Consider the following 55,916-nt stretch of genomic DNA (forward strand, 5'->3'; position numbering starts at 1 on the left):
TCTTCCGCAGGAGTATTGCCGTTTCACCGATCCCCTTACTCTCGCAAAAGCAACGGACCTCCACCACAATATATCTCGATTTCAAGTCTTCCAGATAAGGGGGCTTTAACAGAAGAAGAATTCTAAAAAAGCATGACATCGATGTAAAGATGTCATGCTTAGAAAGAGTTAAATATTGATATTACCAAACTTCGCATTAATGCCTTCTCCTTTTGAAAGAGAAAGGGTGCCATTTCCAAGCTTCCAATCATAAGAAGGATTGCCGGCTAAATCAGTAGAAGGTGTTGGTTCTCCAAGTTGATAAAGGTGCATCCATTCTTCCTTCGCTTTCTCGAGTTCATCTACACCAACATGAATCGTATTGAAAGGAATAGAGTTGGTGTCTTCTGGGTTGTCAGCAGAGTTGATACCATCTGCCCATTCAATTACAAATGGTAACACTTTTGATTCAAAATCAAATTTTGGAAAGAGCATTCGCCAAGATAAAGTAGAGCCGCTTGGTTTTGTACGACTTCCTTCGAAGGGGCCTTCGTAATCGATACGCTCCTCATCCCAATATTCAATAAGCGAGTCCATATCAGATGTTCTTAAAGCAAAGGTGATAGGACCTTCCACGTCTTGTTCATGATTGTGCATAAGATGTTGAATAAGTGGGTTACCTGAATTTAATGCCGTGTCATAATCTTGGACACCTAGCCATTCAATGTAAGCCTGGTTATTGAAGAAAGCTAAATGGTTATATGTGCCCCAAGCATTATGCTCTCCACCTTTTACACCGACAACACCATGCTTCATATTCATATCCTTTTTTGCCTGCTCAGGTAATTTAGCAGCAACAACTAGATGATCAAAATCCATAAGAAAGCCTCCTTTGGCTTTTGAATCCATTGTTCAATATACCCTTATTATTAAAGTAGAAAACGAAGTGAAAACAATGATTCACTTTCATTATTCTCCCACAGGCTTCGCACACTTCGGACAAACAATCCACGTTTCATGTAAAGGCTGGTCACAGCGATTGCAAGTTTCCATTTGGTTTGCTCCACACTTGGGACAGTAGAGGTCATCATGATTGATATTGTTTTGACACTGATGGCAAACCTTTTTTGAGGAGGTTTGCGTACGTACGATGAAGTACATGATCACACCAAAGAAATTCGGAACGACCAAGGTTAATACGGTCCAAAGCTTTGTATTGAGTCCGCGTTTTTTTGCATCTCTATAAACAAATATAGCCAGTATAATATGAATCAAAAAAATACTAGAGAACGTAATTGTCATAATTTGAGCATCAGTCATGTTATACCTCCTTTTCATTTATAAACATTTGGTATAGGTTTTCTTGCTTGATTAAAACGATGAAGAACATCACCACAGCTGATATGAGGTTACTGCCTATAAGTGCAATGCCTACGATAAGCCAAGACCAATCTTGAATGATCCAATAAGCAACTTCGAAACATAATAGAAATGAAGCTACAAAAAGCAGTATTCCGAATAATATCATGGAGCGATCCAATGGTTTTGTTTGTTTAACTTCTCGAATGGTTTCCTCAACGACGACTTCTCTCGGGTTTCCGCTTTGTATAGCATTTCGCATTTTTTGATCAAACTGTTCTTCTGTCATCGTCTTCCACCTCTTTCCATGTTTCTTTTAACTTCTTTTTTCCATTAGATAACCGCGACCTTACTGTTCCAACAGGAATATCTAATACATCCGCCATCTCCTCATATGAAAAAGATTGAAAGTAGAAAAGGATTAAAGGGACACGGTATTTATCGGGGAGGGCATTAAGCGTTTCTAAAAGCTGTTCATCTGACTCTTGCTTCATCGTGAGGTCTTCTGGTGTGGCTGAATGTGAAGGTAAACGAGCCAGTTGGATGTCTTTATCCTCATTTGAGAAGAAATCCTTAACAACATTAAGCCAACGTTTCTTCTTTGTATATTCATCGCGATATAAGTTCATACAAATGGTACATAACCATGTTTGGAAGGGGCGATCCCCGTCATAACGGTTTAATGATCGAAAAACACGGACCCAAGTTTCTTGGAAGAGGTCATCTGCTTCGACTTGTGACTTTGTGAGTCGTAATGAAAATCGATACAACATGGTTTGATGCTTATGTATGAGCATATCGGCAGCGTATTCATTTCCATTTTGATAAGCGTTAATTAATGACTTCTCATCTTCCATCTGTCCATGCCCCCTTTCATTCTCTTTTTACGGTTGGTTATGGAAAAAGTTCAAGGGAATATAAAATTTTTTGAAATAAAAAAAAAGCAGCCCTTAATGAGAGCTGCTTAATTACATTATAGAACTTCTTTTATTTCTTTCATCTGTTCAAGGTGACGAAGTTCGTGCCATCCAATAAATTCAGCCCATTGTTCTAAGTTCATATCGCCAAATGCAGGGTGGGGCATAACTCTGTTTTGGAGGAGTTCTTGGTCTTTATTATGAATAAGGAAAAGCGTTTGCTCACGGGATTTTTCTAAGTGATCTTTAGCATCTTGAATAGATTTGAATTGACCTTTTGGCTGTAAATATTCTGGGGCTTCAACTTTATAGTCTCGTCCTTGAGTACGGTTGATTGGTTTTAATTCTGCTTGTTGGTCGGACCCTTTTTCAAGAGCTTTCTCCATTTGTTGGACAACAAAGCCCTCAATTAAATATAAATGCTCAATGACTTCAAGGATACTCCAACTTTCTTCTGATGGTTTAGTGCGAGCTTGCTCATCAGTAAGACTTTGTAAAAATTCTAAAATTTGATTCCTTTTTTCTTCTAATCCGTACATATCAAACCGTCCTTTATAAATGATTTTAATGTAAGTCTATCATGGTGGAGGTATGGATACCTATTGAACTGTTTGAGGATCAATTAGATTTTGATTATAGGAGTACTCATAAAAAACGTGCTGCTATCTTCCTAGTGCAGCACGGGAGTCTATTCATTTGTTAGTCATTTGTACTTTCCTCATAATGAATCCGCTCTTAGGAAGCGCTGGGATTTTGCGTAAGCTATAGCTATAATCTTGCTTGGGAACTTGGTACTTCAAATGAGCAGATAGAAATGTAAAACTGGCCTTTAATACTTCAATGGTAGGCCATTCACCTGGACAACGATGTCCTGTATGATAATCTCCACCACCTTGAGGAATAAGGTCAAATAAACCACCCTTCCAATCTTGGAAGCGATCCGGATTAAATTGTTCAGGGTTATTCCAAAGGCGTGGGTCATGATTCGTTCCATAAAGGTCAAGGAGCACTAATTGATCCTTTTGGAAAGGGTACTGCTGCCAAGTGAATTCGTCTTTTACAAGTGCCCCAAGGAAAGGGAAGAATGGAAAATAGCGACGAACTTCTTGTGTGAATCGAAGCAAATGATCTTCACTTTGCATCACTTGATCCTTCGTTTCGGGGAACTCTTGAAAAGCTACTGCTCCAAAAACGATATATCGCGAGATCGCTACAAGAGGGCGAATAACATTTAGTAATTCTACCGCAGCGATGCGAGCATTTAAAAGTTCTCCGTTTTCCTGGTGAGTTGCGACGGTATATAGCGTACTGTCTTGCGGTACAATAATTTCTCCATTTCGTACTTTTTGGATGATGTTCTCAATCCATTGCTCTGAACGTTTACGAGCTGCACGCCCTTCGACATGACGTGGTCCGACTTTACTAGCGCCTTCAATCATTTTATTCATATCATCTGCGCGTTTTTTGACTTCTTTTTGGCCAAGAGGTACTCCTGTCCAATCACAAGCTGTACGAAGGAGAAGTTCTAAGACTTCATCAAAAAGGACAACTTTCTTTTTCTTCTCCCAAGTTTGTGCGTATGCTTCCCAATGGCTTGTGGTAATCGCGTGCAAATCACGTAGTGCTTCAGGCGTCATGATCGACATAAATAGATGCTTACGTTCAACATGTGCTTTCCCATCCATCGTCTGAACGCCGCCTTCACCAAATAAGGTTTTTAATACAGGAGTAGGCATTGCGCCATTTCGTTTCATTCGATGGGTATCATAAAATACCTTGGCGCCTTCCTCACCACTAAGTAATGCAACTTTCTGACCTAACAGTCGAGTTTCATAGACATCTAGGTGATGATTCTGGACTCGCTTAGAAATAAACTCATATCCATCTTTAAAAATCCCTAGTGTTCGATCTAATCCTTTATCTTTTGGTACCTGAACAGACATGTCTTTTCTCTCCTTCTTCCCAGTATTTTTAGATATTGATATCATTCCTTTTTCTATTAAAAAATAAACAGTAAGGAGAGGAGATGGACGAAAAAAGAAAGCCCGAGTTTTTATACTCAGGCTTCATATGATCGTGTATCTAATTCAAATTCTTTAGCCAATAATTCATAAGATTTTAATCGTTCTTCAAATGGACTCACAATTGTGTTCACGATTACTTCATTGACATTATAGGCGCGAGCAAGATGTTCTATTTTCTCTTTTACTTGTTTAGGATCGCCTACAACCATTCGACTTCTATTTTCACGCACACGCTCTTTTTCAAAAATGGAATAAGGGTATTGGCTCGCCTCATCCGGAGTTGGGAAGCCATCGCGGTTACCACCTTGTTCAATTTTTAAAATAGCTAAATCTAAGCTTGATGCAAGATATTCAGCTTTTTCTTCTGTTTCACTGCATACCACAAAAATCGAAACATTCCCCTGAGGTTTCTCTTGTTGCATAGAGGGTTGGAAGTGATCCTGATAGCGGCTCATTGCACGGGTTCCACCGTAACCATTAATAAAATGCGCAAATGAATAGGAAGCACCAACATCTGCTGCAAGACGTGCACTAGTACCGCTTGAACCGAGCATCCAAATCGATGGTGTGGTCTCAGCCAGTGGTGTTGCATAGACATTCATGTCATAAGGATCATGTCCATGCAGATAAGCCATTAGCTCTTTTACTTGCTGTGGGTAATGTTCAACATTAGGTGCACCCCCATCATTAAGAGCTCGATTCACATTTGGCATACCTCCAGGAGCACGTCCAACTCCAAGGTCAATGCGTCCGGGGTAAAGTGTGTCGAGAACTCGGAACGATTCTGCTACTTTATAAGCACTGTAATGGGGGAGGAGCACACCTCCTGTGCCAACACGTATAGATTTTGTATGTGCTGCTAAATGTGCGGTTAATATTTCAGGCGCAGATCCAGCCAGGCTTTTTGTACTGTGGTGTTCAGAAACCCAGTAACGATGGTAACCAAGGAGGTCTACATGTTGAACAAGCTCAGTCGTTTGTTGAAAAGCATCTATGGGAGACATCCCCGTTAAAATAGGAGATTGATCTAATACACTTAGTTTAATGGTCAATTCGTTCACCCTAACATTAAAATTCTTTCTCCATTATTAGAATAGGCATAAGCACATTGCAAAAAACATGCTTAAATTATCTTGACATCGAGATAAATAGCACATATAATAAATCTCGAATTCGAAATAATTGTATCGGATTTATTTTTTGGTTATATATCTCGAATTCAAAATAAAATAATATTCAAAGGAGAAGATAATCATGATGAGTTTAGGTTTGTTAATTATTCGTTTAGCGGTAGGTGTAACGTTTATAGGGCATGGTGCTCAAAAGTTGTTTGGAATGTTTGGGGGACATGGATTAAAAGGTACAGGTGGCTTTTTTGACTCTATTGGTATTAAGCCTGGATACACCATGGCTTTATTAGCAGGGTTATCTGAGCTTGTTGGTGGAGGTCTATTTGCTTTAGGGCTGCTAACACCACTAGGGGCAATATTAATTGTAATCACTATGCTTGGGGCAATTGTTAAAGTTCATGGGCCAAATGGTTTTTGGAATACTGCTCAAGGTTACGAGTATAATTTCATTCTTATTGTGATCGCTGTTGGTGTAGCTTTAATTGGAGCAGGCACTTACTCACTAGATTCCATTTTATTTTAAAAAAATAGATTAATATAAGTACCGTTTTACTCCGGATTTGGTTGAACATGCTTCGACTTTATTCGAGGGGGAAACGGTACTTTTTTTCATTCTCTCTTCCAATTTTGACAATGTACGCTTAAATGTCTATGTTAAAATGATAGAAAAGTCCGAAAAATATCAAGGAGTGTGAGAGGGTGGAAAGAATCCCCGTCATTCAGACACAGTTACGACCTCCTGTTGTAAAAGATCGTTTTGTTCGTCGTGCAAAGTTACATAAAAAGCTGTCCTCTATGACTCACTATCCTCTTGTCTTATTACATTCGGGAGCGGGTTATGGGAAAAGTACAGCTCTTACTTTATTTATTCAGGATTCAGGGTTGCAGGCTTGCTGGTATTCTATTTCATCCAATGATGATGACCTAGGTCCTTTTTTAACAAAGCTCATTCATGCTATTCGGATTCAGCATGCTGATTTTGGTGAGGCCATTCTTCAAGAACTTGAGACCATCCAACAATATGTACAAGACCAGGAAATATGGTCGCTTGTTTCCATGATGGTGAATGAAATCGAACAGCTAGAAAATGAATTGTATGTTGTCCTTGATGACTTTCATCATATAGAACATTCTTTGCCAATTGAACAATGGATGATTCATTTTATGGAGCATATCCCGGAGAATTGTCATGTTGTTATTTCTAGCCGTAATAGGCCACATTGGAATGTTCTAACCTCGTTAAAGGTGAAAGGGAACCTGCTAGAAATCTCTCAAGAAGATGTGACCTTTTCTCAAGAAGAAATGGAGCATTTGTTGATCGATCTATATGAATTTGACCTTTCAGATTCAGCTCTAGAGAAGCTTCATCAGTTAACTGAAGGATGGGCGATTGCTTTTGAGATGGTTATTCAGCAGCTTCAAGCTGGAATTGATGTGGAGAGTGTTGTCCAAAACCGTACGAATACGCTTCAAGACCTTTTTGATTATTTAGCTTTAGAGGTGTTATCGAAACAATCTCTAATGGTGCAACAATTTCTAATGCAAACTAGTATTTTGGAGGTGCTTTCTCCCAAACTATGTGATTACGTCTTGGGTATGACAGGATCTGGCTCCATGCTTGAGCAGTTAGCAGATCAACAACTCTTTCTTCAGAGAGTAAGTGAGGATCACTATCGCTATCACGCTTTGTTTAAAGCTTTTTTGGAAAACCGAATGAAAAAAGAACAGCCAAAGGAGTACCAACAACTACACCAAAAAGCAGCCCGCTACCATGAACAAAACGGAGATATGGAGACGGCTCTTTCCCACCTTGCAAATATGGGAGATCATGGTCGTTTGTCGCAATTACTTCAAGAGTTTGGTCAAGAGATGCTCAAAAATGGAAAGCTCCAGAGTCTCTACGATCGACTGATTGCGATTCCTTCACAGGAAAAACGTCATTTCCCAATTTTATGGTACTACCAGGGTGAGATTTTACGTTATTGGTCTTCTTATAAAGAAGCGGAATCATGTTATGACCGTGCAGAATCTATTGCACATGACCGAGATGATGCTTATTTAGTTAGCCTGTCACTAGAAGGGAAAGCGCAAATCTACCTGGATACGATTCAGCCTGATCAAGCTGAACGTATATTACAAAAAGCAATTGATATTCGGGAAAAAACGAATGCAACCAAAGAAGAGATGGCAAGACTCTATCATCGTTTAGCTGAAAATCTATTAAATGCGGGCAATGCTGTGAAAGCAGAGGCTTGGTTTGAACGTGCAAAAGAACTAAAACTGCCTTTATTAGATGGGAATTTAGAAGCCCGTTTGTATTTAAGAACAGGAAGACTGGAGCAAGCAGAAAAAGTGCTTCTAGAACGAAAAAAAGCACAACCATTTGATGAATCACAGCATTTGCCTCAGTCCTTTCGAGAAACAGACATATTATTATCGATTATTTCATCGTTTATGGGTAAAAGTGATGAAAGTAAGAAATATGCTGAACAAGGAATACATCAGGGGATTCAAGTGCAGTCACCCTTTGTAGAAGCTTGCGGATGGATGAGAATTGGGCATGCCGTCCAACTAATCAATCGCTATGAGCCTCACCTAGCTGAAAAGTGCTATCAAACCTCATTGGAAATGATGGAGAAAATGAATGTTTCAAGAGGGAAGGCAGAGCCGTATATGGGACTTAGCGTATTATATGGTGTTCAAGGTGAATATGAAAAGGCTATGGCCGCAGGTGAAAAAGGTCTTCATGAAACAGAACAGGTGAAAGATCTCTGGTTATCCTCTCTCATTCAACTATGTATGGGGATTACCGCCTTATATTGTAAGAAATATGAGGAAGCGAATTCAGTTTTTATGACAGTAGAACAACAAATGGGTCATTGTGGTGATGAATACGGAATAATGCTGACTTCATTTTGGAAGGCTTACGCTGCTCGTGAGACAGAAGAGGAAGAAGTTTTTGAAAGAGAAATGAGGGCCTTTCTGCAGCGTATACAGACAGGAGGTTACGAATTTTTCTTGAAAGAAAGAACAACCTTCGGGCCGATGGATGTTCAAAATATCATTCCCTTGTTGTTTAAAGCGCAGAAACTTAAAATTCATGAGCCTTTTGTATCTAAAATGATTCACGAACTTGGGTATGATGAGATGAAAAACCATCCAGGATATACGCTTCGGATTCAAACCTTAGGACAACTCAAGGTATGGTTGGGGAATCAACTTGTTGAGGAGAAGGATTGGCAGCGCGGGAAAGCAAAGGAACTATTTGAGTTTTTCGTTACAAAGCGCCATCAACAAGTTTCAAAAGAAGAAATCTACCAAGCATTATGGCCCGATCAAGATGAATCTGGTGCCAATCGTAGCTTTAAAGTGGCCCTGAACGCTCTTTTGAAAACCCTAGAGCCAGGAAGGAAAGCGCGAGCAGAATCCTTTTTTATAAAAAAAGATGGACAAACATATGGACTGAACCCTCAAGCTGGTTATGAGCTCGATATTGCTTCTTTTGAAGAATGGATCGAAGCGGGACTAGAAGAGAAAGATGCGAACCGATCCAAAGACTTGCTTGAGAGAGGTTTAAAGCGGTATGAGGGAAACTATTTGGAGGACCGTCGCTTAGCAGATTGGTGTTTGAATGAACGTGAGCGTGTTCAAGTATTATTCTTGCGAGGGGCCGAAAAGTTAGCACAGGTATCGGTTCGTCTTCAGGATTTTGACACTTGTATTCAATGGTGTGAAGCGATTTTACGAATAGATCGCTCGTGGGAGGAAGCTTATCGGTTAATGATGTATAGTTACTATCAAAAAAATAACCGACCTCAAGCGATTAAATGGTATCAGAAATGTTACCGAGTATTAGAAGACGAGCTAGGTGTGGAACCGATGAAGCCCACGAAAGAAATGTTTGAGATCATCAAAAGTGATAAGGGTGTTGAAGTTTTTGCTTAATTATAGATGGAGGGTGATCTGATGGAAGATAAAATCGCATGTATGCACCCAGAAGGAAAAGAAGCCCCGAGAATCGATCGAGATAAGTATGAAACCATTAAAAGGTGTATATTGAACACGATTCAAGAGCATGAAATCATTTCGTTTAAACAATTGCGTGTAGAGGTCACTCATCAGTTGAAGGGGAACTTTAATGGTTCGATATCTTGGTATTTAACGACAGTGAAATTAGATTTAGAAGCAAGGGGTTATATTAAGCGTTCGAAGCGGAATAACCTGCAACATTTAGAATTAGCATAAATGTATCTAGAGAAGAGCTTGGAATTTGTCCCAAGCTCTTTTTTATACTCTTTTACTTGTGAGTTATTCCAGAAAAGTCCCCGTTTGTTGAAGACTTGGATTCGAGATAAAGGGCGGTGGTGGTCCGTTGCTTTTGTGAGAGTAAGGGGATCGGTGAAACGGCAATACTCCTGCGGAAGACCGGCCGAGCTTCCTCGTTCGCAAGCTCTCTGCGGGATCTCGTCCGCCCTTTCTGCCGCGGGAGTTTGCCGTTTCCCTCACCCCTTCGCTGTTATGGAGGTTAACGGACCCAGGGTGAGATCATTTATTTTCATCCTTAAGGAAACTGTATTTTAGATCCTAAAAACCCTCTACATATAAGGCCTTAGATCACCTGGGAGGGATATATGATTTAACTCGTTATTTAAAACCAGAAAACCTAACGATAGCTGCGGTTCCGTTATTCACCATTCGGCTAAGGTGGGCTGTGGAACGGGTTGACTCCTCCGGTAGAAAGGGCGAGCGAGATCCCGCAGGAACGAAGTGACGAGGAAGCTCGATCGGTCTTCCGGGGAAAGCAACCCGTTCCACAGCCCACCGCACTCCACAAAAGCAACGGAACCACCCCGCACCAGCTTATTCAAGATTACTGCCATTTAATTAATAAATAATGCGCTTCAAGTATTTATGATAACTTCATTTGTAACTCCCGTGTAACTCTTCTTTCGTACGATAAGGTCAAAGCAGTAGACGCTTGGATGAACTTAAATTTAAAGGGGGAGTTTTTCAATGTCATGGAAACGAATTATAGGTAGTTTGTTCATGGTGATGCTTCTAAGTATTTTCACAGTAGCTTGTTCAGGCGATAACGAAGCTTCATCAGAAAATGGTGGAAGTGAGACAGAAACGGAAGAGCAGAGTAACTCGAATAATGGAGATAGTGGTGAATCAGCAGATAAGAGTCCCATTAAAATTGGGGTGCTAGCTTCTCTATCTGGTCCACTAGAAGCTTATGGAACACAAACGAAGCGAGGATTTGAACTTGGTTTAGAGTATGCAACTGATGGAACGATGGAAGTTGAAGGCCGAAAGGTTGAAGTGGTCTATGAAGATACAGAAACAGATCCGAAAGTAGCTCGTCAGAAGGCGATAGGTCTTTTAGAAGAAGAGCAAGTAGACTTCTTAGTTGGTTCATCTAGCTCAGGAGATACAAAAGCTGTTCTTCCATTAGCTGAAGAATACAAAAAGATTATGGTTGTTGAGCCAGCAGTAGCGGACAGTATTACTGGAGCTGACTGGAACAAGTACATTTTCCGTACAGCTCGTAACTCATCTCAGGATGCTGCAGCAGGCGCGGCAGCGATTGCAGACGAGGGGGTTAAAATAGCAACACTCGCTCCAGACTATTCATTTGGTCGCGATGGTGTAGCTGCATTTAAAACAGCGGCAGAAGATCTAGGGGCAGAAATTATTCATGAAGAATATGCGGATCCAAGTGCGACGGACTTCACAGCAAATATTCAAAAGGTCATTGAAGCAGATCCTGATTACCTGTTCGTTATTTGGGCAGGGGCGAACACGCCTTGGAATCAGATTAATGATATGAAACTGCAAGAAAAAGGCATTAAGATCTCAACAGGTGCACCTGACATTGCAGCTTTAAAAACCATGAAACCTCTTGTAGGTATGGAAGGTTTCACAGTTTATTATCATGATCTTCCTGATAATGAGGTGAATGATTGGTTAGTAGAAAAACATAAAGAAAAATATGATGGTGAGGTACCAGACTTATTCACTCCAGGTGGTATGAGTGCAGCGATTTCCATTGTTAAAGCTATTAAAGACAATAATGGTAGTGCCAATGCGGATGAGTTGATCTCCGTAATGGAAGGTATGAGTTTTAATACACCTAAGGGTGAAATGACCTTCCGTAAAGAAGACCATCAGGCATTACAGTCATTGTATAAGATCAAACTTAAGGAAAAAGAGGGATATGACTATCCGGTACCAGTATTAGAGCGTGTCCTAACACCAGAGGAAACAGCTCCTCCAATCCAAAACTAAGTAGATACCAATGAACTTCGGCGCTCCTTGCCGGAGTTCATTGTTTCATAACGTCAGAGGGAGGTAGAAACATGGATACTATTCTTGAAACAAAAGACATTACGATCGCTTTTGGCGGTCATGTTGCGGTTGATGAGGTGAGCGTTCAAATACCTGAAAAACAATTTACATCTGTGATCGGACCCAATGGTGCTGGGAAAACAACTTTTTTTAATCTTTTAAGTGGGCAGCTTCGTCCTACAAAGGGTGATATTTACTTTAAAGGAGAGTCTATAACAAAACTCTCGCCAACTAAACGAACACGTAAAGGAATTGGTAGATCTTTTCAAATAACCAATGTGTTCCCAAACTTAACAGTATTGGAGAATGTACGGTTAGCTGTACAATCCAAAAAACAGGTGCGCTTTCAGATGCTGAAACATTTTAAGTCCTATAAAGATCAAGAAGAGAAAGCTCTAGAGTTGTTGGGTGAAGTTTTATTAAAAGATAAGGCAAACTCTTTAGCTAGTAATCTAGCGCATGGTGAAAAAAGAAAGTTAGAGATAGCTATGCTTTTAGCGCTAGAAACAGAAATACTCTTATTAGATGAACCGACCGCTGGTATGTCTCTTGAAGAGGTTCCTGCGATTCTAGAGGTCATTCACAACATTAAGAGACAAGGTGATCGAACAATCGTGTTAATCGAGCACAAAATGGATATGATTCTGGACTTGTCTGATCAAGTGCTGGTGTTATTTAATGGGCAACTTCTTGCTCAAGGTACACCAGAAGACATTATGGACAATGAAACAGTTCAGTCAGCATATTTAGGAGGACTGTATGATGACAACTCTGCTTAAGTTAGAAGGAATCGAAACCTATATTGATCAATTTCACATCCTTCATGACGTGGGATTTGAAGTGCCAAAAGGGGAAGTGACGGTTTTGTTAGGGCGAAATGGTGCCGGGAAAACGACCACGCTTCGTACCATTATGGGGCTGAATCCAGCCACGCAAGGGAGTGTGACATTTAACGGAAAGGACATTACCAAACTCCCCCCTTACAAAGTCGCAAAGGAAGGTATTGGTTATGTTCCTGAAGATCAAGGAATTTTTGGCGATTTGACGGTGGGTGAAAACATGCGGGTAGCCATGCAAAAAGAAGATGATTCCACGCATGAACGAATGGAATGGGTGCTGAACCTTTTCCCTGATTTAAAAACGTTTTGGAACAAGCCTGGAGGACAACTAAGTGGGGGTCAAAAGCAGATGCTTGCTATTGCCAGAGCTTATATGAATGAGAGTGAACTTTTACTTATAGATGAACCAAGTAAGGGTTTGGCACCGATTGTGGTCGAAAAAGTGATGGAATCCATTCAGGAAATGAAAGAAAAAACGACGATCGTTCTAGTGGAACAAAATTTCTTAATGGCAAGTCGAATTGGGGATCGTTTCTATATATTGGATGACGGTCAAACGGTTCATCAAGGACAGATGAATGAGCTCGAAAAAGATGAATCATTGAAGAAGAAATATCTCGGAATTGCGTAGGGAGGGGGACTAGCCAATGGATTTGTTTTTTAACTTAGCCATTAATGGGCTTGCTACAGGCATGCTCATATTCTTACTAGCTTCGGGGCTTACGCTCATTTTTGGTCTGATGGACGTATTGAACTTTGCCCATGGTGGCTTATTTGCATGGGGAGCTTTTAGTGGAGTGTGGGTGTATGACCTTACAGGAAGCTTTACGATTGGTGTTCTTGGAGCTATTGTAACGGGCTTGTTACTTGGTGTTTTGACAGAATGGCTCATTATTAAGCCAGTTTACGGGAATCACGTACAACAGATTTTGATCACGTTAGGGTTTATGTTGGTTTTATCTGAAATGCTTAAAGTTGTCTTTGGTCCGAACCCAATTGCTGCTGAACCTCCTGCAGGCCTAGAAGGAAGCTTTCAACTTGGTGATGTCATATTAATAAAGTATCGTCTGTTTATCATTTTAATTGGTGCGCTCGTTTATGCCATTACCTTCTTTATTTTGAAGAAGACAAGAGTAGGGTTGATTGTTCGAGCGGGTGTTATGGATAAAGAGATGGTCCAGTCTCTTGGGATTAACATTCGATTTGTTTTTATGCTTGTATTTATGGCTGGATCGGCGCTTGCTGCATTAGGTGGTATCCTGCTTGCTCCTTATTCTGGTGTAATCTATGCAGAGATGGGAATGGAGTTTGCGATTTTAGCTTTTATTGTGGTTGTCATTGGCGGCATGGGAAGCTTTACTGGCTCCTTGTTCGCTGCAATTCTTGTGGGACTTGCGCAAGCTTTTATGGCCTACTACGTTCCGTCGTTATCTCTCGCTGTAAACATGCTTTTAATGGCAGCTGTACTCATATTTCGTCCACAAGGGTTATTTTCACTTAAGGGGGGAGCGTAATGACAAACCTTCAAATGAACAAAAGTACAATGGCCTACACTTTGTGTGCTATCGCACTTCTCGCGCTTCCTTTTGGGTATGATAACAGAACGATTCTATTTCTGATCACTCAAGTGTTTATCTTTGGAATTTTTGCAATGAGCTATGACTTGTTGCTTGGGTTCACAGGTATCGTTTCATTTGGGCATGCCATGTTTTTTGGTATTGGTGCTTATAGTGTTTCGATTATTTTAGACCGAAATGAACCAACGATGTTTTATTTAGTGATTGGAGCCATTGTGGCTATGGCTATAGCTGGACTCGTTAGTTTTATTGCAGGTATTTTGACCCTTCGGTTAAAGAGTCACTTTTACGCCATGCTTACTCTTGCATTAGCGGGCTTGTTTTTAGTTGCTGCAGAAAAATGGCGTTCCCTCACGAAAGGTAACGATGGTTTTGTATTACAGATACCAGAGTTATTCCGTGATCGAACAAATTTATACTTAACCTGTCTGATTTCATTGATTGTTTTGTTCTTTTTAGTAAGACGTTTTACACAGTCCCCGCTTGGACGTATTTTAATGGCGATTCGAGAAAATGAACAGCGTGTGGAGTCCATTGGCTTTGACATTATGCATTACAAAGTCATTGCTAGTGTCGTGTCGGGGGTTGTGGCAAGTTTCGCAGGTGTCTTGTACATTCTTTCACTTCGATTTGTAGATACCAGCGTTTTTGCAACAGAAGTAACACTCGACGCACTTCTAATGACGATCATTGGTGGGGTCGGAACATTAATAGGTCCGATTATAGGAGCAGGAATTATTGAATTTGCTCACCATTGGCTTTCAGAGCTGTCTGATGTGCATTGGATTTTTGAACGGTGGATCATTCTGTTTGGCATTATCTATATCTTGGCTGTGATTTTCTTTCCTCGTGGTATTGTGGGAAGTCTTATGCACATGTGGGGTAAGAAACGATACAAAAAGCACAATCAAACGAAAAATGAACAAAAGAAAGTTGCTAGTTAAAAAGGGGGAAGTGGTGTGAGTCAACCAATTGCATCATTTGTCGTTCGCTTTCATGCATCGTTAGAAGAAGGGGAAGAGGATCAACGATATCGGATTAAAGTAACCCATGTTCAAAATGAAGTAGAAATGACATTTGAGAGCTTTGATCAAGCGATGAATTATATGAAGAATTCCCTTGATGGAGTGGAGATAAAGGAGTTATGACCATGGAATCAGTCGGAATTGTATCCACAGGCGTTTATATACCTGAAGACGTGATGACGTCTCAAGAGATTGCAGAACAGGCAGGATTGCCGATTGAAGTTGTCGAACAGAAAATGGGTATTAAACAAAAGCCTGTGCCAGGAGAGGAAGACCATACGTGTGAGATGGGGATACGTGCAGCGAAGAAGGCTTTGGAAAAAGGGGGCATAGACCCTGGTGACATCGATCTTGTCATCTATATAGGGGAGGAATACAAAGAGTATCCTCTATGGACTGCTGGAATTAAACTTCAAGAAGCGGTTGGAGCTGCAAATGCATGGGCCTTTGATGTGGCTATGCGATGTGGGACTACAATTATGGCGATGAAAGTTGCGCGTAATATGATGATAGCTGATCCAGACATTCAAACGGTTTTATTAGCTGGTGGGTACAGAAATGGAGATTTTATTCGATTTGATAATCCTCGAACACGTTTTATGTACAATTTGAGTGCTGGTGGAGGCGCGATGATCTTACAGCGTGGTCATGAAAAGAATCGAGTTTTGGATAGCTCATTAATAAGCGATGGATCGTTTTCAGAGGATGTTGTCGTTGTTGCGGGTGGTACGAAGGTTCCTCTTACACCTGATAACTTCGACCAATACCAGTTAGATGTGTTGGACCCAGAAGGGATGAAGAAGCGACTTGAAGAAAAGTCGATGAGCAACTTTTTACATGTCATTCGTGAAGCTTTGCAAAAAAGCGGTTATACCCAAGAAGATGTTTCATATGTAGCCATGCTTCATATGAAACGATCAGCTCATGAATATGTATTGAAGGAGCTTGGATTGGACCTAAGTCAATCCATCTATTTAGAGAATTACGGTCATATTGGCCAGATGGATCAAATCCTTTCTCTTGAGCTAGCTGAACAAGAGGGGAAGTTGACTGATGGAGACATTGTTGTACTTGTTAGTGCCGGAATTGGCTATGCATGGGGCGCAACAGCGATTAAGTGGGGAAATCATAAGAGAGGGTGATGAGTATGATGGACGTTTCTCTGAAAAAAGTACAACTCCCAAATGGTGAATCACTAGGATACCGAGAACGTGAAGGTGGGGAAGATGTCGTTGTTTTGGTCCATGGAAATATGACGTCTTCAAAGCATTGGGATCTTGTTTTAGAAAATATGAATTCCAAGTATAAAGTATACGCCATTGATTTGAGAGGGTTTGGTGTTTCTACATATCTAGAGCCTATTTCATCTATTAAAGATTTTTCAGATGATCTGAAATCTTTTTTAGATGCATTAGACTTGGATGATGTCGCACTTGTCGGTTGGTCTATGGGTGGAGCCGTTTGTCAGCAATTCTGTGTAGATTATCCGAGTTATTGTAATCGCTTACTCTTATTAGCTTCAGGGTCCACACGTGGTTATCCTTTTTATGCAACGGGTGAGAATGGTTTGCCTGATACGAATCACCGTCTGAAAACGTATGAAGAGGTCAAAGCTGATCCAGGTAAAACACTTGCTGTGCAGAAAGCTTATGACACAGAGGATCGTGAGTTTTTAAAGTCGATGTGGAACATGCTGATTTATGTGAATAATAAGCCTGATGAGGAAAAGTGTGAGGAATATGTAGATGATATTTTAACGCAACGAAATCTTGCTGAAGTCTATCAGGCTTTGAATCAATTTAATATTAGTGCAGTTGATAACGAAGTAGCCCAAGGGACGGGGCAGGCACAGGATATAAATATCCCTGTTTTGGTTATGCGCGGCGATATGGACTACGTAATAACAGAAAAGATGACAAATGAGATCTTAGAAGATATAGGAGAGAATACAACTTTTGTATCTTTACCAGGATGTGGTCACTCTCCTTTAGTGGATGATTTATCGTCATTGATACAAACGCTGGAACAATTTTTAGAAGAAAAGGAGCATCATAAACAGTGAGATTACAAGATAAAGTAGCGATTATAACAGGTGGAGCAAATGGCATTGGATTTGAAGCGGCAAGGCTATTTGCTAGTGAAGGTGCGAAAGTAGCGATTGCGGATTTCAATCGAGAGGTTGGAGAGCAACGAGCCATTGAGTTAAAAAGTGAAGGATTTGATGTGAGTTTTGTGGAGGTAAACGTAGCAGAACGAGAGAGTGTTGATGCGATGGTTGAAAGTGTAGCTTCTCAATTTGGGGGCATTGATATACTCGTAAACAATGCTGGCATTACACGTGATGCGATGTTGTCTAAAATGACATCCGAACAATTTCAACAGGTGATCAATGTTAACCTAACAGGAGCGTTCCATTGTGCGCAGGCCGTGTTACCTTATTTAGTTGAAAAAGGAAAAGGGAAGATAATTAACACGTCCTCTGTATCAGGTGCGTTTGGAAATGTTGGTCAGTCTAACTATGCGGCGGCTAAATCTGGGTTACTCGGTTTAACGAAAACATGGGCTAAAGAGCTTGGAAGAAAAGGGATCAATGTAAATGCTGTAGCTCCAGGATTCACGGAGACTGCTATGGTAGAAGAAGTTCCTGAAAAAGTAATCGATCAAATGATAGAACAAGTTCCTATGGGACGCTTAGGACGTACTACAGACATTGCTCAGGCTTATCTATACTTAGCTTCAGATGAATCAAATTATGTGAATGGTCATACTCTTCATGTTGATGGCGGCATCATGATGTGATTTCCTCTATACCGTGCTTAACTCAAGATTGTCGACAAGTATTTCGACAAACCTTTGAGGGAGCACGGTATTTTTTATAAGGATGGTTTCCCTTTGTAACTACCTTGTAACTCCGATTTTGTAGCATAAAGGTAGCTTACAAGAACGGGGAGAGATGATTGTGAGATGTGAATTAGATTGGATCAAGGGACGTGCTCGTCTTTTTCCCGAGCAAGTTGCTGTTATTGATGATGATCAGGGTAAGTCTTTTACATATGAAGAACTTAATGAACGTGCAATCAATCTAGCGAACTATTTTTTATCTCAAGGGATTCAAAAAGGAGATCGAATTGCACTAATTGCACCCAACCATGTCAGCTACTTTGACTTCTTATTCTCCTGTGCCAAAATTGGTGCCATTTTTGTCCCATTAAACTGGAGACTATCAAAGGGTGAACAGGAGTATGTACTAGGGGATTCAAAGCCTAAGTTGATCGGTGTGCACCAACATTTCGCAGGGGATTGTGAATGGGTGAAGTTCGAGTACTCTGTGTTAGATATTCATGACAATGAGTATATTCGTAAGCTTCCTATTCTTGGTCTGAATTCTGAAAGCATGCCGCAATCATTAGATGAGCCACTGGCGATGATGTACACAGGAGGAACAACAGGTAAGCCAAAGGGTGTTGTTTTATCTCATAACTCAATTATATGGAACGCCTTAAATACGATTGTGAGTTGGAATTTGACCAATGAAGATACAACCCTTACAACATTACCTATGTTCCATGCCGGAGGACTAAATGCATTGAGTGTCCCTCTACTAATGTGTGGTGGAAAAGTCATATTGTCTTCTACATTCGATCCAGAAAAGGCTGTAGAGGATTTACTTCATTATCAATGTACGATCGTGTTATTTGTTCCAACAATGTATCATATGATTGTACGTACAAAGAGCTTTGCTGAAGCATCTTTCGAAAATATGAAAGTATTTCTTTCAGGAGGAGCCCCATGCCCTAAAGCGGTGTATGAAGCTTTTGCTGGAAAAGGTCTTTTATTCAAAGAGGGATATGGATTAACGGAAGCAGGTCCAAACAATTTTTATATCGACCCTTATGAGGCAAAAGAAAAACAAGGTTCTGTTGGGAAGGCCATGATGTTTAATGAGGTTCGAGTTGTAGATGATGAGGGGAAAGATGTTCAAGTAAACGAAGTAGGCGAGCTATTGCTAAAAGGGAACCATACATTTGAATACTACTGGAATAAACCTAAAGCTACCTCTGAATCGATTGAAAATGGTTGGTTTCACACGGGTGATTTAGCCCGTCGGGATGATGATGGATATGTTTATATCGTTGGACGGAAAAAAGAGATGATCATTACGGGGGGAGAGAATGTTTACCCTCTAGAGGTTGAGCATTGGTTAGAAGCTCATGAAGGCATTAGTGAAGTCGCTGTTGTGGGCATTCCGGATGAGAAGTGGGGGGAAATCGTAACAGCTTTTATATCCTTGAATCAGGGCTTTTCATTAACGAAGGAAGAGCTCCAAGAGTACAGTAGAAAAAAACTTACACGTTACAAAAACCCGAAACATTTTCACTTTTTAGAGGAACTCCCTAAAACACACGTAGGAAAAATAGATAAGCAAGCTCTTAAGAAAAATTTTATTAATCAGTAACGGCGATACCAAGTATCATCCGAAGTTTGTCAGACTTCTTTAGACAACCTTTGATCACTACTTGGTATTTTTTCGTTTAGATAAACACCTGACTAGGGTATGTAAATTCTAAACTTAAAATTGAGGTGATAATGAATGGATACATTACAAATCGTAGCTTGGTTAGCACTTGCTATTGGACTTTTATCCTCCTTAATTATTTTAATAGATGTAATTCGCCATCCACAAATGATGACGATCATGAATGTGGTTTGGCCTATTAATGGCTGGTTTATGGGCCCTGTTGCTCTTTGGACATATTTCAAATGGGGGCGTATTAAAGCAAAAGATCTTAATAAAGATGACAACCGTAAACGCCCAGCTAAGACCTTTGTTTCCACAACTCACTGTTCAGCGGGTTGTACACTTGGGGATGCCATAGGTGTTCCAATTGTATTCTTTGCTGGAATGGCAATTTTAGGTTCTAAACTTTTAGCACATTACACTGTTGAATTTATTGCAGCTTATGCCTTTGGTTTGTTATTCCAAGTACTAGCGATTTACCCTATGAATAAAGATAAAGGTATATTTGGTTCTTTTAAATCCGCTGTTAAAGCAGACACATGGTCATTAATCGCATTTGAAGTTGGTATGTTTGGGTGGATGGCTATTGTTCACTTTATTCTGTTTACACACCCGCCGAAGCCAAATGAAATAACGTATTGGTTCATGATGCAAATTGCGATGATACTAGGATTTATCACAAGTTACCCAGCAAACTGGTGGCTTGTTAAAAAAGGAATTAAGGATGCAATGTAAAGGATGCTCCTTTTGCTATATAGCAGAAGGAGTTTTTCGTTAATAATTGATGTGAAACGGGGTTATTTTAAGGTGGAGAACTCATAATGTTTTTTTTATCTTTTATGTGGTTACAAACGACTGTGTAAATGGAGGATTAAACTAAAACTTCTCCATATATTTGATCTGTTTCTTCTTTCTGAAGGGCTACAGATTTTTCACCAATCTGTACAGCTATCATTCGACCGGCATTAATTTTATGAAGTAGTACTAAAGTAATGTTTGTGTCGATCCCTAATCGATATAATCTTTGTTTATCCTTACCTGTTGCTTCAATATGTTTAATGTAAAAATGATTTCCATTATATGCTTCGGAAAGTGTGATAAGCATTTGTTCTTGCCTCCCTTATCAAACAAAAATACGTATATAGGAAATAAGTTCCATATAATAATATATTCCTAATACATAACTTAGTCAAACGAAAGTATGCAAAAAGTTCTAGGAAAATGGTGTGAGGTTTCACTTATATCCATAACGGAAATGGTACTATGATATAAATTCGAACTTGGACGGAAAATTTAGGGGGTATGGAAGGTGTCACAGTATCAAACGGGTGCTTTTTTATATAATGGTAGTGCAGGGCCTGATCAGTTAAACGATAAATTAGCTGCAGCATTACCTGTTCTTTCACAAAATGTTGAAAAACTTTCTGTGGTGCAAACGACAAGCCGTGATGACCTTATTGAGAAAGTAAGACATTATGGAGAAGGCGTTGAAGTCCTCTACATACTTGGGGGAGATGGGACTGTTCACGATTGTATAAATGCGGTTGCAGATGTCGAGAACCAACCCGTATTGGGGATATTACCTGGTGGGACCTGTAATGATTTCACTAGAATGTTAGGAATTCCTCAAAATGTGGGTCAAGCTGCTCATGCATTAGTGAATGGGCGCGTGGCTCCAGTAGATCTGGGACAGGTTGGAGATAGATATTTCTTAAACTTCTGGGGTATTGGCCTTGTTACAGAGACCTCTATTAACATTGATCCCGATCAAAAGAATCGATTTGGGGTGTTAAGTTACTTTATTAGTGCGTTTAAAACAATGAATGAAGCCAATACTTTTAGATATAAATTGAGGGTAGATGGAGTGGAGTATGAAGAAGAAGGGGTTATGATTCTCGTGCTTAATGGAAGGTTCATTGGCACAAGACAAATACCTGTTCCGTCACTTTATGTAAATGACGGTAATTTAGATGTTTTAGTTATAAAGAATTCGAATTTAAAAACATTTAGGGAGCTTCTTTCTCTTAATCAGCCTAGGACCGATTCTGAATCGTTTCAGGAGTTGTTCCACACACAAGGTAAAGAAATTGAGATTGAAACAGATGAAGAAATGGATGTCGATACCGATGGAGAAATTTATTTGAAGACTCCTGGGAGCATTAAGGTTTTACCAAACTATCTTCGTATGATCATGCAAGATTTCTAAATAGTCTTCATGAAATTGTCATGGTTACGAGGGTTATATAAAAACCTTTCATGATAATATGACACTAAATAAGAGATTAAAGAACAAGGAGAATAAAAGATGAGAAAACTAGGATTTCTATTACTTATCTCAACTATTTTTGTAGTATTATCAGCATGTGGATCTGAAGAGGGAAATAATGCCAGCAATAACGATGACCAACAGAATTCAGAAGAAAACCAAGAACTACAAGCTATTGAGGTGAAGATTAAAACGGTTCCTGAAACGTTAAAACCAGAAGAGGTTACAACGATTCAGGCTAAAGTTACACAAGGTTCTGAGAATGTAAATGATGCTCAAGAGGTAGAATTTGAGATATGGAAAAAAGGTTCCGAAGACCATGAAAAGATGATGGCAGAAAAACAGGGAAAAGGTCTTTATTCCATTCAGCACACATTTGATGAAAAAGGCATTTATTATGTAATAGCTCACGTAACGGCTCGCGATATGCATAACATGCCTCAAAAGAAATTGAATGTTGGAAATGTATCTGAAAGTGACGAAAAGTCAGAGGGTCATGATCATAATGGAAGTGAGAATAAAGAAGAACATAGTCATGGAGATCGTTCAGATGGTGTAGCCGTCCACCTTATGAAGAAAGAGGGCAAATTAATGGTGCACCTTCAAAAAGGAGAAAAGCCTTTAGCAGAGGCAAAAGTTCGATTTGAAGTGTGGAAAAATGATGGAAAGCACAAGTATATTGATGCTAAAGAAGGTAAGCAAGGTGAGTATGCTGCTGAATTCAAGGCTGATTCCACAGGAACATACAAGGTAAATGTTCATTATGAAAAAGGTGAGCTTCATGGCCATCAGAAAAAAGAGATTGAAATAAAATAATAGCTTGCAAAAAAGCCACTCTCAAAGAAATGAGGTGGCTTTTCAATCACTTTTTACAAACTGCTATGCCTAATGGATAATGCACACCATCCCTTGGAGGCTCGATTAAAACACCTTTTTGATAATAAAATTCGGAGGCTGAATAATTACGAAAAAGCTCTTTAAATTCTTCTGGTGTAATTTGATGTACGTGGAAAGGGGAACCACACTCAATTCCTCGTCCTTGGCCAAATGGAGTTGAAACAATTAACATGCCTCCAGGTTTTAATAATTCATAATAGTTGTTAAGTAGTTGTTGTTCATTTTCAATATGTTCATAGGTTTCAAAGCTAATAATCGTATCAAAAGTTCCGAGTTTTTCTGGTAGGATTGGATCAACGGCATTTTCCTGTTGGAAAAAGGATTTAGGATGATAATAGTGAGCTTTTGCATAGTTGATGATATCTTGATCAATATCCACACCCATTACTTCATCTATTTCATCTTTTCGGTTTTTAGCCATCATATGCGTCCCGTATCCAGAACCGCAAGAAAGATCAAGTACTCGACCTGTTACGTAAGGAAGAGCAAATTGATAGCGAGCCATATGCTCCAACAATAATCCATTTGATGGCTTCATATATTCGGGTATCACACGTTCTCCAGTATCTTCTACCAAGTTCTCTCCACCGCTTTCTTTCATTTGTGTTATAGTACTGTTAATAGACCATAAAACTACAGAAGAATACATGCCTAGATTAAAAAGATTTTGCAAGCGCTTTTCATTATATTATGCCATACTATAAGATCTTTCAAAAGAAGGGTGTACCTTTCCTCTTGTAATACGATGAACGTTTGCTGTAGATTTATCTATAGGGACTCATAAACTTTCCAAGAGGACGTGTTAACGGAGTGAAACCCGTTTGACAATAAATTGAAACGGTAGCTATACTCTAATTGAATAGAATAGAAAGGCTGATTAATATGGATCAAGATCAACATTATCAACAAAAGAAAGAAGATCCATCCTTAAGATTATTTGTTGTGTTATCCAAAGCTTATCGTTCCATCACAGATCAAGTGAAAAGAGATATACAAGAGCAAGGACTTAACCCAACTGAATTTGGTGTCCTTGAAATGCTTTATCATCAAGGAGAACAACCTCTACAAAAAATCGGGGATAAAATTCTTTTAGCAAGTGGAAGCATTACCTATGTGGTGGACAAGCTTCAACAGAAAGGTTTGCTTGAGCGAAAGCCATGTCCGAATGACCGTCGTATTACTTATGCTGCTATTTCAGACGAAGGGTGTAAGCTATTACAATCCATTTTTCCGGATCATTGGAAGAAAATCGAAGAGATTACAGGTGGTCTTTCTAATGAGGAAAAAGAGGAGCTTATTCCTTTACTCAAAAAGCTTGGACAGTATGCCGATCAATTGGGTTAATCTTGCAGCCTAAGTGCGTATTATGATAATCTATAAGAAATTACACGTTATGAAAAAGGAGGTGGAAAAAGAGATGCTACACACAGATAAGCGCATGATTGTTAGTAAATCACTATATTTTTACCGTGCGCAAACTCATGAATTTGTTGCTAACGGGACACGTATGCCCAATTTTAGCAACTAAATCATGACTGTGTGGATCTCTTATTCCATCTTAAAGTGCAAGGAAGAATAGCGACATTTGTCCCCACACATCTCAATACATGTGTGGTTTTTTATTGGGGTGTTGTGTTCTTCCTTTTGAAGCCTGAGAAATCTAAGAGATTCTCAGGCTTTTTTTATGAACTAGGAAATTATGGAATTTGTGCCTTGTGTATAGCTTTTTAATAAGCGTGGGGCCAAGTCCAGCTCCAGCGCCCAGCAACTAGTATGCTTCCCTCACCTCCGTAAGATAAGTCAACATCGAATCGCTTTGCTCTTCGTGTTTCCTTTATCTTACTGCGGCTCAGTCCAGCATATACGTTGCTACCCGGGCGCTTCCGCTTTAGTTTTTTCATAACGGAGGTAACGATATATGTTAATTACATTAAAAGATATAAAGAAAATACTTGGTGGCGATCTATTATTTGAAAATCTAAATTTTGAAATACAACCTGGTGAGAAAATCGGATTGGTAGGTAGAAACGGTAGTGGAAAAACAACGATATTCAAGCTCATTAATCAAATTGAAACCCCTGACGATGGACAAGTATTTATAAAGAAGCAGGCCAACGTAGGATATTTAAGCCAAATTCCAGAAGGCGTTGCCGGAACTGTGCATGATTATCTGAAATCGGGTTTTTCAAGCTTAATGACCATTCAGGAAAAAATGAAAAGATTAGAAACAGATATGCAGGATGAAAACAAAATGGAGCGTGCTATAGAGGAGTATGGGAAGCTTCAAGATGAGTTTATGCGACTTGGAGGATATGAAATTGAGTCACAAATCGAAAAAGTAGCTCATGGACTTCATTTAGAAGGTCTTCTTTTCTCTCCTTTTCAAAATTTAAGTGGCGGAGAAAAAACGAAAGCAGGCCTTGCAAGAATTTTATTAGAACAACCTGATGTATTGCTTTTGGATGAGCCAACGAACCATTTAGATTTACATGCTATTGAATGGTTAGAGAGTTATATTCAACAATACGATGGAGCCGTTTGCATTATTTCCCATGATCGTCAGTTTCTCGATCAAACTGTTGAAAAAATTTATGACTTGGACCAAGGAGAAATTAATGTCTATATAGGTAATTTCACTTCGTATGTTAAAGAGAAAGAAGAGAGGTTGCTTGCTGAATTTAAGGCTTATCAAGAACAACAAAAAAAGATCAAGAAAATGAAAGAAGCCATCAAGCGCCTTAAAATATGGGCAAATCAGGCAAATCCACCAAGCGAAAAGCTGCATAAACGTGCCAGAAACATGGAAAGAGCACTAGAACGAATGGAAAAGCTTGATAAACCGAATCTTGATCCTCAAAAAATGGGGTTATCTTTTGATGCTGAAGATCGTACAGGGAAAGATGTCATCGTAGCAGAAAATGTTACAAAATCTTATGGTGATACTCCTGTCTTACAAGGGCTTGAACTTCATCTTCGTTATCAAGAGAGACTTGCCATTGTTGGTAGAAATGGGAGCGGGAAATCAACCTTTCTTAAACTCATTATTGGCAGTGAACAGCCAGATGGTGGAGAAATATCTCTTGGAGCGCAGGTGTCTATCGGTTATCTTCCCCAAGAACCCTTGAAGCACGAAGACCCGGACATGCAAATGATTGAATACTTCCGAGAACATGTACGAGTAACAGAAGGTCAAGCAAGACAGATACTAGCTCGATTTATGTTTTTTGGATATGCTGTTTTTCAAAGAATCGGAATGCTTAGTGGTGGTGAACAAATGCGCCTGAAACTAGCGGTCTTTATGCATCAGAATATAAATCTACTGATTCTTGATGAACCAACCAATCACTTAGATATTGATTCCCAGGAAGTCTTAGAGGAAGCGATTGAAAACTTTAATGGGACTGTGTTAGGGGTATCCCACGACCGTTACTTCCTTAATAGTTGCTTTACAGAAACAGCCTTTTTGCATGAGGGAGTGCTACATCGCTACCCAAGAAGATATGAAGAAGCTCGTCTAAAATGGCAAGATCAGTTAGATGCCATGAAAACGAAAGAAGAACATGTAATGAAATCTAAAAAGCCGGTGAGCAACATATCACAATCAAATAAGGGCAATGTTCACTTAGAAAAAGAGATTGAAGAAAAAGAACAACAGTTACAAAAGATAGAGGAGGAAATGGAAAAAGCCGATACTACAGAGGAGTTAATAGAGCTTCAACAAGCAAAGGAGAAAGCAGAAGCGGAACTTGAAAGTTATTATGATGCATGGATTGCAGAAAAGGATGAATAAGTGTCATTTGCAAAAGGCTGCCCAACAAAAGGCAGCCTTTTTTAATAAATTTTAAGAAATCGTAACCTTCTTATCCTCATCATGCTTATGCGATCTATAGAAATGAATGAGTTGTGGAATCACTGTTTCAAAATCAGGGCATTCAATTTCGGTGCCTCTTAATGCACTTGTAGCTAGACTGGTATCATAGTGAGAATTATATATGAAGTATGGGATCGTTTGTTTTTGGATATTTAACCATCTTCGAACTGGAAGAAGGTTTAAAGGAAGTTTAGCTGCATGGAGAGGGATTCTGTAAGAAGGTGTTTTCCCTAACAATGCTTCCATTAACATACGATAGACTTCATGACTTTGATACGGGTTAGGGTCAGTCAGATGATAAGTTTGTCCAATGGAATTCGTGTGATGACTCAAAAAGACAGATGCGCGAATGACATAATCAACTGGAACAAAGTTTGCTTCTGCATACCCTTTGCCGAAGTAAGGGATAGTGGGTAGAAAATGTAGGCGATCAAATAGATTCAATATAAAATAGGGTCCATCAAACTTCGATGTTTTCCCAGTTTGGGAATCCCCTACCACGATGCCAGGTCGGATAATTGTAACTGGTAATTTTCCTTTAAGGTCATGAACTAGAAGCTCAGCTTTGTATTTTGTTGACTCATAATGGTTTTTAAATCCTTGGCCATGTTTCAAGTCTGTTTCTTTAATGGTTCCAGTACGTTTTCCTGATACATACGCCGTACTAAAGTACGTATATCGTTCTAAATACTTAGCCTTCAATAGCCATTCATTTACATGTTTTGTTCCAAGGACATTAACGTTGTATGCAGGTTCATATGGTACGGAAAGGTCATAGATTGCAGCTAAATGATAGGCGTGTGTAATGGAATTTAGCAATGTTTCAGAAGTCGAATCCGCTAAGTTTAAGTTTTCCTTAGTGATATCACCTTCAATGAGCTCAAATAGGTGGTTTGAAATATCGAGTTCTTCACATAGTTCATGGATCTTACATTGGGCCATTGTGCGGGTGGATGGAAGGATGAATAAATAAATTTTTTCTATTGGAAATTCTTCATGAACAATTTGCTTGATTAGGTGACTTGTTAAAAATCCAGGGAATCCAGTAAAAAAGTAAACATGACTCATGTAAACGTAACCCCTTTGGAAGAATTCTTAATGTGTAGTTTTTCGCTACTTTTTTCCAGAATCCTTCTTTTAATAAAAGAATTTTTAGTGGAACGAAATGTTTCTCTCGTTTAGGTATTGCTAAATCGGGAACAATGATTGCAATAAAGGAGGAATCTGGATAATGAAAGTACTTGTTATTGGAGCAAATGGACAAGTTGGTAAACATGTCATTGATAAATTAATAGATAACAATCATGAAGCGATTGCGATGATTAGAAATACAGATCAAATTCCATATTTTGAAGAACGAGGTGCCAGTACGGTAATTGCTGATTTGGAAAAGGATTTTAAGCATGCTTTTTATGGAGTGGATGCTGTTATTTTCGCAGCCGGATCAGGTCCGCATACTAGTGCTGATAAAACCATTATGATCGACCAAGAGGGTGCTATCAAATCAATGAAAATTGCTGAGAACTTTGGTATTAAACGGTTTGTGATGCTTAGTTCAATGGCAGCTAACCGACCAGAAATTGGTCCAGAAACATTGAGGCATTATCTATATGCTAAGGGTAGAGCTGACGCATATCTACGTGGTACAACACTTGATTATACAATCGTAAGACCTGGTGGTTTAACGAATGACAAAGGGACTGGAAATATTAAGATCAATGAACACTTAAATGAATTCGGTTCAATCCCTAGGGAAGATGTTGCACAAGTACTTGTCCAAACGTTACAATCACCCCAGACGGTTAAACAAAGCTATGATTTGGTAAGTGGAAGCACTAAAATTGATCAAGCTCTTTAAAAGTAGCCGGTCGGATCTAGTTCTTTTTTCTCAACCCTTCTTAAGTTTTGAATAATTTTTAAAAGAATATGTTTAACATGTATATTTCAAGGGTAAGAGAAAAATACATTTATGAACGTTTTTAGGATATGTGAAAATTTAAGGGTAAAGAACTAAAAAGTTTGGGGGATTCATCTATGAGTAAACCAAATGTAGTCGTGTACACAAGTGATGGATGCCATTATTGTGAACGTGTATTAAATCATCTAAATGAGTGGGACATTGACTATACAGAAAAAAATATCTCTCAGAATGATGCTTATTACAAGGAAATGCGTGAAAATAGAGTTTATGGAACACCGGTAACCTTTATAGATGGTGAAAAGTTATTAGGGTTCCAGAAACGTAAGTTCAAAAAGTTATTAGGTATTGATGAAGTGTCAACTTATATTAGACAACGAAATTTAAGTTATTAGTAAAAGGAGGAGGACAACCTCCTTTTTTTTTATTGCTTCTTATTTCACTTTCTCATACACATTTACATATTCTATAGGTAGATAACCATTAATCGCTAGGAGGTGCCTATGGATATGTATAATCAATATCCGCAACCACCGTTTGGGCCGCGGCCGATGCAAGCCACTTATCCAAATCAAAACCCATTTCCAGGATTTCAAAGTGTTCCAAACCAAATGAATATGATGCAACCTCAACCTGCTGAACAACAAGATATGAAGCCACCGATCTTTCAAAGTCCCTATGAACAATTTGCAAAGCCCCCGCAGCCGAATCAATGGAACCCTTATTATTCATTAGAACAGCAATTCCCTCAGTATGGACAAATGCAAGGCCCAAAAGGGTTTATGCACTACTTTCAGGATAAGAACGGTCAGTTAGATCTTGATAAAATGCTCTCTACTATGGGGCAAATGGCCAATACAGCTAACCAATTCAGTCCACTTGTGAAGAGTCTTGGATCTTTATTTACACGTTAAGAAGTATAAAATTTTAGCAATGGAGAAATTCGACGTAGTGAAAATTTTGAGAGAATGAAGTATAAGTGCAACTAAGCCTCTGTCTACGCCTTGGTTCGGGGGGGGGACCAAGAAATCCTTTGGGTCATGATTATATTCCCATTAATCGCCGCAGTATTTTAATTGCTATCACCTAAGCCGTCTTATACTGCAAAATAGCACTAAAAAAGCTCAGACCTAGGTCTGAGCTTTTGATTAGTCTCTAAAGAACGAAATCACATAACCACCTTCGCCGGCGTGTGTTGCGATTAGTGGGCCCATTTCGGTTAAAATGGAATCTTTAAAGGCATAACGATCTTTGATTTCATGGATGAAGCTTTTTGCTTTTTCTTCAGTAGTACTATAGGAAACCGCAATAACTTTGTCCTCGAAATTTTTCGTGTATTCACCGATCTGCTCTAAGAAACGGCGCAGTGCTTTTTTGTTTCCTCGAACTTTTTCAGCAACTTCAATTGTCCCAATATCACTCTTTTTCATCAGAATCTTAATGTTTAACGTCTTAGCAATAGTCCCTTTAAAACGATCAAGACGTCCACCTTTGATAAGGTTTTCAACCGTTCTTAAGAAAATAAGAGTTGCTGTTTGCTCGATGCGCTCTTCCATGTGATTAACAAGAGCATCAAACTCCATACCTTCTTCAACACATCTACCTGCTTCATTCACTAAGAGCGTCATACCAGAAGTAGCTGTCTTCGTATTTAGAACCACAATATTTCTTGATGGTTCTTCTTCTAGAAGCATATTCTTTCCAGCAACAGCATTATCATGAGTTGTACTTAGCTCTTGGGAAAGAGAAAGCATTAGAATAGGAACTTCTGGGTCCACTTCTTTATAAGCCTCGTAAAAGGCATATGGAGCTGGAGCGGATGTTGTAGGGAGCTCTTCAGAACCTTTCATTTTTTCGTAAAATGTAGGAATGTCGATATCCACACCGCTTTGAAATTGCTCGTCTCCGAAGTGAACATTTAAAGGAACAATCTTAATATTATAGCGTTCGACAAGGTCTTTAGTAAGGTCAGCGCCACTGTCTGTCATGATTTTAATCTGCATTGATCATCACCTGCTTTTTATTAAATTAGATAATAGCCTAAAGCTGCTTTACGTTTCAGTAGAATGCGTAATTTTAGGCTTTTGTTTTTTTGTAGTACTTATGATAAATAGGCTTAAACCTAATATAACGATCGAGCCTCCGAGCCATTGGGACCAAGTAATCATTTCCCCTAAAACAAAATAGGCCAAGATAGAAGCTCCAACTGGCTCAAATACAATACTCATGGATATGGTGGATGTACTTACCCATTTTAAGGCCCAGTTAAATAATGTATGTCCAAAAAATGTTGGTATGATGGCAAGTGCTAAAAATACCCACCAATGATCAGCTGGATACCCTATAAAAGGCTGTTGCAGAACGAGATTATACAATATTAATGTTAGGGAGCTGATCCCATAAACTACAAATGTATAAGTCATTAAATGGAGTCGTTTTCGAACATTTTGTCCCAATAAAAAATAACCTGTTACCATTATAGCACCGAATAGAGCTAAAATATCCCCCCATAAAGCTAACCCGCTTATTTGAAAGTCACCCCAACTGATGATGACACTTCCTGTTAAAGCGATTGTCATACTTAGTACGGCTCCAATTGTAAATTTCTCCTTAAAGAAAATAAATGTTCCTAGAAATGCGAAGATGGGTTGCAATGTAACTAAGACAACTGAGCTTGCGACAGATGTATAGTTTAGTGACTCGAACCACAAAATAAAGTGGAAGGCGAGAAAAACCCCTGATATTGAGGCGAGCATCCAGTCTCGCTTTGAAATGGACTTAAACTCATGCAAGTGTTTAGTCAGCACATAAGGAGCCATAATAAGAACAGCAAAAAGTAAACGATAATTTGCAATGATAGAGGCTGGTGCAGATTCGGCTAGTTTAACAAGTACGGCAGCAGTGGATACGGAAAGCACCCCAATAACTACAGCAACATAAGGGTTGAATGGCGGTTTTTCCACTAGAGACCAACTCCAAACTTTAGCAAATTCTTCAATGATAAATGGTAATATAAGATCATTATATCCTCTATTTACCAAGGTGTAGACTACACTTTTTTTCATTTTATCATTGATAGAAAAGAAAATGTACTTTAAACTAGGGTGAATTGCCGAACTTACTATGATGTGGTAAGATGGTATTAAATCATTCTCGTACCGAAAGCCCTCTTCCAACTGTGAGGATGGCTTTTTTACGTGGTTTTCTTTGGTTGTAAAGAAGACAATAAAGGAGTAGAAATAATAAAGTGACAACAACATTTAATCAATTAGGTTTATCCAAATCAGTTTTAAAGGCCGTCGAAGAGCTGGGTTTTGAAGAAACAACTCCAGTACAGGAACAAACGATTCCTCTTGCGATGGATGGAAGAGATGTCATAGGACAAGCCCAAACGGGAACTGGTAAAACAGCAGCCTTCGGGATTCCATTGATTGAAAAAATCAATCATGATCTAAAGAAGACTCAAGGACTTGTGATTGCACCTACCCGCGAGCTTGCTATGCAAGTGGCTACAGAATTAAATCGATATGGTCGTTATAAAGGGATTCAGGTACTACCTGTTTATGGTGGTTCTGATATGGGACGCCAAATTCGTTCCTTGAAGCAAGGACCTCAAATTGTAGTAGCAACACCTGGGCGTTTATTAGACCATATTCGTCGCAAAACGATTTCATTAAATAACATTCATACAACTGTTCTAGATGAAGCAGATGAAATGTTAAACATGGGCTTCATTGAAGACATTAAAGATATTTTGAAAGCTGTTCCTGAACAGCGTCAAACGCTATTGTTCTCTGCAACAATGCCGAAAGAAATTCATGAAATTGCAACCAAAATGATGAAAAAACCAGAAACCGTTAAGCTAAAAGCGAAGCAAATGACGGTTGAGAAGATTGATCAATACTTTGTCGAAGTAAATGAAGCTAAGAAGTTCGATACACTAACACGTCTTCTTGACATTCATGTACCTGAACTTTCAATCGTGTTTGGGCGTACGAAAAAACGTGTAGACGAAGTTGCAGACGGATTGAATGCTCGCGGATTCCGTGCTGAAGGTATTCATGGTGACTTAACTCAGAAGAAACGTATGGACGTACTGAAGAAATTCAAGAATGGAAAAATTGATGTTCTTGTTGCGACAGATGTGGCTGCACGTGGTCTTGATATCTCTGGCGTTACTCACGTATTTAACTTTGATATCCCTCAAGATCCAGAAAGCTATGTACACCGAATCGGCCGTACAGGACGTGCCGGAAAAGAAGGGTATGCTGTTTCATTCATCACACCAAGAGAAATGGCTCACCTACACTTAATCGAAAAGACAACAGGACGTAAAATTGAACGTCGCCCTATTCCTTCATATGACGAAGCGAATAAAGGACAGCAGCAAGTAACGATTGATAATTTAAGACAGACAATCGAATCTAATAATTTAGAGACTTACCAATCAACTGCCGCTGAACTTCTTGAAGAGTATGATTCCGTTACAGTTCTTTCTGCAGCGTTGAAGATGCTTACAAAAGAAAGAAAAGATGTCCCTGTTAAGCTTACTTCCTTATCACCAATTAGCGTGAAGCAAGCTAAAAATGATAAGTATAAAGGTAAGGGTAAAGGACGTGGCCATCGTAACGACCGAAACGGAAAAGGTGGTTATAAAGGAAAAGGTGGCTATAACAAAGGTGGAAATGGTTACAAAGGTAAAGGCGGATACAAAGGTAATGGCAACTACAAAGGTGGAGGCCGTAACCGTCGTCGTAATCAAGGACACGAATCTTAAAGGCAGTAAAAAAACGACTCTCATATCGAGAGTCGTTTTTCTTATGGTGAATTTTTGTATTCATTTAGTAAGCTTGAATCACTTTTGTTTTTGACTAGATTTTGAGCTGTTCATAAAGAACGATGTGATCATCATTAAGGCAAGGAAGAGGATAACAATACTGAATCCACCCTTTTGAAAAACGATAAAAATAAATGTAGACGTTTTAAAGTGAATAAAAAATTGGAAGTGTATTAGAAAGCATTTTAATGCATTATTTAGGACACGGTTCATTTAAAATAATTAAAAAATAAAGGAATTTTTCGACAATTGTTGTTACAATGAAATAATGAGAAATAAGGGGGAAATTTACATATGGTTCAACAAAACAAACAAATACAAGAGGGTATTGAAAACATAGGAAAAGTAATTTTAGGAAAAAGTGATGTCGTAGAATTATTGTTTACATCATTGCTAGCAAAGGGACAAGTTTTATTAGAGAGTGTACCTGGTTCTGGAAAAACAAAATTAGCAAAAAGTTTTGCTAAGGTCATTCACGGAGAGTTCCGCCGTATTCAGTTCACTCCAGATGTTTTACCGAGCGATGTAACTGGAATCCAGTTCTTTAACCCGAAGACACAGGAGTTCGAATTGCGTATGGGTCCAGTTATGACCAATGTGTTATTAGCGGATGAGATTAACCGTGCAACACCAAAAACACAATCTTCGTTATTAGAGGTGATGGAAGAACATCAAACTACAATCGATGGGGAAACGATTTCGATTAATCCACCGTTTTTCGTTATTGCAACACAAAACCCCGTCGAAAGTAACTATGGAACATTCCCACTTCCGGAAGCCCAACTTGACCGTTTCCTGTTTAAAGTGGACATGGGGTACCCAACGAGAGAAGAAGAGAAAAACATCCTTATAGAATATCAGATGAACGAACCATTAGATGAACTTCAAGCCACATTAACTCCAGAGATGATTCTATCTATGCAGGAACAAGTGAAAGAGGTAAAGGTTTCTGAAGCTGTACACGATTACTTGTTAGCCCTTGTGACAGAGACACGTAATAGTCCCGATATTGATTTAGGGATTAGTACTCGTGGGGCTTTAGCTTTAATGCGAGCTGCACAAGCGAGAGCTTATATCAGAGGGCGTCAGTATGTAACGCCTGAAGATGTAAAAGAGTTAGCTCCATATGTGTTCGAACATCGTCTAATTCTTTCTATGGAAGGTTCGATTAGAAAGAAACCTGAAGAGGTGGTAGAGGAGATCTTAAATTCCATTGAAGTTCCAGTGGAAGTAGGCGAAGGAAAGTGAGGCAGTGGAAGAAAGAATTTGGGGGGAATCTAGAAGCCACATATGACATGCTCGTGACCCTTTGTGTGACGATAGCTGTATTAGCTCTTTTTACTAATAAACCAAATGTGTACTTGGTCGTAGGTGTTGTGTTTGCTTTTGTTTTCTTGAGTAAAATGTATGATAAGTATGTAGGGCATGGAATTACTCTCGTTAATAAAAGAACAACATATAGGTTGTTTCCTGGGGACGAAGTAGAAATGGATCTTCGATTACAAAACTCATCGAGACTTCCAATCATCAACGGGAAGTTCCAGTTTTACGCGAATAATGTTGTTCAAAATGAACGCTTTTTAACAGTTGGACATAAGAAAACCAACTTATATGAAATTCCTTTATCTATTATTGATAAAGGTGATGCTGTTGTTTCGGTAAATATGAAAGCTCAAAAACGTGGTGTGACCAGGCTGAGTGATATAGAGTATCACTTTCCTCACTTAATGAGTTTCGAAAATATCACGTTGTTTTTTCGGGATTTTTATCGAACGGAATTTATCATTTATCCGACACCAATACCTGTGAAAGGGTTAGAGGAACGTTTTCATGTAACGATTGGTTCACAAAGAACAACATTCTCTCCCTTTGAAGATCAGCTGAGCCCAATGGGAACTCGAGATTATTTGCCGTCTGATCCGTTCCACCGCATTAATTGGAAGGCATCAGCCAGAACACAGTCATTACAAACGAAGGTGTACGAACGTGTTCATGATATCACATGGGTGTTTGTCGTAAACATCTCTGAATCAACTAGAATGCGAAACACATATGTTAGTCATAACATCGAAAATATTCTTTCCTATGTCACATATATGTGCCAGTTTGCTGCTGAAAAAGGCTATGCTTATGAAATCCATATTAATGCACGGAAAGCAGGGTCTCCTCCTTACTTTTATCTTCATGAAGGACTCGGGAATGAGCATTTACGCTATGCTCTTGAATTTTTAGCGAGGGTAAACACAGAAGAGTTAATTCTTCCTTATGAAAATCTGTTATATCATGTGGATAAAGACTTATATAAGCCGAAGACACTTTTCTTGTTTGGAGAAGTAACTCCAGAAGCTGAGATGTATGCAAGAACTTGGGAAAAGAAACGAATGAACGTTTATCACATTAAGGAATATGAAGAAGGGGCTTATGTAGGAGACGTAGTGAAGGGGGTGGCTGCGCAATGATCACAGCTAACCTCACGATCGTTCGAATCTATCAGTTCTTAGGAGAAGCATTTCTGTTTTATCTATTGTTAGTCCCTTTCTATTACTTTAGAGATCTTCCTTTACCAATGATGAGTTATATTATCGCTGTTGTGGGAACAACGATCATCTTGGTTTTATTCACCCGTGTTACGGACACGTACATACCATTTTTGATCTATGTACCAGTAGCGGTGATGTTATTTGTGGTCATGGGTTACTCATTGCTTATTGCGATTACGATGGCTGCATTCTTTAGTTGGCGTTTTATTCGCCATCTTCAAGAAGAAGGAATGGACCATGAATATCGTTTAATTACGCTTGGTTTGTTTCTTGTCTTAATTGAGTCATTGCTCATTACAGATTTTGCGATGTATCTCATGGTAGGGTTGCAGGTTTCCGTTTTGATATTTGGTCATATGCTCAGTCATGTTGTGAGTATTAAAATCTCAAACTCTAATCAAAAGCCATTCACTCAAATTGGAGTAATTGCGGGAGCCTTTCTCCTGATTACAGGAATCTCCTACTCAGCTTATAATGGGTTGGAAAGAATGTGGAGTGGTACGCTTACTTTACTAGCTAACATTTTTTCATATGGTATGTTGGGGATTGTGAACTTTCTGGACTTTCTTGGCGTTGATCTCGCTGCAATAGGACAATTAGAAGAAAGAATAAAAGAAAGTCAACAAAGTGATGTGACTATGGAAAAGCTTGAATCACCTTTTAAAGATCAGACAAAAAACACTGCCGGTGCTGAAAATGCAGGTGAAACCATTTATTGGAGTTTCTTATCGATCATTATAGTGGTCGCTATTATTGTAGCGATTATCCTTATTCGCAAAAAAGTCTTGGAGAAAAGAAAAGATCCTGAGTCCGATGAGGCGAGTATGACATCGAAATGGACAACTCAGGAGAAAAGTTCCCTCAAGGACAAAATCTCTAAGTTCTTCGGCCGCAAGCCTGAAAATCCTATACGACAGCTGTTTTTTGATTTCGAACGCTTTGCTCAAAAGAAAGGTTTTGGAAGGAAAAACTATGAAACCATTGAGGATTGGTTCGAACGATTAGGTGTGAAAGATGCGAATGTAGAAGTCTATCAAAAAGTCCGTTATGGTGATGAAACTACATTGACTGACCAAGAAGTAGAACGGTTTAAACATGACTTGCAGCAATTGAGAAAATCACTTTTAGCAAAAGGGAAGAATAAAGAGGAATAACCAAAAGCGCGCACCGATTGCGGTGCGCGCTTGCTTTATAGAAATCTTGAAATTAATCCAAATACAACAAGCAGAATGAGGATCCCCCATAAAAGCTTCGGTAAAAACTTCTTCATAGGAAAGCGTCTTTTCTTCCAGCGGTTTGGATCAAAAGTAATGTCCCCATCTGAACCTTTCCGGCTGCGTCTTACATTTCGCCATTGTGAAAATGGTTGAGCATTCCTTAAAACGAGTGGTGCGACCACTAGACCCCCAACAAGCCCAAAAATGTGGCCATAAATATTAATGTTTGAACGGAGGAATGTCATAACCAAGGCAATCACCGAGATGGTTAATATGATTTGAGTGTTCGCTTGGTCAATAAGCTCTCTACGTGCATAAATCATATATAAGTAGATCCCAAATAGTCCGAAGATAGCGCCTGATGCACCTACGGATACAACATGCATGGGTCCGAAGAAGAAAGAGCCAAGGTTTCCAATAATACCTGTTGCTAAGTAGGCAAAAATAAATTTTGGCTTACCAAGCATTTGCTCTAATGCAGGGCCAAATAATACAAGAGAAAAGGAATTAAACAAGGCGTGACCGAATCCATAGTGGAAGAATATTGGGGTTACGAGACGCCAGTATTCCCCGTTGGCAACATAATAGTTGTTTAATTCAGCTGAGTTTTCTAATGCTACAAAGGGTGAGAGCATTAAGAAATCAGTTGTTAACCATAAAAAGAAATGAAGTCCAACTAAAAAGGAAACAATAGGATAAAATCGAATAAAATCCTGAAATGATTCTGAACGACGAAACATAGTGAGTTCTCCTTACTTTAAGTAATAGTTCTCTTTAGTTCTTATTACTCTCATTATACAATGAAAAAAGCTTATTCATGTTATGAACCGCTCACAAAATTATAAACCTACATAAATACGAATAGTCATAGAAAGATGGTGGTACTGTGATTAAAGGAATTGGGATAGATTTAATAGAAATTGATCGGATTGAAAGGGGTATTCAGTCTAATCAAAAGTTTATTGAACGTATATTAACTGAAAATGAAAAAAACTTATATAACGCACTAAAAGCAGACCATAGAAAAGCTGAATTTGTGGCAGGGCGTTTTGCGGCTAAAGAAGCACTAGCTAAAGCGATGGGGACAGGAATAGGGAAAGAGTTTTCATTCCAAGATATTTCTATTACGAAATCAGATAAAGGTTCCCCTATGATGAAGGTGGAGAATTGTCCTTACAAAGTATGGGTTTCAATCTCTCATAGTCAGTCTCATGCCATTGCGCAGGTTGTGTTAGAGGATTAGTTTCTTATAAACAAGGTGATGAATTTTTTCTATGAGGATACAGGCAAAACGGACCTTATACTTTTCTTTCGAAGGCTAGTCTGCATAATCACAAAGTTTGTCTCATATATTCTAGTGCGGGTAGGAGGGAACAAGGTGTATATTGTCACCGCAAAAGAAATGTACGATTTAGACCGTTATGCCATGGATGAAATAGGGCTAGACGGACGTTTGCTAATGGAAAATGCCGGACGGGCTGTTGCAGATCAGATTGAATCTGAGCTTTCTTTATCAGATGGGATTCTCGTTTTAATTGGTAAAGGAAATAACGGTGGTGATGGATTTGTTATTGCAAGAACGCTGTTGCAACGTGGGTACGATGTTACAGCGGTCCAGATGGTTCCTTCTTCAAAAATTGAAGGGGATGCAGCCTATCACCGTAAGCTTCTTCTGAGCATGGGTTATTCTTTCGTTCAATATGATGGACAAGAATCCTTAGAAAAGCTTTGTGATCAGAATTCTATTATTGTTGATGCAATGCTTGGTATCGGTGTGAAAGGAGAAATTCGTTCTCCATATCGAGAAGCGATTCAGACAGTTAACGCATCACCAACCCATACAATTTCTGTTGATCTACCAAGTGGTGTCCCTGCTGATGAAGGAGTGGAAGTGAATCAAGCTGTTAAAGCCGATCGTACTGTGGTCATTCAATATCCGAAGCTTTCCGCCTATTTTCAATATACTGCTACTTTTTATGGGGAGTGGAAGACCGTGGATATCGGATTGCCAGCACCATCACAGCATAAGCGGTCCTTCTATGGAAAGGCGCAAGTCCAATCAACATTTCCGACACGCAACTCATTTTCTCATAAAGGAAAACATGGGAAAGGGCTCGTAATTGGTGGGGCTTCAACTATGCCAGGATCTGTTGGTCTTACGTCTCGAGCAGCATTAAGAGGTGGAGCGGGGCTACTAACCTTAGCCACTGTACCTAGTGTCATCCAAGCTCTGGCTTCTTCAACTTTAGAAGCTACGTATATATCCCTCCAAGACCTGAATGGGTATATCTTGGATGTGAAAGGGTTGGACCTTTCCTATGATGGGATTGCGATTGGCATGGGTATGGGAAGGCATGAAGAAGCGGTTCAGGTGCTTCAAAAAGTTTTACAAAAAGCATCCTGCCCAGTTGTGATTGATGCGGATGGTTTATATGCCCTAGAAAAGGACACTTCAATATTGGATGATCGAGACGGTCCTAGCATCTTGACACCTCACCCAGGAGAGATGGCTCATTTATTAGGTGTTTCTATACCTGAACTCCTTTCTAAGCCTTTCGCATATACGAGAAGCTTTGCGGAAAAGCACCATGTTTTCATCGTGCTGAAAGGAGCTTTTACCATCATTACAAATCCTGAAGGTGAACAGTGGGTAACCGACACGGGTAACCCAGGGTTAGCCAAAGGCGGAAGTGGAGATGCTCTCTCTGGTATCTTGCTTGCATATATCATGCAAGACCAAACGATTGGTGATGCGCTTTGTAACGGTACATGGATTCATGGGTACACGGCCGAGCTGTTAACAGCTGAACGTCACTCCGAACATGACCTTCTTGCTAATGACATTATCGAAGGTCTTGCGCAAACGTATCGTACATTATCTTTATAGGTGAAATGTTCCCTTTGTCCTTTGAAATGAGACAAAGGAGTTGTGATCATGAAAAAATTAGCATGGCTTTGGATCCTAGCATCATTGGTCCTTGTTTTATCAGCCTGTGGAGAGAAATCTAAGGAAGATGTGGTTAGTGCACTTGAGAAAAAGCTTGAGCAGATGAATGGGTATAAAGCAAAAGCTACAATGACCTTGAAAACAGGGCAAGAACCTCAAAAGTATAATATTGATGTTTGGCACAAGAAGAAGGATTACTATCGTGTTCTTCTTAACAACGCTCAAGAAAAACAAGAAAGTCAAATCATTCTACGAAATGAGGAAGGTGTTTTTGTTTTAACACCTGCTTTAAATAAGAGTTTTAAGTTTCAAAGTGAATGGCCGCGTAATAGTAGTCAACCATACTTGTATGGTTCCCTTGTGATGGACGTTAAGAAAGATAAAGAGGCTAAGTTCACTTCAGAAGAAGATTATTATGTCTTTGAAACAAAAACAAACTATCAAAATAGTAAAAACCTACCGACTCAAGAAATCTATTTTAGTAAAAAAGATCTTACACCTGTAATGGTGAAAGTGATGGATCAAGAACGAAATCCTTTAGTTGAAGTGAATTTCTCATCATTCGAATTAAATCCTCAATTTAGTGATGATGCATTCACTACTGAGAAGAACATGTCTAGTGGCGTTTTAGGTGTTCCTGTGATGGCACAAGAGGACCAACCTAAGCCGTTCACTGTGTTATATCCTCAGTCATCTATTGGAAATGCAGAGCTTGAAGCTAAGAAGGAAGTGGACTTAGCAAACGGTAAACGAGTGATTATGACTTTCAAAGGTGACAAGTCCTATACGCTCATTCAAGAATCACTAAGTGCGGTACCAGCAAGTGCAACAGTCCCAGTTGAGGTTTCTGGTGAGCCTGTAAACCTTGGTTATACAATGGGAGCATGGTCGAATTCCACGCTAGAGTGGTCCCATAACGGAATGAATTTTTATTTAGCTAGTGACCAGTTAACTAAAGAAGAGATGATCCACATTGCACAATCGGTTCAAGGTACCGCAGTCAAATAGTAGCCTGATATCATGCAGCAGACTCAGCACAATTTCTTTTTGAGTCTGCTTTTATTTTTGTGATCTAAATCCCTGGTTATAGGTAAAAGATCATTTGACATGCTTTGCACCACAGTCAATAATGAGAACTATAAAAAGCATGTGAGAGGGGACCTTTGTTGTCTATTGAAACGTTTTACAGGGATTCATGGGTAGAAATTCGATTAGATGCGATAAAAGAAAATATGAAACAATTACAAAAGACTTTAGATGATAAAACGGGTATCTATGCAGTGGTTAAGGCTAATGCTTACGGGCATGGGGATGTTCAAGTAGCCCAAGCTGCTTTGGAGTCAGGTGCATATGGTTTAGCGGTCTCCTTGTTAGATGAAGCATTGATTCTACGTGAAGCAGGAGTGGAGGCACCTATTCTAGTCATGGGTTGGGTGCGTCCGGAAGATGCTCCTGTAGCTGTGAAATACAATATAACACTAACAGCATTTCAAACTGAATGGGTTGAATCTGTGAAAAATCAATCCTATGAAGGTGCACTGTCCCTACATTTAAAATGGGATTCAGGCATGGGAAGAATAGGCGTACGTACTAAAGAAGAGTTACATGAACTGCTTCTGTCATGCCAGGATGAGAAGATTCAAATAGATGGGATATTTACTCATTTTGCAACAGCAGATGAGCTGGACTTATCTTATTTTCATAAACAGCAAGAACGTTTTGAGATACTACTCGAAGAATTCAACCGTCACTGGAATGAGGATGTCGAAATCCATACAGGGAATAGTGCTGCGAGTATGAGGTTTCCAGAAAAAATGCATCACGTTGTACGTTTTGGCATAAGTATGTATGGGTTGTATCCTTCAACAGATGTGAAAGCCTTAGAGCCCATCCCTCTTCAGCCGGCATTCTCTTTGCACAGCAAACTTATTCATGTGAAGAAATTACCTAAAGGAGAGTCAATAAGTTACGGAGCAACCTATACGACGTCTTCTGAGGAATGGATTGGAACCGTTCCTCTAGGTTATGCTGACGGTTGGATACGAAAGTTGCAAGGTATGGAAGTGCTTGTAGAGGGGAAGCGTATGCCTATTGTGGGTCGGATATGTATGGACCAATTTATGGTTCGTTTAGATCAACCTTACCCTGTCGGTACCAAAGTAACTTTAATAGGTAAGCAAATGGATCAAGAGATTACAATAGATGAGATAGCTGATTACCTTGATACCATCAACTACGAAATTCCATGCATGATCAGTTATCGCGTTCCACGTATCTATGTGAAAGATAAAAACATTATTGAAGTTGATAATTCTTTGTCGGTTGAGGACTGATTTTGTAGAAATATTGGAGAGTTTATCATACGAATCCCCTAATTTTGGAATAATAAAACGAAAATTGGTATAAAATCTTGGAAGAACCTTTGCAATGACTTATTTTGAATGGTATTATTGAATAAGAATTCGATCGATATTTAGGTGTATAGTCGATGGTGGAGGTGCATGTTTGTGTCCGAAAATTCACAGGAGATCAAAATCAAATTGCCACAAAATTTATTAAATGAATTAGATGGCATGGTTGAGGAGGATAACGTGGATCGGAACGACTTTATTTACCAGGCAACAAAAATGTATTTGCGTGAACGCAAAAAGCGTCACATTCGTGAATCCATGCGTGAAGGGTACATGGAAATGGCGAAAATTAATCTAAACATTGCTTCAGAAGCTTTTCAAGCTGAAGAGGAGGCAGAAACTACCTGTGAACGTCTTGTGAGCGGGGTGTAATCCTTTGATCGTTAAAAGAGGCGACGTGTACTTTGCGGACCTTTCACCGGTCGTTGGTTCCGAGCAAGGAGGCGTACGCCCAGTTTTAATCCTTCAAAATGATATCGGTAACCGATTCAGTCCCACAGTTATTGTGGCAGCCATTACTGCGCAAATACAAAAAGCCAAACTACCTACACACGTTGAAATTGATGCCGAACGTTACGGCTTTGAACGAGATTCAGTTATTCTATTAGAGCAAATACGAACAATTGATAAACAACGACTAACAGATAAGATTACGAACTTGGATGACTCAATGATGACTAAAGTTGATGAAGCGTTGCAAATTAGTCTAGGTCTTATTGATTTTTAACCAAAAAGCTACCTTTTAAAGGTAGCTTTATTTTTTTACTGGGCATTTTATGAATTGAAGCTACTGATATTAAGGTGTAATAAAGTAGGAGAATATTGAAAGTAGCAGAAAATGTCGTTTGGTGTTAAGGTTAGTAAAACAACACTTTTCAAAAATAATTTTAGAGTTAGCAGATTATATGTTTGCTTAGCTTGTACAAAAGTGTGACAATGGACGTAATTCGAACGTTGTTTCGTGATCAGTAACAGGGGGGTTCGATATGGAAGCGAACTTGAAGGAAATCGTTCTTAACAATAGTAATGAAATCGTAAAAATGTGGTTAGAGGAAATAGAGAGAAATAGGAAACACGACTATACATCAACTATTTCTGACGAGTTATTTGAGAGTACAAACCGTGAGTTTGTAAATGTCATTTTTTCAAGTCTTGAAAAGGAAGGGCTAACGAATGACATAGAAGGATTTGCTGAACGTTTAATTAATCTAGGTTGGCCTTTGAGTTACTTAACGGACGGTATGCAAGCATTTCGAAGAGTGACGATCAATTATATCTTAAGCCAGTCTAACAAAGTTGATACAACGTATTTCTCCACCGTGTTGTCTAAAGTTGATGAATGGGTCGACCCCATAATTAACCAACTTGTAAACGAATATTCTGGTAGTTGGGAAAATATTGTCTCCCTTCAGAAAGTGGCCCTCCAAGAATTATCAGCACCTCTGATTCCTGTTATGGAAAACATCACAGTGATGCCGCTCATAGGAACCATTGATACGGAACGCGCTAAACTAATTATGGAAAATCTCCTTGATGGTGTGATCAAACACCACGCTGAGGTTGTTCTAATTGATATTACAGGTGTTCCGGTCGTAGACACAATGGTTGCTCATCATATTATACAAGCAGCTGAAGCCGTTCGCCTGGTTGGCTCTACTTGTATTCTTGTCGGTATTAGACCTGAAATTGCCCAAACAATTGTGAATCTCGGAATTGATTTGAGTAAGTTCCCAACAAAGAGTTCACTGAAAAAAGGGTTCGAATCTGCACTTGAACTAACCAATCGAAAAATTGTCGGAATTGAAAACACAAATAAAGATATAGAAGAGCTTGTAGACTCTTTGGATAGGGAGTGAAGCAAATGAGAATACCAATTTTAAAACTTCATAACTACCTATTAATATCCATTCAAATTGACTTAGATGATCAAACCGCTATTCAGTTCCAAGAAGATTTATTAAATAAGATCCATGAGAGCGGTGCTACTGGAGTGGTGATCGATCTAACATCTGTAGATATTATTGACTCATTTATTGCTAAAGTATTAGGCGATGTTGTATCCATGTCAGATTTAATGGGTGCAAAAGTAGTTCTAACAGGCATACAGCCGGCTGTTGCAATGACATTAATTGACCTGGGAATCCACTTGCAGGAAGTCCCAACTGCACTAGACTTAGAACAAGGGTTGATTAAGCTTCGACAGGAATTGGAGGAGTAGGAACATGGACTTTCAATCCTGCGTAAATATCAAAAAGGAATGGGACATTGTAGGTGCAAGGCAACTTGGCAGGGACATAGCCAAGAAAGTAGGGTTTGGTAACGTAGACCAAGCTAGAATTGCTACAGCCATCTCAGAACTTGCCAGAAACATCTATTTGTATGCCGGTAGTGGTAAAGTGTGCTTCGATGCCATTGATGAACTGAATGAAAAAGGTCTTCGAATTGTAGCGATTGATGAAGGACCTGGTATTCAAGATGTTAGTCAAGTTATGGAGGATGGATTCTCTACTTCAGGTGGATTAGGAGCCGGTCTTCCAGGAGTTAAACGTCTTATGGACGAATTTGATGTAATATCAAGGCAGGGGGAAGGGACCGAAATTAAAGTTGTGAAATGGCTCCGTTAAAGGAGGAAGTCTTATGAGTACCTTAAAGCTTGACTTACAAACTTATAAGGACTTAATGAAACAGTATATTGAAACACAAAATGAACAAGCATTGTATAATGCTGAACAATTCAGTAAGCATTCTATACAACAAAATATTTCACCAGATGAAATTATTAATGTTCATTTTCAAGCTTTAATGGAATTGTATCCGGATGTACCAGATGATATACGAAATTCTATGAACTTCCTATTGGAGACTATGATCTCTTATGGGCTGGCCTACCAGGAATATCAAGCTTTACGAGAGAAACAACTAGAACTTCAATCGGAATTATCTGTTGCAGCCAAGATGCAACAAACCCTTCTTTCGACCGTTAAGCCTGAATATAACCAATTAGATGTTGGGGCTACGAGTCATCCTGCCAAACAAATGAACGGGGATTATTATCACTTTGTTGAAGACCAAGAGGGATCATTAGGCATAGCGATAGCTGATGTGATCGGTAAAGGTGTTCCTGCAGCTCTTTGTATGTCGATGATCAAGTACTCAATGGATAGTTTCCCTGAAAAACGTATGGAACCAAGCATCGTCTTAGAAGGTATGAATCGAGTTGTCGAAAGAAACGTGGATCCAAGCATGTTCATTACAATGTTCTATGGTCTTTATGACACAAAAGATAATCGTTTCTTCTATTCCTCAGCAGGTCATGAGCCAGGTTTTTATTATTCAGCTAAAGAAGATACATTTAAAGATATCGAGGCTGAAGGCTTAGTCTTAGGTGTGGATCGAGATACGAGTTACAAACAGTTTGAACAACAGGTGGATCCAGGTGACATGATCGTATTGCTTACAGATGGTGTTACAGAATGTCGTTCTGGTGACGACTTTATTGAACGTGAGGAAATCGCAGAAGTAATTAGACATTATAAACATTTACCTGCTCAGGAGATAACCGATCAAGTTTATTCACATTTTGAACGGTTGCAGGATTTTCAACTTCGTGATGATTTTACCTTGGTTATTTTACGTCGAGAAGTTTAATAACTAAATAGATCGGGTACTTTCATTATGATGAGACTTAAATAAGATGAGCAGGAGGAGTGTTTTCATGAATTTAACGATTGATGTTGAACATAATGGAGCAGAAAAAATTGTTTCATTATCAGGTGAAATTGATGCTTATACAGCACCAAAATTAAAAGAGACTCTACTTCCTCTAACACAGGAAAGTGAAGCAACGGTCATTGTGGATTTACAACAAATCACTTACATGGACAGTACAGGTTTAGGAGTATTTATTAGTGCTCTTAAGTCTACAAAAGAATATAACAACACATTGAAGTTAGTGAACCTTCAAGATCGAGTGTATCGATTATTCAAAATCACAGGATTAACAGAAATCATTGCGATTGAAACTGATTCTACAGTTCGGGGTGGAATGTAATGTCAGAAACATTTGATTTTATAGAGGTAAAGGTACCTGCCAAACCAGAATATGTTGGTGTAGTTCGCCTAAGTACCTCTGGAATTGCTAATCGTATGGGCTTTGCGTATGACGATATTGAAGATCTGAAAGTTGCCATTTCTGAAGCGATAACGAACGCAGTTAAACATGCTTACAATGAAACTGGTGAAGGCGAGATCACAATTGGTTTTGGTGTTTATGAAAACCGTATTGAAGTGATGGTAGCCGACCACGGTGGTAGCTTTGATCTGAAGAAAGTTAAAGAAGATATTGGACCTTATCAAGAAGAAGATTCTGTGGAAGACTTACGTGAAGGTGGTTTTGGACTCTTCTTAATCGATGCCCTGATGGACAAAGTCGAAATCAATAATAAATATGGTGTGATCGTTCTAATGACGAAATACCTCCATGAAAATGAGGTGGGGCTCAATGGCGACCAAATCTCAACCACACAATAACCGTGAGGGTGAGGTTTACGAATGGATCAAACATCTTCAAGAAACTCCTGATGATGAGGTCGTTCAAGAGAAGATCGTTCATCAATATGAGGATCTCGTTCAATCCATTGCAAAAAAGTATTCCAAAAACAGTTCAATCCATGAAGATCTAGTACAAGTTGGGATGCTTGGGCTTTTAGCAGCGATTAGACGTTATGATCCTTCTTATGGAAAATCATTTGAATCGTTCGCTATTCCGACCATAATCGGTGAAATTAAACGATTTATACGAGATAAAACATGGAGTGTCCATGTGCCTCGACGCATTAAAGAACTTGGGCCTAAAATCAAAAAAGCTGCCGAAGAATTAACAGTGGATATGCAACGGTCACCATCCGTTCAAGAGATTGCTGAGTATCTAAATGTATCTGAAGAAGATGTCTTAGAGACGATGGAAATGGGCAAAAGTTATAAAGCGTTGTCTGTTGATCGTAAAATTGAGGCGGATTCAGATGGAAGTACTGTCACAATCTTAGATCTAATTGGGAATTCGGAAAAAGGCTATGACCAAATTGACCAGCAAATGCTATTGGAAAAAATATTACCAATCCTTTCAGAGAGAGAGCAGGAAATCCTTAAATGTACTTATTTTGAAAATATGAGTCAAAAGGATACTGGGGAACACTTAGGCATTTCACAAATGCATGTTTCTAGATTACAGCGCCGTGCTCTTCGTAAGTTGCGAGAAGCCTTACAATCGGATCAAACGGAGGCTTACTAGTGGAAAGCGAAGGGAATAAGGTAGAGGTTTCAGTCTACCAGAAACCTAAAAAAGGGAACTATTATTGTGGTGACAGCTACTTTTACAAGGAAACAGACAAAGAGTTTGTCTGCGCACTTGCGGATGGTTTAGGTAGCGGTGAATTTGCCAAAGAATTCTCTCAGGCCGTCATGGATGTTATTGATGAACACGTTGATGAGCCAATTGAAAAGATCATTAAAGAGTGTAACAATACGTTATCCAATAAACGAGGAGCAGTATTAGGTCTTTTAAGAATTAATTTTCAAGAAGAATGGTATTCTTTCACTTCTATTGGTAATATCGGTATAATTGTAATCCCTCCTAAAGGTAAGCGTAAACGAAACATCCCCTCAGCTGGTTATTTAACGGGTTATCATAAACCTTACAGGGTGACTCGTGATGCATTATCCCACGGTATGCTATTTTTTATGTTTTCAGATGGAGTAAATGAACGAACGTTATCCTCAAAAACATTCGTATCACCAAACCTAAATCAAATAATGGAAGACTTTAAATTGCAGCAAGAAAAAGTAATTGATGATGATACAACATTTATAGCTATGCGATACGGATAAGACCTTGGTTCTTTTAAATAAAAGGATCAAGGTCTAATTTATTTTACTGAGACCCTTATGGTATATTAGCTCCCCTTTGTTATTTGTACCGAGTAGGATTTTTGTAGTCCTTTTGATAAAATAAGGACATGATGCAGATCAAGGAGGAACACTATGACTGATGAAACGCAAATTGTTCAATGGGTAGCGAAGGAAACGGAAATCAAGTCCTCGCTTATCGATAAAGTTATTTCGTTGCTAGAGGAAGGAAACACAGTACCGTTCATCGCTCGTTACCGAAAGGAACAAACAGGTGGCTTAGATGAAGTTCAAATCAATACAATCCAAGAAAAATGGGAGTATGGCCAAAACCTATCCAAGCGTAAGGATGAGGTAATCCGTCTTATTGATGAACAAGGTAAACTAACAGATGAGTTAAAACAAAACATATTAAAAGCTGAAAAACTGCAGAAGGTCGAGGATCTTTACCGTCCGTACAAGCAAAAACGTAGAACAAGAGCGACGAAAGCAAAAGAAAAGGGTCTAGAGCCTTTGGCGCTTAAAGTCTGGAATCAAGAAGACTTTAATCTCCAGTCTGAAGCAGAACAGTACCTATCAGAGGAACATGAGTTACATAACGTTGAAGATGTTTGGGCTGGAGTGACAGACATTCTAGCTGAGTGGATTTCCGATGACCCTGCTTATCGTGAAGATATTCGAAAGCAAACGATGCAAAAAGGTAGCATTCAATCAAAAGCTAAAGAGAAAGATCAAGAAAAAGATGAGAAAGCCATTTTTGAAATGTATTACGATTACTCCGAAGCTGTTCGTTCTATTGCTTCCCATCGAGTACTTGCTTTAAACCGTGGTGAAAAAGAAGAGGTATTAAAGGTGTCTATTGAACCCCCAGTTGAATTGGTGATGGATTACTTAAAGAAACATGTGATCTCTAACCAGTCCCATCCAACCTCAAGCATTCTAGTGGGAGCAATTGAGGATAGTTACAAGCGATTAATTCAACCTTCTATTGAACGTGAAATTCGAAATTCTTTATCTGAAATTGCTGAAGACCAAGCCATTGATGTCTTTTCCAAGAACCTCCGAAACTTATTATTACAGCCGCCTTTAAAAGGGAAGGTGGTTTTAGGGGTGGACCCGGCATATCGTACAGGGTGTAAATTATCTGTGATTGATGAGACGGGTAAGGTTCAAGATATAAAAGTTGTGTATCCGACGCCACCTAAAAATGATAAACAAGGTGCAGAGAAAGTGATTCTGGAAATGACGAATAAGTTTCCGATTGAATTAGTAGCGATCGGGAATGGGACAGCCTCTCGTGAGACAGAACAATTTATCGCTGATATGATCAAAAACCATCAGTTAGATATTGCATATATGATTGTAAATGAGGCGGGGGCGAGTGTTTATTCTGCGTCACCTTTGGCTCGTGAAGAGTTCCCTGACTTGCAAGTAGAAGAAAGAAGTGCGGTTTCGATTGCCAGACGTGTTCAGGATCCACTAGCTGAACTTGTGAAGATTGATCCGAAATCTATTGGGGTTGGTCAATATCAACACGATGTGAGTCAAAAGAAACTAAACGAATCATTAACGTTTGTCGTAGAAACAGTTGTAAACCAAGTAGGGGTTAACGCAAATACTGCATCACCTTCATTGCTTCAATATGTATCTGGGCTCAGTAAGACTGTTGCGAATAATATTGTGAAAACTCGTGAGGAGAATGGAAAGTTCACAGATCGCAAGCAATTAAAGAAGATTCCTCGTTTAGGAGCTAAAACATATGAACAAAGTATTGGCTTTCTACGAATTCAAGATGGGAAACAGCCTTTAGATCGTACTCCAATTCACCCAGAAAGCTATGATGTAGCTAAAAGTTTATTGGAAATGGCTGATTGTACATCTGAAGATATTGGATCTGATCAGTTATCCCAACGTTTATCCGAGTTTGATAAATCAGCGGTAGCTGAACAATTGGATGTAGGACTCCCAACGTTACAAGACATCATGAATGCACTTGCTCAACCTGGACGAGATCCTCGTGATGATCTGCCTAAACCTTTACTAAAACAAGATGTACTATCCATGGAGGACCTGAGACAAGGGATGGAACTTCAAGGTACAGTGCGAAATGTTGTTGATTTTGGTGTGTTTGTAGATATTGGTGTAAAACAAGATGGTCTTGTTCATATTTCTAAACTAGCCAAGCGATTTGTTAAGCATCCGCTTGATGTGGTTGCTGTGGGAGACATTGTAACAATATGGGTTGAAGAAGTAGACGTAAATAAAGAACGTATTGCTTTATCCATGTTAAATCCAGCTGAATAAATTTAGCTCATATAAAAAGCCGTTTGATCGGAGTGCGAACTCCAGTCAAACGGCTTTTTGGTTAACTTTTCATAGGAAGTTTAGGCTTTATTACGATATTCTAGATTGTGCTGCTTTAATGATTCGTCATCTCCAAAAAGGAAATGCTTTTGCATGTCTGGAGAGTATTTAGAGTTAAGCGCTTTTTGTCCTACAGCTTCAGCCACCTCTCTTAGCATAGCAGGTGATGCACCGCAACATAAACCAAAGTAATTGACGCCAATATCTCTTGCTTCCTTAGCCCAACTTGCAATCTCATAACGATTACAGTAGAGAGGATCTAAGGATGTAGGGAATGTTGTCTCTGTTGGTAAGTGACAAGAGCATCCTCCGTCAGGCAAGTTGAAAAAGGTTGGGTGTTCTTCGGTTGTTCGATACGGAACAGGCAGGGCAGCTACATAGCCATCACAAGCTTCACGGATTTTCTCGACAAAGGGCTGCATTGTTTCAGGTCCGCGGAAGCAATTCATTCCGACAACCAATGCACCGTGTTCTTGTAAGAGTCTGCAAGCTTCTTCAACTGAATAACCATCACGTAAAATGTTTTCTCCCATTAATCCAAGTGTAATAACGGCAGGGAGGTCTTGCTTTTGAATTTCCTCTAATGCAATTTTAGCTTCCTCATAATAATAGAAGGTCTCTCCGTTAACAAAGTCTACCCCTTCTTCTTTACACCAGCTCACCATTTCAGCAAACATTGTTCGAACCGTCTCTTTTGACTCTGGATCCTCTGGGTCAAAAATGTTTGTGTTGGAGATGTTTCCTGCAACTAGTGCTTCTTCGTCAGGATGTTCTTGAGCAACTTCTTTTGCTAAGCGAATAGCATTACGATTTAAAGGCTCTAACAGATGTTCTTTTTCAATGATTCGCATTTTTTCACGGTGAGCGTTATAGGTGAAAGCTAATACGACATCAGAACCAGCATTCATAAAATCTCTATAGGCTTGCTTTAAAGCTTCCGGATTTTCAAGTGCTACCTCAGGCACAAAAGTACCAGCTTGTAAGTAACCTCTACGCTCTAATTCAAATAAATATCCCTCTCCACAAACTACGGGTCCATCTTGTAGGCGTTCTTGTAAACTTCTTTTCTTTGTCATTTTGCTCTCTCCTTTATTGTGAGTTCATAAATGTCTACGATCTATCTATCGTTTAAGGCTCAAATACACATTGGGAACGATTCCTTGTAAGTCACCTATGGGAATTAGACTTCTTTTCGAAGACGTACTGCCTCCTGATAAAGGTCACCTATAACATTCGTCTTCGTTTTCAGACCTACGTTACTAGAACCCTGTCCCTCGGTGTAAAGGTAAATATTTGTCGGTTGTAGTCTTGCAACAGTTGTTGAATATTGTTCTAACTCTTCCTCACTAAAAGCGTATAATATATCAATTGGCTCTTGATTATCTAAACCTGCTGCTTGTATAACTTCAAATCCTAATCGCCTTAATTTTGTAAGGTCAGGTAATGAATGTTGAGATGATTCAATAGTAGCGATTGTTTTGCGTCGAACACTTCCATCACTAGATCTATGGATGGAAGAAGCGAGTGCTTGAGTTTCTTTCTTTGAATGATCCTGGCTCAATGTTCCGGTTGCTTGTGCGATGGCTTGGTCTAAATCAGAAATCAGGTCATCGATGTCCTCTAGTCCAACTGATAGGCGAATTAATTGTTCTGAAACTCCTGCCCTTTGTAAGTCTTCAGCACTTAACTGTTGGTGCGTTGTAGTAGCGGGGTGTATGATTAGAGATTTTGCATCTCCTACATTTGCAACGTGTGACCATAGAGAGACATGATCAATCAGTTGTTTTCCTTCTTCTCGTCCGCCTTTTAGCCCGAAAACTATGATGGATCCAAATCCTTCTTTAAAATACTTTTGTGCTAAATGGTGTGTAGCGTGATCTTCTAACCCAGTGTATTGGACCCAATCAACCTGAGGGTGTTCATTCAAATGGCGTGCAATGGATTCAGCGTTTTCACTATGCTTTTTTATTCGAATAGGTAATGTTTCTAAGCCTTGTAAGAATAAAAAGGCACTGTGTGGACTTAAACAAGCGCCCAGGTCACTTAAAAGTCTTGTTCGTAACCTTGTTGCGTACGCAACTGGTCCAAGATCTGCGAAGCGTAAGTTGTACGTTTCATCTATGGTGGTAAATGAAGGAAACTTGGAGTTGTCCCAGTTAAAACGTCCACCATCTACAACTATTCCTCCAATTGTAGTGCCGTGTCCTCCGATCCATTTAGTTGCTGAATGAATTACGATATCTGCTCCCCACCTGAGAGGCTGGCAAATAATAGGACTGGCAAATGTGTTATCAACGATGAGTGGTACTTGAAATTCATGTGCAATATCAGCAACGAGTTCAATGTCGAGGACCTGTAAGCTTGGATTACCAATGATCTCACTAAAGACTGCCTTTGTATTAGGGGTGATAGCTTCACGTAATTCACTAGCCTGGTTGGTGTCGACAAATTTAACTGAAATGCCATACTTAGGTAATGTGTGTCTGAAAAGATTGTAAGTACCACCGTATAAATCATTCGAGGTTATAATTTCGTCACCGGCCTCGGCCACGTTTAAAATAGCTAACAATATCGCAGACATACCTGATGATGTTGCTACTGCAGCAGCTCCATCTTCTAAAAGTGAAACACGTTGTTCGAATGCAGCCACAGTTGGATTGCCTGTGCGCGAGTACGTATTACCAGGCTGCTCTAAAGCAAATACATCTTGAGCGTGTTGGGTGTTTTCAAATGCATAAGATGTTGTTTGGTAAATAGGAACAGCTAGCGCCCCGGTTGTAGGATCTGAGGTTTGGCCGCCATGTAGACTTAAAGTTTCATGGTTATATTGTTGAGTTGTCATACGAAACCTCCTATGAAAAATCGAATTAGTGAGAAGAGGATCAGAAATAATAGACATAGAAAAACCCTCTTCATAAGAAGAGGGTTCATTAAATGTATGAGTAGAGTCCTCTCCTTATCTCTCAGATCATTAAAGACCTGTAGGAATTGGCACCTTATTCAAACCGTTTCTGTTTGAATGGTTGCCGGGCGTCGTAGGGCCTAATCCCTCAGCCACTCTTGATAAGAATGTAAGAAAATATGTTTTTTTAAAAGCTTGTTTAGCATTATAAAGCGTTAATTAATTAGAGTCAATAAATATTTAGAAAATTTCGTTTTATAAGAAAATACTTAAGGATTAAGAACAATGTTTTTTTCTATAGAAGTACCAACATTGGTTTAGTATTCGGATTTGATATAAATCTTTATTTAAATAAGCTCGCATGAGTTGATTTTTTAACCAACTAGGCATTGGTTTAACCGCCTTTCTCTCTTAATGTAAAGAAGAAATCGTTAGACAATGACCTTGTATTAATCGTTATTAATCTATACATTATGGTGAGCTGACCTTTTGCTTGGGTGATATTGAATTTGGATGGAATTAAAGTTAACTTAGAATATGCATGCAATAGCCTAGATGTGAATGAGGAGATATTATGAATCAAACAGTGTTAAAAGAATGGGTAAATGAAATATCAGAGCATTGGTTTGGTAAGCCATATCCAGATGAAGTGGTGATGAATGCACGATTGCGTACAACAGGAGGGAGGTATATCCCCAAGTATAGACGGATTGAGCTCAACCCTAAATATTTGGAAGAACAAGGCGAGGAGGAATTCATAGGCATTATTAAACATGAGTTGTGCCATTATCATTTGCATGTGGAAGGGAAGGGGTACCAGCATCGAGATCGTGAATTTAAGGAACTAATGCGAGAAACAAATTCGCCGAGACATTGTAAACCTCTCCCATCGAAAGCGCAGGATAGAAAGCATGAGTATCAATGTGAGTCTTGTTCTATGACTTATAAAAGGGTAAGGAGAGTGGATGTTAAACGCTATCGTTGTGGGAAGTGTAAGGGGAAATTAAAAAAGATTCATTAACTTATTGACGGGACCCTCCGTCCGTGTTAAATTATATAAGCCGTCGAAAAAACGGACAAAACACAACAGTAATCGCGAATGATTTTTTATTAAAAACCATTTGACACAGCACGAAAGCTGTTGTAAGATATTTATCGTCGCAAGTTAAACAAGCGACAGCGAACAGCACATTGAAACAAAAAACTTAAATCAATTCTTGCATTAAACAAGAAGAGATGTTAAAGTTATTAACTGTGCTTGATTGAAGGGGAAGCTTTTGAACAAGCAGGAAAAGGACCTTTAACATTTAATATTATTCCAACGTAGCTCAGTGGTAGAGGATCCGTAAACAACGGTGTTCACACATCAACGTAGGATCTGCGAGGAGCAGCCCATCAACTAGTAGAGTAATCTTGGGTCGTAACGAGCACAAAAGGAATAACTTCGAGAGTAAGCACCTGAATCTCAAAAAAAGCTGGTGCACATTTAATATTATTCCAACGTAGCTCAGTGGTAGAGCTATCGGCTGTTAACCGATCGGTCGCAGGTTCGAATCCTGCCGTTGGAGCCAATGGAGAAGTACTCAAGTGGCTGAAGAGGCGCCCCTGCTAAGGGTGTAGGTCGCGTAAGCGGCGCGAGGGTTCAAATCCCTCCTTCTCCGCCATTTCATGGCCCGTTGGTCAAGTGGTTAAGACACCGCCCTTTCACGGCGGTAACACGGGTTCGAATCCCGTACGGGTCACCATGGAAGGTCCGGTAGTTCAGTTGGTTAGAATGCCTGCCTGTCACGCAGGAGGTCGCGGGTTCGAGTCCCGTCCGGACCGCCATCTTTTTTGGGCCATAGCCAAGCGGTAAGGCAACGGTTTTTGGTACCGTCATGCGCTGGTTCGAATCCAGCTGGCCCAGCCAAGATTCATTATTATAGAACATTGATTTACACATTAAATTGTGAGCCATTAGCTCAGTTGGTAGAGCATCTGACTTTTAATCAGAGGGTCGGAGGTTCGAATCCTCCATGGCTCACCACTTTTCACACTAAGCGGGTGTGGCGGAATTGGCAGACGCGCTAGACTTAGGATCTAGTGTCTCTTGACGTGGGGGTTCAAGTCCCTCCACCCGCACCAT

58 protein-coding genes, 7 tRNA genes and 1 riboswitch are annotated in these 55,916 nt (G+C 39.4%); of the genes, 49 read left to right on the plus strand and 16 right to left on the minus strand.

Features of this window, described 5'->3' with window-relative positions:
- Positions 1 to 168: 168 nt before the first annotated feature.
- The 7 genes from H514_RS23970 to H514_RS0109075 form a co-directional block, all read right to left on the minus strand.
- Positions 169 to 858, minus strand: a complete 690-nt coding sequence (locus tag H514_RS23970; RefSeq protein ID WP_051255091.1) for a VOC family protein — start codon at positions 856 to 858, stop codon at positions 169 to 171.
- Positions 859 to 948: 90 nt separating this feature from the next.
- On the minus strand, positions 949 to 1,299 hold the full coding sequence (locus tag H514_RS0109050; RefSeq protein ID WP_027446680.1) for a zinc ribbon domain-containing protein: 351 nt from the start codon (positions 1,297 to 1,299) through the stop codon (positions 949 to 951).
- Position 1,300: 1 nt separating this feature from the next.
- On the minus strand, positions 1,301 to 1,627 hold the full coding sequence (locus H514_RS0109055; protein ID WP_027446681.1) for a hypothetical protein: 327 nt from the start codon (positions 1,625 to 1,627) through the stop codon (positions 1,301 to 1,303).
- Positions 1,608 to 2,195, minus strand: a complete 588-nt coding sequence (locus H514_RS0109060) for an RNA polymerase sigma factor (RefSeq protein WP_027446682.1) — start codon at positions 2,193 to 2,195, stop codon at positions 1,608 to 1,610. Before H514_RS0109060 ends, H514_RS0109055 begins: the two co-directional genes overlap by 20 nt.
- A 116-nt stretch (positions 2,196 to 2,311) precedes the next feature.
- Positions 2,312 to 2,794 (minus strand): DinB family protein, encoded by a 483-nt coding sequence (locus H514_RS0109065; RefSeq protein WP_027446683.1) that lies wholly within the window; start codon positions 2,792 to 2,794, stop codon positions 2,312 to 2,314.
- Positions 2,795 to 2,947: 153 nt separating this feature from the next.
- Entirely contained in the window at positions 2,948 to 4,198 is a 1,251-nt protein-coding gene (locus H514_RS0109070; protein ID WP_027446684.1) for a cytochrome P450, read from the minus strand.
- A 116-nt stretch (positions 4,199 to 4,314) separates the two neighbouring features.
- On the minus strand, positions 4,315 to 5,325 hold the full coding sequence (locus H514_RS0109075; protein ID WP_027446685.1) for an LLM class flavin-dependent oxidoreductase: 1,011 nt from the start codon (positions 5,323 to 5,325) through the stop codon (positions 4,315 to 4,317).
- 208 nt (positions 5,326 to 5,533) lie between these two features.
- Between H514_RS0109075 and H514_RS0109080 the strand changes: the two genes are divergently transcribed.
- From H514_RS0109080 to H514_RS0109145, 14 genes are all read left to right on the plus strand, one after another.
- On the plus strand, positions 5,534 to 5,932 hold the full coding sequence (locus H514_RS0109080) for a DoxX family protein (protein ID WP_027446686.1): 399 nt from the start codon (positions 5,534 to 5,536) through the stop codon (positions 5,930 to 5,932).
- 176 nt (positions 5,933 to 6,108) lie between these two features.
- Positions 6,109 to 9,354 (plus strand): BTAD domain-containing putative transcriptional regulator, encoded by a 3,246-nt coding sequence (locus tag H514_RS0109085; protein WP_051255092.1) that lies wholly within the window; start codon positions 6,109 to 6,111, stop codon positions 9,352 to 9,354.
- 21 nt (positions 9,355 to 9,375) lie between these two features.
- Complete coding sequence (locus H514_RS22810) at positions 9,376 to 9,654, plus strand: DUF6958 family protein (protein WP_051255093.1); 279 nt, start codon at positions 9,376 to 9,378, stop codon at positions 9,652 to 9,654.
- A gap of 768 nt (positions 9,655 to 10,422) precedes the next feature.
- Positions 10,423 to 11,697 carry a substrate-binding domain-containing protein gene (locus H514_RS0109095; RefSeq protein ID WP_027446688.1) on the plus strand — a complete coding sequence of 425 codons (1,275 nt, stop codon included), beginning with the start codon at positions 10,423 to 10,425 and terminating at the stop codon, positions 11,695 to 11,697.
- A gap of 71 nt (positions 11,698 to 11,768) precedes the next feature.
- Positions 11,769 to 12,536, plus strand: coding sequence for an ABC transporter ATP-binding protein (locus H514_RS0109100; protein ID WP_027446689.1), 768 nt, complete (start codon positions 11,769 to 11,771; stop codon positions 12,534 to 12,536).
- The gene (locus H514_RS0109105; RefSeq protein WP_027446690.1) at positions 12,520 to 13,227 is read left to right on the plus strand and encodes an ABC transporter ATP-binding protein; all 708 of its coding nucleotides are present in this window, start codon (positions 12,520 to 12,522) and stop codon (positions 13,225 to 13,227) included. Before H514_RS0109100 ends, H514_RS0109105 begins: the two co-directional genes overlap by 17 nt.
- Positions 13,228 to 13,243: 16 nt before the next feature.
- Complete coding sequence (locus H514_RS0109110; protein ID WP_027446691.1) at positions 13,244 to 14,110, plus strand: branched-chain amino acid ABC transporter permease; 867 nt, start codon at positions 13,244 to 13,246, stop codon at positions 14,108 to 14,110.
- Positions 14,110 to 15,117: a branched-chain amino acid ABC transporter permease gene (locus tag H514_RS0109115; RefSeq protein WP_027446692.1), complete on the plus strand. Its 1,008-nt coding sequence runs from the start codon at positions 14,110 to 14,112 to the stop codon at positions 15,115 to 15,117. The genes H514_RS0109110 and H514_RS0109115 overlap by 1 nt, the downstream gene beginning before the upstream one ends.
- Positions 15,118 to 15,132: 15 nt before the next feature.
- Complete coding sequence (locus H514_RS0109120) at positions 15,133 to 15,321, plus strand: hypothetical protein (protein WP_027446693.1); 189 nt, start codon at positions 15,133 to 15,135, stop codon at positions 15,319 to 15,321.
- A gap of 2 nt (positions 15,322 to 15,323) precedes the next feature.
- A complete protein-coding gene (locus H514_RS0109125) occupies positions 15,324 to 16,340 on the plus strand; it encodes a 3-oxoacyl-ACP synthase (RefSeq protein WP_027446694.1) in 1,017 nt (338 codons plus the stop codon).
- Between the two features lie 5 nt (positions 16,341 to 16,345).
- Entirely contained in the window at positions 16,346 to 17,260 is a 915-nt protein-coding gene (gene phaZ, locus H514_RS0109130; protein WP_197063074.1) for an intracellular short-chain-length polyhydroxyalkanoate depolymerase, read from the plus strand.
- Positions 17,257 to 17,997, plus strand: a complete 741-nt coding sequence (fabG, locus tag H514_RS0109135; protein ID WP_027446696.1) for a 3-oxoacyl-ACP reductase FabG — start codon at positions 17,257 to 17,259, stop codon at positions 17,995 to 17,997. Before phaZ ends, fabG begins: the two co-directional genes overlap by 4 nt.
- A gap of 160 nt (positions 17,998 to 18,157) precedes the next feature.
- On the plus strand, positions 18,158 to 19,654 hold the full coding sequence (locus tag H514_RS0109140; protein ID WP_027446697.1) for an acyl-CoA synthetase: 1,497 nt from the start codon (positions 18,158 to 18,160) through the stop codon (positions 19,652 to 19,654).
- Positions 19,655 to 19,789: 135 nt separating this feature from the next.
- Positions 19,790 to 20,452 (plus strand): DUF4396 domain-containing protein, encoded by a 663-nt coding sequence (locus tag H514_RS0109145; protein ID WP_027446698.1) that lies wholly within the window; start codon positions 19,790 to 19,792, stop codon positions 20,450 to 20,452.
- 136 nt (positions 20,453 to 20,588) lie between these two features.
- On the opposite strand, the gene H514_RS0109150 is transcribed toward H514_RS0109145, so the two are convergent.
- Positions 20,589 to 20,822 (minus strand): FeoA family protein, encoded by a 234-nt coding sequence (locus H514_RS0109150; RefSeq protein WP_027446699.1) that lies wholly within the window; start codon positions 20,820 to 20,822, stop codon positions 20,589 to 20,591.
- Between the two features lie 204 nt (positions 20,823 to 21,026).
- Here H514_RS0109150 and H514_RS0109155 point away from each other — a divergent pair, with 204 nt between their 5' ends.
- Positions 21,027 to 21,923 (plus strand): YegS/Rv2252/BmrU family lipid kinase, encoded by an 897-nt coding sequence (locus H514_RS0109155; RefSeq protein WP_027446700.1) that lies wholly within the window; start codon positions 21,027 to 21,029, stop codon positions 21,921 to 21,923.
- Between the two features lie 99 nt (positions 21,924 to 22,022).
- A complete protein-coding gene (locus tag H514_RS0109160; RefSeq protein ID WP_027446701.1) occupies positions 22,023 to 22,799 on the plus strand; it encodes a FixH family protein in 777 nt (258 codons plus the stop codon).
- Between the two features lie 46 nt (positions 22,800 to 22,845).
- Here H514_RS0109160 and H514_RS0109165 read toward each other — a convergent pair whose 3' ends face one another.
- Positions 22,846 to 23,457 (minus strand): class I SAM-dependent methyltransferase, encoded by a 612-nt coding sequence (locus tag H514_RS0109165; protein WP_027446702.1) that lies wholly within the window; start codon positions 23,455 to 23,457, stop codon positions 22,846 to 22,848.
- Positions 23,458 to 23,762: 305 nt separating this feature from the next.
- On the opposite strand from H514_RS0109165, the gene H514_RS0109170 reads away from it, so the two are divergent.
- The 3 genes from H514_RS0109170 (at position 23,763) to abc-f (ending at position 26,670) form a co-directional block, all read left to right on the plus strand.
- Positions 23,763 to 24,224, plus strand: a complete 462-nt coding sequence (locus H514_RS0109170; protein WP_027446703.1) for a MarR family winged helix-turn-helix transcriptional regulator — start codon at positions 23,763 to 23,765, stop codon at positions 24,222 to 24,224.
- A 94-nt stretch (positions 24,225 to 24,318) separates the two neighbouring features.
- The gene (locus H514_RS25425; RefSeq protein ID WP_411431077.1) at positions 24,319 to 24,408 is read left to right on the plus strand and encodes an RAxF-45 family protein; all 90 of its coding nucleotides are present in this window, start codon (positions 24,319 to 24,321) and stop codon (positions 24,406 to 24,408) included.
- A 390-nt stretch (positions 24,409 to 24,798) separates the two neighbouring features.
- Positions 24,799 to 26,670, plus strand: coding sequence for a ribosomal protection-like ABC-F family protein (gene abc-f, locus H514_RS0109175; RefSeq protein WP_027446704.1), 1,872 nt, complete (start codon positions 24,799 to 24,801; stop codon positions 26,668 to 26,670).
- Between the two features lie 51 nt (positions 26,671 to 26,721).
- Here the strand turns inward: abc-f and H514_RS0109180 are convergent, their stop codons facing one another.
- Positions 26,722 to 27,819: an SDR family oxidoreductase gene (locus H514_RS0109180; RefSeq protein WP_027446705.1), complete on the minus strand. Its 1,098-nt coding sequence runs from the start codon at positions 27,817 to 27,819 to the stop codon at positions 26,722 to 26,724.
- A 163-nt stretch (positions 27,820 to 27,982) separates the two neighbouring features.
- Between H514_RS0109180 and H514_RS0109185 the strand changes: the two genes are divergently transcribed.
- The 3 genes from H514_RS0109185 to H514_RS0109195 all read left to right on the plus strand — a co-directional run bounded on the left by H514_RS0109185 (position 27,983) and on the right by H514_RS0109195 (position 29,583).
- The gene (locus H514_RS0109185; protein WP_027446706.1) at positions 27,983 to 28,609 is read left to right on the plus strand and encodes an SDR family oxidoreductase; all 627 of its coding nucleotides are present in this window, start codon (positions 27,983 to 27,985) and stop codon (positions 28,607 to 28,609) included.
- A 176-nt stretch (positions 28,610 to 28,785) separates the two neighbouring features.
- Positions 28,786 to 29,064 carry a glutaredoxin family protein gene (locus H514_RS0109190; RefSeq protein WP_027446707.1) on the plus strand — a complete coding sequence of 93 codons (279 nt, stop codon included), beginning with the start codon at positions 28,786 to 28,788 and terminating at the stop codon, positions 29,062 to 29,064.
- Positions 29,065 to 29,172: 108 nt separating this feature from the next.
- Positions 29,173 to 29,583, plus strand: a complete 411-nt coding sequence (locus H514_RS0109195; RefSeq protein WP_027446708.1) for a YppG family protein — start codon at positions 29,173 to 29,175, stop codon at positions 29,581 to 29,583.
- A 234-nt stretch (positions 29,584 to 29,817) separates the two neighbouring features.
- Here the strand turns inward: H514_RS0109195 and H514_RS0109200 are convergent, their stop codons facing one another.
- Both H514_RS0109200 and H514_RS0109205 read right to left on the minus strand, forming a co-directional pair.
- A complete protein-coding gene (locus H514_RS0109200) occupies positions 29,818 to 30,672 on the minus strand; it encodes a DegV family protein (protein WP_027446709.1) in 855 nt (284 codons plus the stop codon).
- Positions 30,673 to 30,720: 48 nt separating this feature from the next.
- On the minus strand, positions 30,721 to 31,632 hold the full coding sequence (locus tag H514_RS0109205; protein WP_027446710.1) for a DMT family transporter: 912 nt from the start codon (positions 31,630 to 31,632) through the stop codon (positions 30,721 to 30,723).
- A 284-nt stretch (positions 31,633 to 31,916) separates the two neighbouring features.
- Here H514_RS0109205 and H514_RS0109210 point away from each other — a divergent pair, with 284 nt between their 5' ends.
- From H514_RS0109210 to H514_RS0109225, 4 genes are all read left to right on the plus strand, one after another.
- Positions 31,917 to 33,446, plus strand: a complete 1,530-nt coding sequence (locus H514_RS0109210) for a DEAD/DEAH box helicase (RefSeq protein ID WP_027446711.1) — start codon at positions 31,917 to 31,919, stop codon at positions 33,444 to 33,446.
- 354 nt (positions 33,447 to 33,800) lie between these two features.
- Entirely contained in the window at positions 33,801 to 34,754 is a 954-nt protein-coding gene (locus tag H514_RS0109215; protein ID WP_051255094.1) for an AAA family ATPase, read from the plus strand.
- The gene (locus H514_RS0109220) at positions 34,751 to 35,965 is read left to right on the plus strand and encodes a DUF58 domain-containing protein (RefSeq protein ID WP_027446713.1); all 1,215 of its coding nucleotides are present in this window, start codon (positions 34,751 to 34,753) and stop codon (positions 35,963 to 35,965) included. The genes H514_RS0109215 and H514_RS0109220 overlap by 4 nt, the downstream gene beginning before the upstream one ends.
- The gene (locus H514_RS0109225; RefSeq protein ID WP_027446714.1) at positions 35,962 to 37,200 is read left to right on the plus strand and encodes a hypothetical protein; all 1,239 of its coding nucleotides are present in this window, start codon (positions 35,962 to 35,964) and stop codon (positions 37,198 to 37,200) included. The genes H514_RS0109220 and H514_RS0109225 overlap by 4 nt, the downstream gene beginning before the upstream one ends.
- A 35-nt stretch (positions 37,201 to 37,235) precedes the next feature.
- Here the strand turns inward: H514_RS0109225 and H514_RS0109230 are convergent, their stop codons facing one another.
- The gene (locus H514_RS0109230) at positions 37,236 to 38,003 is read right to left on the minus strand and encodes a rhomboid family intramembrane serine protease (RefSeq protein WP_027446715.1); all 768 of its coding nucleotides are present in this window, start codon (positions 38,001 to 38,003) and stop codon (positions 37,236 to 37,238) included.
- A gap of 146 nt (positions 38,004 to 38,149) precedes the next feature.
- Between H514_RS0109230 and acpS the strand changes: the two genes are divergently transcribed.
- The 15 genes from acpS to H514_RS0109305 all read left to right on the plus strand — a co-directional run bounded on the left by acpS (position 38,150) and on the right by H514_RS0109305 (position 50,829).
- Entirely contained in the window at positions 38,150 to 38,506 is a 357-nt protein-coding gene (acpS, locus tag H514_RS0109235; RefSeq protein ID WP_027446716.1) for a holo-ACP synthase, read from the plus strand.
- A gap of 135 nt (positions 38,507 to 38,641) precedes the next feature.
- Positions 38,642 to 40,150 carry a bifunctional ADP-dependent NAD(P)H-hydrate dehydratase/NAD(P)H-hydrate epimerase gene (locus tag H514_RS0109240; protein WP_027446717.1) on the plus strand — a complete coding sequence of 503 codons (1,509 nt, stop codon included), beginning with the start codon at positions 38,642 to 38,644 and terminating at the stop codon, positions 40,148 to 40,150.
- Between the two features lie 48 nt (positions 40,151 to 40,198).
- Positions 40,199 to 41,218 (plus strand): LolA family protein, encoded by a 1,020-nt coding sequence (locus H514_RS0109245; RefSeq protein ID WP_027446718.1) that lies wholly within the window; start codon positions 40,199 to 40,201, stop codon positions 41,216 to 41,218.
- 158 nt (positions 41,219 to 41,376) lie between these two features.
- The gene (gene alr / locus H514_RS0109250; protein WP_027446719.1) at positions 41,377 to 42,543 is read left to right on the plus strand and encodes an alanine racemase; all 1,167 of its coding nucleotides are present in this window, start codon (positions 41,377 to 41,379) and stop codon (positions 42,541 to 42,543) included.
- A gap of 168 nt (positions 42,544 to 42,711) precedes the next feature.
- Positions 42,712 to 42,993: a CopG family ribbon-helix-helix protein gene (locus H514_RS0109255; RefSeq protein WP_027446720.1), complete on the plus strand. Its 282-nt coding sequence runs from the start codon at positions 42,712 to 42,714 to the stop codon at positions 42,991 to 42,993.
- 4 nt (positions 42,994 to 42,997) lie between these two features.
- Positions 42,998 to 43,348: a type II toxin-antitoxin system PemK/MazF family toxin gene (locus H514_RS0109260; RefSeq protein WP_027446721.1), complete on the plus strand. Its 351-nt coding sequence runs from the start codon at positions 42,998 to 43,000 to the stop codon at positions 43,346 to 43,348.
- Positions 43,349 to 43,607: 259 nt separating this feature from the next.
- On the plus strand, positions 43,608 to 44,477 hold the full coding sequence (locus H514_RS0109265; protein ID WP_027446722.1) for an RsbT co-antagonist protein RsbRA: 870 nt from the start codon (positions 43,608 to 43,610) through the stop codon (positions 44,475 to 44,477).
- A gap of 5 nt (positions 44,478 to 44,482) precedes the next feature.
- Entirely contained in the window at positions 44,483 to 44,839 is a 357-nt protein-coding gene (locus tag H514_RS0109270; protein WP_027446723.1) for an STAS domain-containing protein, read from the plus strand.
- Between the two features lie 4 nt (positions 44,840 to 44,843).
- Positions 44,844 to 45,245: an anti-sigma regulatory factor gene (locus tag H514_RS0109275; RefSeq protein WP_027446724.1), complete on the plus strand. Its 402-nt coding sequence runs from the start codon at positions 44,844 to 44,846 to the stop codon at positions 45,243 to 45,245.
- 13 nt (positions 45,246 to 45,258) lie between these two features.
- Positions 45,259 to 46,269, plus strand: a complete 1,011-nt coding sequence (locus H514_RS0109280) for a PP2C family protein-serine/threonine phosphatase (protein WP_027446725.1) — start codon at positions 45,259 to 45,261, stop codon at positions 46,267 to 46,269.
- Positions 46,270 to 46,336: 67 nt separating this feature from the next.
- A complete protein-coding gene (locus H514_RS0109285; RefSeq protein WP_027446726.1) occupies positions 46,337 to 46,672 on the plus strand; it encodes an STAS domain-containing protein in 336 nt (111 codons plus the stop codon).
- Positions 46,672 to 47,151: an anti-sigma B factor RsbW gene (gene rsbW / locus H514_RS0109290; RefSeq protein ID WP_027446727.1), complete on the plus strand. Its 480-nt coding sequence runs from the start codon at positions 46,672 to 46,674 to the stop codon at positions 47,149 to 47,151. Before H514_RS0109285 ends, rsbW begins: the two co-directional genes overlap by 1 nt.
- Positions 47,123 to 47,911: an RNA polymerase sigma factor SigB gene (sigB, locus tag H514_RS0109295; protein ID WP_027446728.1), complete on the plus strand. Its 789-nt coding sequence runs from the start codon at positions 47,123 to 47,125 to the stop codon at positions 47,909 to 47,911. Before rsbW ends, sigB begins: the two co-directional genes overlap by 29 nt.
- Positions 47,911 to 48,507, plus strand: coding sequence for a SpoIIE family protein phosphatase (locus H514_RS0109300; RefSeq protein WP_027446729.1), 597 nt, complete (start codon positions 47,911 to 47,913; stop codon positions 48,505 to 48,507). The genes sigB and H514_RS0109300 overlap by 1 nt, the downstream gene beginning before the upstream one ends.
- Positions 48,508 to 48,660: 153 nt before the next feature.
- Positions 48,661 to 50,829 carry a Tex family protein gene (locus H514_RS0109305; RefSeq protein WP_027446730.1) on the plus strand — a complete coding sequence of 723 codons (2,169 nt, stop codon included), beginning with the start codon at positions 48,661 to 48,663 and terminating at the stop codon, positions 50,827 to 50,829.
- 80 nt (positions 50,830 to 50,909) lie between these two features.
- On the opposite strand, the gene H514_RS0109310 is transcribed toward H514_RS0109305, so the two are convergent.
- From H514_RS0109310 to cmpA, 3 genes are all read right to left on the minus strand, one after another.
- A complete protein-coding gene (locus H514_RS0109310) occupies positions 50,910 to 51,965 on the minus strand; it encodes a homocysteine S-methyltransferase family protein (RefSeq protein WP_027446731.1) in 1,056 nt (351 codons plus the stop codon).
- A 104-nt stretch (positions 51,966 to 52,069) separates the two neighbouring features.
- Positions 52,070 to 53,731, minus strand: a complete 1,662-nt coding sequence (locus H514_RS0109315; protein WP_027446732.1) for an O-acetylhomoserine aminocarboxypropyltransferase/cysteine synthase family protein — start codon at positions 53,729 to 53,731, stop codon at positions 52,070 to 52,072.
- A gap of 111 nt (positions 53,732 to 53,842) precedes the next feature.
- A riboswitch (SAM riboswitch) is annotated at positions 53,843 to 53,959 on the minus strand.
- Between the two features lie 108 nt (positions 53,960 to 54,067).
- Entirely contained in the window at positions 54,068 to 54,181 is a 114-nt protein-coding gene (cmpA, locus tag H514_RS24645) for a cortex morphogenetic protein CmpA (RefSeq protein WP_154657357.1), read from the minus strand.
- 184 nt (positions 54,182 to 54,365) lie between these two features.
- Here cmpA and H514_RS0109320 point away from each other — a divergent pair, with 184 nt between their 5' ends.
- The 8 genes from H514_RS0109320 to H514_RS0109355 all read left to right on the plus strand — a co-directional run bounded on the left by H514_RS0109320 (position 54,366) and on the right by H514_RS0109355 (position 55,915).
- Positions 54,366 to 54,812: a SprT family protein gene (locus tag H514_RS0109320; RefSeq protein WP_027446733.1), complete on the plus strand. Its 447-nt coding sequence runs from the start codon at positions 54,366 to 54,368 to the stop codon at positions 54,810 to 54,812.
- Between the two features lie 475 nt (positions 54,813 to 55,287).
- A tRNA-Asn gene (locus H514_RS0109325) sits at positions 55,288 to 55,362 on the plus strand.
- A 2-nt stretch (positions 55,363 to 55,364) separates the two neighbouring features.
- A tRNA-Ser gene (locus H514_RS0109330) sits at positions 55,365 to 55,455 on the plus strand.
- A 6-nt stretch (positions 55,456 to 55,461) separates the two neighbouring features.
- Positions 55,462 to 55,536 (plus strand) — tRNA-Glu (locus H514_RS0109335).
- Positions 55,537 to 55,541: 5 nt separating this feature from the next.
- A tRNA-Asp gene (locus tag H514_RS0109340) sits at positions 55,542 to 55,618 on the plus strand.
- 7 nt (positions 55,619 to 55,625) lie between these two features.
- Positions 55,626 to 55,700, plus strand: a tRNA-Gln gene (locus H514_RS0109345).
- A gap of 41 nt (positions 55,701 to 55,741) precedes the next feature.
- Positions 55,742 to 55,817 (plus strand) — tRNA-Lys (locus H514_RS0109350).
- A 13-nt stretch (positions 55,818 to 55,830) separates the two neighbouring features.
- Positions 55,831 to 55,915: transfer RNA gene (locus tag H514_RS0109355), tRNA-Leu, on the plus strand.
- Position 55,916 lies beyond the last annotated feature (1 nt).

Origin of the sequence: Pontibacillus marinus BH030004 = DSM 16465 (assembly GCF_000425225.1) — a bacterium.
Lineage (GTDB): Bacteria > Bacillota > Bacilli > Bacillales > BH030062 > Pontibacillus > Pontibacillus marinus.

Excerpts from the sequence above, each read along its gene's own strand:
- H514_RS23970 (WP_051255091.1), bottom strand. The coding sequence starts at position 858 with ATGGATTTTGATCATCTAGTTGTTGCTGCTAAATTACCTGAGCAGGCA.
- H514_RS0109050 (WP_027446680.1), bottom strand. The coding sequence starts at position 1,299 with ATGACTGATGCTCAAATTATGACAATTACGTTCTCTAGTATTTTTTTG.
- H514_RS0109055 (WP_027446681.1), bottom strand. The coding sequence starts at position 1,627 with ATGACAGAAGAACAGTTTGATCAAAAAATGCGAAATGCTATACAAAGC.
- H514_RS0109060 (WP_027446682.1), bottom strand. The coding sequence starts at position 2,195 with ATGGAAGATGAGAAGTCATTAATTAACGCTTATCAAAATGGAAATGAA.
- H514_RS0109065 (WP_027446683.1), bottom strand. The coding sequence starts at position 2,794 with ATGTACGGATTAGAAGAAAAAAGGAATCAAATTTTAGAATTTTTACAA.
- H514_RS0109070 (WP_027446684.1), bottom strand. The coding sequence starts at position 4,198 with ATGTCTGTTCAGGTACCAAAAGATAAAGGATTAGATCGAACACTAGGG.
- H514_RS0109080 (WP_027446686.1), top strand. The coding sequence starts at position 5,534 with ATGATGAGTTTAGGTTTGTTAATTATTCGTTTAGCGGTAGGTGTAACG.
- H514_RS22810 (WP_051255093.1), top strand. The coding sequence starts at position 9,376 with ATGGAAGATAAAATCGCATGTATGCACCCAGAAGGAAAAGAAGCCCCG.
- H514_RS0109095 (WP_027446688.1), top strand. The coding sequence starts at position 10,423 with ATGTCATGGAAACGAATTATAGGTAGTTTGTTCATGGTGATGCTTCTA.
- H514_RS0109100 (WP_027446689.1), top strand. The coding sequence starts at position 11,769 with ATGGATACTATTCTTGAAACAAAAGACATTACGATCGCTTTTGGCGGT.
- H514_RS0109105 (WP_027446690.1), top strand. The coding sequence starts at position 12,520 with ATGACAACTCTGCTTAAGTTAGAAGGAATCGAAACCTATATTGATCAA.
- H514_RS0109110 (WP_027446691.1), top strand. The coding sequence starts at position 13,244 with ATGGATTTGTTTTTTAACTTAGCCATTAATGGGCTTGCTACAGGCATG.
- H514_RS0109115 (WP_027446692.1), top strand. The coding sequence starts at position 14,110 with ATGACAAACCTTCAAATGAACAAAAGTACAATGGCCTACACTTTGTGT.
- H514_RS0109125 (WP_027446694.1), top strand. The coding sequence starts at position 15,324 with ATGGAATCAGTCGGAATTGTATCCACAGGCGTTTATATACCTGAAGAC.
- phaZ (WP_197063074.1), top strand. The coding sequence starts at position 16,346 with ATGATGGACGTTTCTCTGAAAAAAGTACAACTCCCAAATGGTGAATCA.
- H514_RS0109145 (WP_027446698.1), top strand. The coding sequence starts at position 19,790 with ATGGATACATTACAAATCGTAGCTTGGTTAGCACTTGCTATTGGACTT.
- H514_RS0109150 (WP_027446699.1), bottom strand. The coding sequence starts at position 20,822 with ATGCTTATCACACTTTCCGAAGCATATAATGGAAATCATTTTTACATT.
- H514_RS0109160 (WP_027446701.1), top strand. The coding sequence starts at position 22,023 with ATGAGAAAACTAGGATTTCTATTACTTATCTCAACTATTTTTGTAGTA.
- H514_RS0109170 (WP_027446703.1), top strand. The coding sequence starts at position 23,763 with ATGGATCAAGATCAACATTATCAACAAAAGAAAGAAGATCCATCCTTA.
- H514_RS25425 (WP_411431077.1), top strand. The coding sequence starts at position 24,319 with ATGATTGTTAGTAAATCACTATATTTTTACCGTGCGCAAACTCATGAA.
- abc-f (WP_027446704.1), top strand. The coding sequence starts at position 24,799 with ATGTTAATTACATTAAAAGATATAAAGAAAATACTTGGTGGCGATCTA.
- H514_RS0109180 (WP_027446705.1), bottom strand. The coding sequence starts at position 27,819 with ATGAGTCATGTTTACTTTTTTACTGGATTCCCTGGATTTTTAACAAGT.
- H514_RS0109185 (WP_027446706.1), top strand. The coding sequence starts at position 27,983 with ATGAAAGTACTTGTTATTGGAGCAAATGGACAAGTTGGTAAACATGTC.
- H514_RS0109190 (WP_027446707.1), top strand. The coding sequence starts at position 28,786 with ATGAGTAAACCAAATGTAGTCGTGTACACAAGTGATGGATGCCATTAT.
- H514_RS0109195 (WP_027446708.1), top strand. The coding sequence starts at position 29,173 with ATGGATATGTATAATCAATATCCGCAACCACCGTTTGGGCCGCGGCCG.
- H514_RS0109200 (WP_027446709.1), bottom strand. The coding sequence starts at position 30,672 with ATGCAGATTAAAATCATGACAGACAGTGGCGCTGACCTTACTAAAGAC.
- H514_RS0109215 (WP_051255094.1), top strand. The coding sequence starts at position 33,801 with ATGGTTCAACAAAACAAACAAATACAAGAGGGTATTGAAAACATAGGA.
- H514_RS0109225 (WP_027446714.1), top strand. The coding sequence starts at position 35,962 with ATGATCACAGCTAACCTCACGATCGTTCGAATCTATCAGTTCTTAGGA.
- H514_RS0109230 (WP_027446715.1), bottom strand. The coding sequence starts at position 38,003 with ATGTTTCGTCGTTCAGAATCATTTCAGGATTTTATTCGATTTTATCCT.
- H514_RS0109245 (WP_027446718.1), top strand. The coding sequence starts at position 40,199 with ATGAAAAAATTAGCATGGCTTTGGATCCTAGCATCATTGGTCCTTGTT.
- H514_RS0109255 (WP_027446720.1), top strand. The coding sequence starts at position 42,712 with ATGTTTGTGTCCGAAAATTCACAGGAGATCAAAATCAAATTGCCACAA.
- H514_RS0109265 (WP_027446722.1), top strand. The coding sequence starts at position 43,608 with ATGGAAGCGAACTTGAAGGAAATCGTTCTTAACAATAGTAATGAAATC.
- H514_RS0109270 (WP_027446723.1), top strand. The coding sequence starts at position 44,483 with ATGAGAATACCAATTTTAAAACTTCATAACTACCTATTAATATCCATT.
- H514_RS0109275 (WP_027446724.1), top strand. The coding sequence starts at position 44,844 with ATGGACTTTCAATCCTGCGTAAATATCAAAAAGGAATGGGACATTGTA.
- H514_RS0109280 (WP_027446725.1), top strand. The coding sequence starts at position 45,259 with ATGAGTACCTTAAAGCTTGACTTACAAACTTATAAGGACTTAATGAAA.
- H514_RS0109285 (WP_027446726.1), top strand. The coding sequence starts at position 46,337 with ATGAATTTAACGATTGATGTTGAACATAATGGAGCAGAAAAAATTGTT.
- rsbW (WP_027446727.1), top strand. The coding sequence starts at position 46,672 with ATGTCAGAAACATTTGATTTTATAGAGGTAAAGGTACCTGCCAAACCA.
- sigB (WP_027446728.1), top strand. The coding sequence starts at position 47,123 with ATGGCGACCAAATCTCAACCACACAATAACCGTGAGGGTGAGGTTTAC.
- H514_RS0109305 (WP_027446730.1), top strand. The coding sequence starts at position 48,661 with ATGACTGATGAAACGCAAATTGTTCAATGGGTAGCGAAGGAAACGGAA.
- H514_RS0109310 (WP_027446731.1), bottom strand. The coding sequence starts at position 51,965 with ATGACAAAGAAAAGAAGTTTACAAGAACGCCTACAAGATGGACCCGTA.
- H514_RS0109315 (WP_027446732.1), bottom strand. The coding sequence starts at position 53,731 with ATGACAACTCAACAATATAACCATGAAACTTTAAGTCTACATGGCGGC.
- cmpA (WP_154657357.1), bottom strand. The coding sequence starts at position 54,181 with ATGCCTAGTTGGTTAAAAAATCAACTCATGCGAGCTTATTTAAATAAA.
- H514_RS0109320 (WP_027446733.1), top strand. The coding sequence starts at position 54,366 with ATGAATCAAACAGTGTTAAAAGAATGGGTAAATGAAATATCAGAGCAT.